This window comes from Streptomyces sp. NBC_01092 (assembly GCF_045039535.1).
In the GTDB taxonomy this organism is placed as follows: Bacteria; Actinomycetota; Actinomycetes; order Streptomycetales; family Streptomycetaceae; genus Streptomyces.
Map to the genome: position 1 here is coordinate 9,630,071 of NZ_CP108659.1, position 56,351 is coordinate 9,686,421.

Consider the following 56,351-nt stretch of genomic DNA (forward strand, 5'->3'; position numbering starts at 1 on the left):
GCTGGTGACCACGGCGTCTGTGCCCTTCTTCCTCTGGCACACGGCCGAGGACATCTACGTACCGCCGGAGCACACCTATCTGCTCGCCTCGGCACTGGCCGCGCACGAGGTACCGCACACCGTGCACGTCTTCGCCCACGGCCCGCACAGTCTCGGTCTCGCCGAGGATGCCGGCGATGCCGCCACCTGGACGAAGCTCGCGGAATCCTGGATCTCCGAACAGCTCCGCTCACCGTTTCCGGGCACGTCCTGACCGGTCCTTGCGCGCAGGACCCGAATCACCTCCTGAAACGGACGGCCTTGATGACAGAGTTCGCCTCTGTTCCCGGTCACGGGAACATCGGATCCCGACCGGACGTTCGCCGGCCGCCGGCTACGGATCGGGGGTGGTGTCGAGGGCCGCGGCCCGTAGGGCGGCGGCAAGGCGTACGACGGGTTCGGTCGGGGGGTGGGGGAGCCGGGCCAGGAGCAGGCGTCGCTGCTCCTGCGGTCCGCCGCGCACCGGCAGGACGCGCACGCCCGGCGGTGCCGCGGCGGCCAGCGCCGGGGGCACGGTCGTCAGCCCGCAGCCGGCGGCCACCAGATGGAGCTTCGCCAGCCAGTCCCGGGCCGTGTGCACGATCTCGGGGCGTTCGTCCAGGCCCGGCCACACCCCCAGCAGCCGGTCCGCCCCGGTGGCCGATCCGGCGATCCACTGCTGTCCGTGCAGGTCGGCCACGTCGACGAAGTCCCCGCGGGCCAGCGGATGCGCCGTCGGCACCGCCAGACACAGGGCGCGCTCCGTCAGCGTCTCCAACGCCAGTGCGGGCGATTCGTCGTCCGGCGCGCGGAAGGGCGGCGCCGACGCCAGCAGCGCGAGATCGATGCTGCCCGCCCGCAGGGCCCGGGCCAGCGCCGGGGTGGTGCCTTCGCGGCTGATGACGTGCACGTGGGGATCGCTGCGCCGCAGCGCGGCCAGGGCGGACGGCACCAGTGTCGTACCGGCACTGGGCAGCCAGCCCAGGCGCACGGTGCCGCCCGGTCCCGGCAGGCCCGACAGCTCGCGGGCGGCGGCATCGATCTCGTCCAGTACGACCGTCGCGCGGCGCATCACGACCCGTCCGGCCGGGGTCAGCCGTACGCCGTCACGCCGACGCTCCAGCAACTCCGCGCCCGCGGACCGCTCGATCGAGGCGATCTGCCGGGACACCGCCGACTGCGTGTACCCCAGTGACGCCGCGGCGGCGGTGAAGGTCCCCTGCTCGGCCACCGCGCGCAGGACCCGCAGCGCGGTCAGGGACACGTCGGTGAAGTCCATGAGGAATACGCATACCACGCGTGCGTAACTTTCGTTGGACTCATGCACGGGAGCGTTCCTACCGTTGCAGGCATGAAGACACCCCGCATCGCCCTCGTCACCGGCGCCAACCAGGGCCTGGGCCGGGCGCTCGTCGAGGGCCTCGCTGCCCGCATGGAAGAGGATGACCTGGTTCTGCTCACCGGACGCGACGAACGGCGCGTCGCCGACGCCGCCCGTGAGGTGGCGCAGCGGCCCGGCACCCGGGCCCAGGTCCAGGGCCGGGTCCTCGACGTCACCGACACCGACGCGATCGAACGGCTCGCCGACGAACTCGCAGCCCTGCACGGAGGCGTCGACGTCGTGATCTCCAACGCCGTCGCCCGCCTGCTGCCGCAGGACTCACAGGCCGAGCGGGCCGACGAGTTCATCGACGTGTCCAACACCGCCACCCACGCGGTCCTGCGTTCGTTCGGCCCTGTCCTGCGCCCCGGCGGCCGACTGCTCGTCGTGGCCAGCAGCCTGGGCACTCTCGGCCACTTGGATCACCGTCTGCATCACCTGTTCGACGGGGCGAGTCTCGGCCAGGTCGAGTACGCCGTCGAGTCCTGGCGCACCGCGGTCCACCACAACACCGCCGCGGAGGCGGGCTGGCCGCGCTGGCTGAACGTACCGTCCAAGGTGGCTCAGGTTGCCGCCGTCCGCGCACTCGCCGCCACACGCCGTGACCGCGACCTGGCGACCGACACCCTGATCGCAGCGGTGTGCCCCGGCATGGTCGACACCGCGACCTCCCGGCCCTGGTTCAGCGACTACGGCCAGGCCCAGTCCCCCGCCGAGGCCGCCAGGGCGGTACTCGACCTCGTCCTCGCCGAGCACGTCGACCCGGCCCTGTACGGCGAGCTGATCCGCTTCGGCAAGGCACTGGACTGGTGCGGCGGCACGCCTCCAGTGGAACAGGACCGCATGCTCACCCCCTGAACCGGATGAACCGGATGAACCGGATCCGTTTCCCCTGCCGCACAACGGAGTTCACCCATGACCACGACCATCACCACCCCCTACGGCTTCTCCAGCACCGCCACCGACGTCGCGCAGGGCATCGACCTCGCGGGCCGCCGTGCGATCGTCACCGGCGCCTCCTCCGGACTCGGCACGGAAACGGCCCGCGTCCTGGCCGGAACCGGAGCGGCCGTCACGCTGGCCGTCCGCGACGTCGCCGCGGGCGAGCGCGTGGCCACGGAAATCGCCGAAGCGACCGGAAACCGGGACCTGCGGGTGGCCCGCCTCGACCTGGCCGATCCGGAGTCCATCGCCGACTTCACCACCGCCTGGCGAGGCCCGCTGCACATCCTGGTCAACAACGCGGGCGTCATGGCGTGCCCCGAGCAGTACACCGAACAGGGCTGGGAGCGGCAGTTCGCCACCAATCACCTCGGCCACTTCGCCCTCACCACCGGCCTGCACGCCGCCCTTGCCGCCGACGGCGCCGCCCGCGTCGTCGCCGTCAGATCCAGCGGACACCAGCTGTCCCCGATCGTGTGGGACGACATCCACTTCGCCTTCCGCCCCTACGACCCGTGGCTCGCCTACGGCCAGTCCAAGACCGCCAACGTCCTCTTCGCGGTGGAGGCCACCCGCCGCTGGGCCGACGACAACATCACCGCCAACGCCGTGATGCCCGGCGCCGTCTACACCAACCTCCAGCGGCACACGGACGGCGGTCGCGGCAGTGGCAGCGTCCCGGCCGAACTCATCAAGACGGTCGGGCAAGGCGCCGCCACCGCCGTCCTCGTGGCCACCTCGCCGCTGCTGGAGGGCATCGGCGGCCGCTACTTCGCGGACTGCAACGACGCCGAGGTCCTCGACCGCCGCGGTGCCCCGCTGCTCGGCGTGGCCCGCTACGCCGTCGACCCGGCCGGGGCCCGGCGCCTGTGGACGCTCTCCGAGGGGATGCTTGCCGCCGGCCCTGGCCACTGACGTGTTCCGCCTAGGACGGCTGACGGATCTCCGTGACGATTGTGTAGAGCTCGATGATGGCGCCGTCCTTGGTGCGGGCGATGTCCATGCCCATGACCCTCGGGGGTTGACCGTCGGCCGGGCCGTACTCGAAACCGAGGTGGCCGACGTCGTCGAGCCCGGACGCGGCGCCTGCGGGGCGGAAGACCCAGTCCGGGTCCTCGGCGCGCAACTCCGCGGCGCGGCGCGCGAGTTCCGTGCGCCCGTGGTTGATGCGGTCCGGTTCGTGCCACACCACGTCTTCGGCGTAGTTCTCGGCGATGACCTCGGCTCGGCGGTCCGGGTCGGGCTCGTTGAACACCATGAGCAGGTTGACTCGCATCAGATCGGCGGGGGATCCGGCCATGGTGAGTCCGTTCGTGTGGGGATGGTCGGTCAGGTCACGACGGCAGGGGCTGTGCGCAGCGGCGCGAGAGCCGAGGTCCAGGCGATGACCTGGTCGAGCATGGAGCCCAGAGCGTGCAGGCTGTGGTCGCCGGGTTCGAAGACGCTGAAGTCCTTGAAGTCGTGGAACAGGGAGAGCGTGACTTGCTGGCGTACGTCGGCCATTTGGAGCTCGGCGGCGACCAGGCGCAGCTGTTCGGTGGACCGTGCGCCGCCCGCGACGCCGTAGGAGACCAGGCCGAGGGCCTTGTTGTTCCACTCGGCGTAGAGGTAGTCCAGGGCGTTCTTCAGAACACCGGGGACGCCGTGGTTGTACTCGGGGGTGACGATGACGAATCCGTCGTACGCGGCGATGGTCTCGGCCCAGCGTCGGGTGTGCTCGTTCCGGTACTGGCCGAGGGAGGGCGGCATGGGCTCGTCGAGGTGGGGGAGGGGGTGGTCGCGCAGATCGAGTAGCTCGAAGCCGGCGTCGGTCCTGCGCGAGGCGTGTTCGAGAACCCAGCGCGCCACCTGGTCTCCGACGCGGTTGGGCCGGGTGCTGCCGAGGATGATGCCGATGGTGGGCATGGTTGGCCTGCCTCTTCGTGGTGCAGCGTCGTGCGGGGGTTGCTCGCGCTGAGAGAATCCATTCAAACCCTTGATTGACATCGTGAACCTGGGTGGGCGCCTTGTCAAGCAAATGATTGACTTCATCATGACGTCGGGCAGGTGCGGCCCATACGTCGATGTCAGGCGCCTACCGGACTCGCCTACCGGACTCCCCGAAAGGCCCCGGCGACCACGGGGATGAGCATCCGCTCCACCCGTTCCGCGGGCTCGGCGGCCAGCTCGGCCCCGATGGGTGCCAGGGCGAGCCAGTTCAGCATCCCGGCCGCACAGCGGACACGGAAGACGAGCTCTGGCTCGTCGACCTCCGGAAGGTTCGCCGCCAGTACCCGCACGGCCTGCCGTCGGGCCTGCTCGAACTTCCCGGTCAGCCTCTCCCACCCCTCGGGCGGATCGATTCCGACCCGCGCCACGGTTCGTATCACGGCCAGATCCCGCCCCCCGGCTGCGAGTGCGGTCAGCATCGGCCGGGCGAACGCCTCGGCCAGCTCACTCAGCGCCGCGTTCCCGGCCAGAGCGTCGAGCTCCCGGATCTGCGCGTCCAGGTAGCGCTCCAGCGCGTGCTCGATCGCCACCTCGCACAGCGCCCTCAGTGATCCGAAGTGGTAGCTCACCGCGGCGACGTTGGCATTGGCCTTCTGGGTGATCTCTCGGAGGGTCACCCCCTCCTGTCCGCGCTGTGCGAGCAGTTCGAGGGCGGCCGCCAGCAGATCGTCCCGCGTTCGCTGACCGGCCTCGCGGCGAAGGTCCGTCTTCTCTGGCTTCACGACAGAACTCAAGCGACTGCTTGACTTCATTGTCAAGTGCTCGCCTGAACCGGACTTCCAGAGGGCGGCGGTCTCAGTCCCGGCCGAGCGGGAGTTCCGCCCAGTGGCAGGTTCCGCCCGAGTGCACATGGACACCGCACTGTGCCGCCAGCGCGTCGACGATGTCGAGGCCGCGGCCGTGCTCGTCCGGGTCGACCGTGGGATCCGCCGGCCCGGCCGGTGCCGAAGGTCCGAGGTCGGTCACCTCGACGCGTACGGTTCCGCATCCGTCCAGCCGGCTCCGCGAGAGCGTCAGCGTGGCCGGGGGCAGGGCGTGGACGATGGCGTTGGTGAGCAGCTCCGAGACCACGAGCAGGACGTCCCCGGCGCGCTCCGCGGTCAGGTTCCATTCGGACAGGACCGTACGTACCCGTCGACGTATGCCGGCGACGGCCCCCGGGACGTGCGGCAGGGAAAAGACGTGTTCGACCTCCCCGCGAGGCGCGGCGTCGAGCTGCGCTGTTGTCATCCGTCCTCCTCCTTGGGGAAGCCCATGCCTACCGGCCGCCGACGAAGGAACGTTAAAGACGGAAATACCATCGGTCAACGAACATGGGTCGGCATTACCGAACGAGGGTCCCAAAGCGGAAAAACCGGGACTACCATCGCATCATGGCCGGCCCAGTCCAGTCCATCGAGCGGGCGGCGGCGATCCTGCGACTGCTCGCCGGTGGATCCCGTCGGCTGGGACTCGGGGAAGTGGCCTCATCGCTGGGGCTCGCCAAGGGCACCGCCCACGGAATCCTACGCACCCTGCAACACGTGGACTTCGTCGAGCAGGATCCGGCGACCGGAAAGTACCAGCTCGGGGCCGCCCTGCTGCACCTGGGCACCAGCTACCTCGACGTCAACGAACTGCGTTCGCGCTCCATCAACTGGGCCGACGCCCTGGCCGCCCGCAGCGGGGAGGCCGTCCGGCTCGGCACACCCCTGGAGGGCAGGGTGCTCGTCATCCACCACGTCTTCCGGCCCGACGACACCCTCCAGACCCTGGACGTCGGCGCCCTGCTGCCCCTGCACGCCTCCTCGCTCGGCAAGGTCCTGCTGGCCTACGGAGCGACGCCCGTCGAGCCGCTGCTGGAGCACGAACCGGAGTCGTACACCCGGCACACCCTGGTCCACCCGGGCGAGCTGAACCGGGCGCTCGGCGAGATACGGGAACTCGGGTGGGGCGCCGAGGTGCAGGAGATGAGCATGGGCGAAGCCGGAATCGCCGCGCCGATCCGGGGGCAGGGCGGACTCGTGGTGGGCGCGATCGGAGTGTCCGGCGCCGTCGAGCGGATCTGCGACACCAAAGGCCGGCCTCAAGCGGCCCTGATCACCGTGTTGCGGGAGGCGGCACGCGCGATCTCCAGAGACCTGGGCGCGGCTCGCTGGTAGGCCCCCAGCACCTCCGCGACACATCGGAAGGCAGGGCCGATCATGGTTGAACGGTATGTGATGTCCATCGACCAGGGCACCACGTCCACCCGCTGCATCCTGTTCGACCACGGCGGGCGGCTGGTGTCGGTCGCCCAGCGGGAACACCAGCAGTTCTTCCCGCGGCCCGGCTGGGTGGAGCACGACGCCGTCGAGATCTGGCGCAACCTCCAGCGCGTCGTCCCCGAGGCCCTGTCGAATGCCGGGATCGACGCGAGCCAGATCGCGGCCATCGGGATCGCCAACCAGCGTGAGACGACCGTGCTCTGGGATCCGCGGACCGGGGTCCCACTGGTCCGGGCGATCGTCTGGCAGGACACCCGCACCGCCCCGCTCGTCGACGAGCTCAGGAGGGACCCCGGGGACGACTTCTTCCTCGACCGCTGCCGCCTGCCCCCGTCGACGTACTTCTCCGCGCCCCGGATCCGCTGGCTGTTCGACAACGTCGACGGGCTGGAGCAGCGGGCACAGAGCGGCGAGGTGCTGTTCGGCACCATCGAGAGCTGGCTGATCTGGAACCTCACCGGAGGCACCGACGGCGGCCTGCACATGACCGACGCCACCAACGCCAGCCGCACCATGCTCATGGACATCCGCACGCTGACCTGGGACGCGGAGCTCATGGACTTCTTCGGCGTGCCACGCGCGATGCTGCCGGAGATCCGGTCCTCGGCGGAGAACTACGGCGAGGCACGTGCCCTGCTCCCCGGCGTGCGCATCACGGCGGCCCTCGGCGACCAGCAGGCGGCTCTGTTCGGCCAGACCTGCTTCTCGCCGGGCGAGGCGAAGTGCACCTACGGCACCGGCAGCTTCCTGGTGATGAACACCGGGACCGACCTCGTCCGGTCCGAGCACGGGCTGCTGACGACGGTCGCGTACAAGATCGGTGACCAGCCCACGGTCTACGCGCTGGAGGGCCCGATCGCCGTCACCGGATCGCTGGTCCAGTGGTTCCGCGACCGGCTGGGCCTGATCCACAGCGCCCCCGAGATCGAGACGCTGGCCCGCACCGTCGAGGACAACGGCGGCTGCTACATCGTCCCCGCGTTCTCCGGCCTGTTCGCACCGCACTGGCGCAGCGACGCCCGCGGTGTGATCGTCGGCCTCACTTCGTACATCACGAAGGGCCATCTGGCTCGCGCTGTCCTGGAGGCCACCGGCTGGCAGACCCGGGAGGTCGTCGACGCCATGAACGCCGACTCCGCGCTCGCCCTGAAGCAGCTCAAGGTCGACGGCGGCATGACGTCCGACCATCTGCTGATGCAGATCCTGGCCGATGTCCTCGACGTACCCGTCGTACGACCCCTCGTCGCCGAGACGGTGTCCCTGGGCGCCGCCTACGCCGCGGGCCTCGCGGCCGGCTACTGGCCGGACCTCCAGGTCCTGCGGCGCAACTGGCACCGGGCCGCTCAGTGGCTGCCCGACATGGAGCCCGAACGGCGGGACTGGGAGTACGAGTGCTGGCAGCGGGCCGTCGAGCGGTCGCTCGGCTGGATCCAGCCGCCGAAGCGGCCGTGACCCGCCGGCCCCGGTTCACATCCTGTCGTGCCGACGGTTGTGCCCAGCGGGTCTGCCGCCGACCGCAGACCCGCTGGGCGCCCAGCCCTCGGCCGGTCGTGGTCCCGTACCTCAGCGCGTGACCAGCAGACCCCGGCTGCGCAGCACCCGCCGCTCCAGCGGGCTGAAGATCAGCAGGTCGATGGCGATGCCGACGAGCAGGATCAGGAAGATGGCCAGGAAGACCTGGGCCATGCTGCTGTTGTTGCGGCCGTTCTCCAGCAACTGGCCGAGACCGACGCCGAGATCGGGCGAGGAGGCGATGATCTCCGCCGCCATCAGCGAACGCCAGGAGAACGCCCAGCCCTGCTTCAGACCCGCCAGATAGCCGGGAAGCGCCGCCGGCATCACCACGTGCCGCGCCTCGCTCAGACCGGTCGCGCCCAGGGTGCGCCCGGCGCGCAGGAACAGCGGCGGGATCTGGTCGATGCCGGCGACGAGGCCGTTGGCGATGGACGGGACCGCGCCGAGCAGGATCACGGCGTACATCATCGAGTTGTTCAGGCCCAGCCACAGCACGGCGGGCGGCACCCAGGCCACCGAAGGCAGGGACTGGAGACCGGACAGGATCGGTCCGATCGCCGCCCGCACGAACTTCACGCGCGCCACCAGCAGGCCCAGCGGGGTACCGATCGCCAGCGCCAGCAGGAAGCCGAGCAGCCCGCGTGAGACGGATGTCCAGATGTAGTCGAGCAGCGTGCCCTGGAGCCAGGCCTCGCGCACCTCGCCCCACACGTCGGACGGCGAGGGCAGCTTGTACTCGGGGACCACCTCGGCCCACACCAGCAGCTGCCAGACCACCAGCACCAGGGCGACGGCCGTGACGGGCGGCAACACCTTGCGGGTCAGGGCCTCGCGCAGTGACGTACGGCGGACCTGTACGGAGTCCAGCGCGTCGAGCCCGGCCTCCAGTCCGGCGAGGTCTTCGGCGCCGTTCTTCTTGGTGGCGACCTTGACGTCGTTCTCGACGTCGACGCTGTTGTCAGTGCCGGCCATGGCGGCGGATCTCCCCACGCAGTTCTTCGGTGATCTCGGCGGACAGTTCGGCGACCGCGGCGTCCTCGATGCGACGCGGCTGCGGTATGCCGACCGTCCATTCCCGGGCGATACGGCCCGGGCGCGAGGACAGCAGGACGACGCGCTGGGCGAGGCGCACCGCCTCGCGCACGTTGTGCGTCACGAACAGCACCGACACGCCCGTCTCCCGCCAGATACGGGTGAGTTCGTCGTGCAGCACATCGCGCGTGATCGCGTCCAGCGCGGCGAACGGCTCGTCCATCAGCAGCAGCTGGCTGTCCTGGGCGAGCGCCCGCGCCAGCGCGACCCGCTGGCGCATACCGCCCGACAGTTCGTGCACCCGCTTGCCGTACGAGCCCTTCAGCCGGACGAGTTCGAGCAGCCGCTCCGCCTCCTCGCGGCGCTCCGCCTTCGCGACCCCGCGCAGTTTCAGCGCGAGCTCGATGTTCTTGCCCGCGGTCAGCCACGGGAACAGGGCGTGCTCCTGGAACATCAGGGCGGGCCGGCCGTCCGTGCCGATCGAGCCGGCGGACGGCAGGTCCAGCCCCGCGACCAGGTTGAGCAGGGTGGACTTGCCGCAGCCCGAGGCCCCCAGGAGGGTGACGAACTCGCCCGGTGCGACATCGAGCGTGATGTCGTCCAGCACGAGCTGCTGCCCGGCGGGGCCGGCGAAGGACTTCGAGACGTGCTCGATACGGGCGGCGTACGGCGCCGCCGTGGCGTCCTTGGCGACCTCGGTGGTCGTGGCCGTCGTGGTGGCCATGGTCGTCACCTCCTGGGAACTGGGCGGGTGCGGTGGATCCGTTACTTGACGCCGAGACCGGCGTCGTCGACCTCGTCCTTGCCCTCGGCCTTGAGGACCTTGTTCAGCGGCGCGAGGTCGTAGATGCCCTTCAGGTCGGGCTCCTCCAGCAGCCCGGCCTTCACCGCGTGCTCCGCCTCGGTGTCGAGGGTGGCGGCCAGCGGGTCGTCCAGGAAGGTGATCGACTTCCAGGCCGGGTCGATGACCTCGGCGGGCAGGGCCTTGCCAGACTCCGCCTTCAGCGCCTCGTTGGCCGAGGCCTTGGCCTTGTCCGGGTTGGCGTTGATCCACTCGTTGGTCTTCACCGAACCGCGCAGCACGGCCTCGACGACGTCCGGGTGATCCTTCAGGAAGCTCTGCGACACGATGATGTTCGTGATCACGAACTTCTTGTCCGGCCACAGGTCGCCCTCGTCGAGCAGCACCTTGCCGCCCTCGGCGACCAGCTTGGAGGCGGTCGGCTCGGGCACCCAGGCACCGTCGATCGAGCCGGACTTGTAGGCGTCCGGCGTGATCTTGTTGTCGGTGCGGACGACGGACACGTCACCCTTGCCGCTCTCGGCGTCGACCTTCCAGCCCTGCTCGGAGATCCAGTTGAGCAGCGCCACATCCTGGGTGTTGCCGAGCTGCGGCGTGGCGATCTTCTTGCCCTTGACGTCCTTGACGGACTTGATCTTCTCCGGGTTGACGACGAGCTTCACACCGCCCGAGGCCGAGCCGGAGATGATGCGCAGGTTCTTGCCGGCCGCCTTGGTGTAGCCGTTGATCGAGGGGGACGGGCCGATCCAGCCGATGTCGATGGAGCCCGAGTTGAGCGCCTCGATCTCCGACGGACCCGCGTTGAAGGTGGAGGGCTTGATCGTGGTGCCGCCGAGCTCCTTCTGGAGCAGGCCCTCCTGTACGCCCACCAGGGCGGTGGCGTGCGTGAGGTTGGGGAAGTAGCCGATCTTCACCTCGTCGGCGGACAGCTTCTTGGCGTCCGCCGCGACCTCGGCCTGCTTGCCGTCGTCGGTGGACTCGGCGCCGTAGCCGCAGGCGGTCAGCAGCAGGGGGAGCGCCGCTACGACGGCGAAGGTACGCAGGGCGGTGAGCGGTCTTGCGGCAGACACGGAGGTGTCCTCTCAGGGAAGGTGATCAGGGAGATGCGGCGACGGAGCGTGGAGCCCGTCGGTGTGCACCGGCACACCACTCGCCCGCCGTCCGGATGGGGCGGCAGGGGAGCGCAGCGGTGTGGGGGGATGCGTGGGGGGTTTGCGCGCAGAGGCTCAGACGAGGCGACAGATGGCGCTGGACGTACGGCCGAGGTCGATGTGGCGGCGTGACGTCAGAAGAGGCAGCGACAGATCTGCGTGGTCGCGCGTTCTCATGGCCACCCCACCCCACAGATTCCTAGTTTTCCTACCTGGTTGATGGGGATCGTGGCAGAAGGTTGCGCCCACCCCAAGGGGCTGATCACATAGTGGACAGTGTCATCTTATTATTTGGGACGCGCGAGGTCAGGGCATGCAGCAGTGCACGCGCCACCGCGTCGTTCTGCCGGAAGGCGGGCGCGTTGGTCCGCGGGCGCGCGAACGCGGCGACGGCCCGGCTGTTGGTCGGGGCGCCGAGGGCGATACGGCGGGGATGGGCGCCGCCCAGCGACGGGTCGACGACGTGGCCGTCGGTGGGGGAGACGGCGAGCAGACCGGAGCGGTGCGTGTGGGTGGGGTCGGCGATGATCTCCTCGGTGAGGGCGCCGGCCCGGTGCAGGTCACGCAGGAGCGGATCCTCCGTGCGGTCGAGGGAGGCGCCGGGCAGATACGCCTCGATCAGGGCGGTGGCGTGGACGGTGTGCCCGGGCACCGTGGGACCGGTCGCGGTGAAGGTGCCGGTGTCCTCGTCGGTGCCGATCCGGACGCCGGCGCCCAGGAAGCGGACGATCCCGGCCCGGGACAGGGCCAGCAGCTGGCGCAGCCGGAAGCCGGGCGGGCCGGAGGCCAGGAAGCTGAAGAACCCGTGCCACCAGCCGTCGAGCTGCTCGGCGACGGACCGCGCGGTCAGCAGGCCCGCCGCGACCAGCCGGGGCAGCTGCCCGTAGACGGAGAGCAGGGCGAGGAAAGCCCCCAGGTCGGCGCTGAACTCCGGGTCCTCGCGGCGGGCGACATCCTGGGCGATGTGCTCCTGCAGGTGATCCTGGAACGCCTCCGGCGTCGGGAAGGCGAGGCCGTCCAGCGGATGGTCCAGGGCCTCGAAGTCCAGACGGTCCGCCGGATCCGGTACGGCCGTGGCGACGAGCCCGGCCATCTCCTCGGCGTACCAGTCGAGACGGTCGTACGCGGCCACGAAGTCCGGCCAGGGGAGGGCGGTGCGCTCGGGATGGGCGTGGAAGAGCTCGTGGTAGTGCCCGAACCCGATCTCCTTCGCCATCAGCGGCCACACATCGCGCCGCAGATCCAGCGCGCGCCCCTCGGCGAGCAGCGCGTCGACCGCCTCGGGCCCGAAGTGGCGCGGCAACGGTGGCCGGGGGCCCTGGAGTTGATAGCGGGTCTTGGAGTGGTACGGCACTCCCCGCCGCGATCCGACGTGCAGGACGGGCTCGCGGCCGGACGGGAGGTAGGTCAGGGTGCCGTCGGCCTCGGTGCGGAAGGCGCCGCCGCGGCCCTCGGTGAGCATCGCCATCAGGTCGATGAAGGCGAGCCCGAATCCGCGCAGGACGACCGGCTCTCCGGGGCGCAGGGCCGCCAGGTCGGTGTCCGCCGAGAACTCCGGCGGGAGGTGGAAGCGGCCGTGCCGGCGGGCGAAGGCGGCGTGCTCAAGGTGCTCGGCGGCGGGGGTGGAGCCGAGGTGCCCCTGGGCGAGCACCACCAGGTCCGCGGTGAGCGGGGTGGCGCGGTCGGCGAGGTGCACCTGTTGCGGGCCGTCCGGCGGACCGGTGAGCGCGGTCGCGGTGGCGCGGTGCCACTCGACCGTGACGGTGGGCGGCAGCTCGGCCAGCGCCCTGCGGAACACCCAGTCCAGATAGGCGCTCTGGGCACGCCGGGTGGGGAAGTCGCTCCCGGCCAGCGAGCGCAGCTCGGCGAGCACGTCCGGGTCGGCGGGCTCGGCGTACGGGGCGTGGCGCGGGCCCGTGCCGGAGAACTGCGCGGACCACTCGGCGAGCGAGGGTCCCGGCCGTACCGGTCCCTCGATGGTCGACGACTCGTCGGTGAACATGGTGACGTCCTCGGCCATCGAGTTCATCCGCAGCAGCGCCGACTGCTCCTGGCGCCAGATCCGTCCCGGGCCGGGCGGGTGCGGGTCGATCAGGTGGATCCGCAACTCCCTTGCCCCGTCCCACAGTTCGGGAGCATTGGCGGCGATGCGCTCCAGGAGACCCGTGGCACGCGGACCCGCGCCGACGACGACCAGGACGGCCGTGCCAGGGGTGCCGCTCACCGGTCACCGCCGATCGCCGGGCGGGCGTCGGACGCCGTCGCCGCGCTCAGCCGGAGGCGTACGGCGGTGAGGTGGCCGCGCAGCCGCTGGAGCGGAGTGGGCGGCAGGGCACGGGAGTTGCCGCGCGCGTAGTACCGCTCGACGTAGAACTGGCCGGCGCTCAGCACCGTGGTGACCGCGATGTACCACAGGGTGGCGACCATCAGCAGCGGGATGATCTGGTAGGTCTGGTTGTAGATCAGCTGCACCGAGTACAGCAGGTCGTGCACGGCCAGCACGCTGACGATGCTGGTGCCCTTGAGGGTGCCGATCAGCATGTTCCCGGCCGTCGGCACGATGGAGCGCATCGCCTGGGGGACCACGATCCGGCGCAGGGTGCGGCGTCTGCTCAGGCCCAGTGCCTGGGCCGCCTCGGTCTGCCCGGAGTCCACGGAGAGGATGCCGCCGCGCACCACCTCGGCGGCGTAGGCGGACTCGTGCAGGGTCAGGCCGATGACGGCGGTGAGGGTCGGACCGAGCAGGTTGACCGTCTTGACGGTGAGGAACTGCGGGCCGAAGGGGATGCCGAGGCCGAGCGTCGGATACAGGGCGCCGATGTTGAACCAGAACAGCAGCTGCACCAGCAGCGGAGTGGACCGGAAGATCCACACATAGCCCCAACTCAGCGTGCGCAGCACCGGGTTGGCGGACAGCCGCATGACCGCGAGCAGGGTGCCGAGCAGAAAGCCGAGCACCATCACCACGGCGGTCAGCCACAGCGACAGCAGCAGTCCGTCGAGCACGGCGGAGGTGGTGAAGTACCGGCCCACCACGCCCCACTGGAAGGCGTCGTTGCGGATCACCGAGTTGAGCACCATCGCGAAGACCAGCAGGGCGACGGCGCCGGTCAGCCACCGTCCGGCGTGCCGGCGCGGCACGATCCGCGGTGGGTCGGTGGCGCGTACGGGGGGACTCTTCGTTGCACGGCTGGACGTGAGGTCGGGCGACGTGACCATGGGGAGGCTCTCCGGGGGAGGGAACGCAGGCGTGGGTGACCCCAGTGGCACTCGGTGCGGCCGGGGTTCGGCGTCGTCACGCTCGCCGCGTCCCTCAACGCGGCCGGAGAGGCAGCCGCACAACGCGGAGCCGGTCCGCCGTCGATCGTATGTGCCCATGGCAGCCACGTGTCAACAGCGCGCTGCGCGGTCCTGTTCGAGCCGGTCCGGGATCCGGGCGCTGCTTGACGGGACGCGTGATGTCCTGCTCAATTGGTCCCATGAATGCCCAGCAGCGCTTGGTCACGCGCGATCACATCGACTTCTGTCGAGTGTGCTCCGCCGCGTGTTGCGCCTGACTCGGCAGCGGGCCCTCTGACCGGCCCTTCCCTCCCTCGGTGACCCCGTCGCGGGCCGAGTCCTCCCTTCGTGCGCTGCCGTAAGCACCGTCTTCCGACGCCTGGCGTCATCACGCATCTGATGGACCGTCATTCCTGCCTGTGCGCAGGGCGGTTGAGTCATGCCCGCCCACGCGCCGCACTGCCCGAAAGGTCACCTCCATGCCCGTGGAGTTCCTCGGCATCGCCGCCACCAGCGACGGCTCCGAAACCACGCCGCGTTCCGGCGCCGCCTTCAACAAGGACTACACGCTCCGGCTCGCCCGGGCGCACGAGGACCACGGCTGGGACCGGGTGCTGTTCGCCTACGGCTCCGGATCGCCGGACCCCGCACCGGCCGCCGCGTACATCGCGAGCAGGCTGGACCACCTCCAGATCCTGCTCGCCCACCGGCCCAACGTCTCCTACCCCACCTTCGCCGCCAAGACCTTCGCCACCCTCGACCAGATCAGCGAAGGCCGGCTGACGGTGCACTTCATCACCGGCGGCAACGACCACGAGCAGGGCCGCGAGGGCGACACCCTCACCAAGGACGAGCGCTACGCCCGCACCCTCGAGTACATCCGCATCGTCAAGAAGATCTGGACCACCCACGAGCCCTTCGACCACGAGGGCGAGCACTACCGCTTCCACGACTTCGTCAGCGACGTCTTCCCCGTCCAACAGCCCCGCCCCGGCGTGTCGTTCGGCGGATCCTCGCCCGCCGCGTACGCCGCCGGAGGCGCCGAGGCCGACATCTGCTGCCTGTGGGGCGAGCCGCTCGCGAAGACCGCCGAGCAGATCGAGAACGTGAAGGCCGCCGCGAAGGCCGCGGGCCGCACCGACGTCCCTCGCATCCAGGTCGCCTTCCGCCCGATCATCGCCCCGACGGAGGAGCTGGCCTGGGAGAAGGCCCACCGCACGGTCGGCGCGATCAAGGCGCGCAGGGAGCGGGGCGAGGCGATCACCAAGCGCCACAACGGGCACGTGCAGCCCCAGAACACCGGCTCGCAGCGGCTCATCGCCATCGCCGAGGCCGGCGAGCGCTACGACCGCGCCCTGTGGACCCCGACCGCCGCCGCAACCGGTGGCGCGGGCAACTCCAACGCCCTGGTCGGCACCCCGGAGACGGTCGCCCAGGCGCTCCTCGACTACTACGACCTCGGCGTCGACATCCTCTCCGCGCGCGGCTACGACCTGCTGGACGACGCCGTCGACTTCGGCCGGTACGTGATCCCGATCGTCCGCGAGGAGGTCGCCAAGCGCGACGCCGAGCGGGCCGCACGCGGGACGCAGACGCTCGCGGCGGTGAACGGATGACCTCCGCGCCCGAGTTGACGGTCATTCACGTCCCCGTCGCCGACCCACGTGTCAGACCCCTGCTGAGCGAACTGGGCCACGAGTACTCCACGCGCTACGGCAAGGACGCGCACGCCGAGATCTCCCGCTACCCCGACGAGGAGTTCACCGAAGCGCACGGCGGCCTGCTCCTGCTGCTGCTGGAGCACGGCGAGCCGGTGGCGGGCGGCGCCTTCCGCCGCTACGACGCCGACACGGCCGAACTGAAGCGGATCTGGACCCACTCCGCCCACCGCCGACGCGGCCTCGCCCGCCGTGTCGTAGCCGAGCTGGAGCGCGAGGCGGGCACCCGCGGCTACCGGCGCGTCTACCTCACCACCGGGCCGCGCCAGCCCGAGGCCCGCGGCCTGTATCTCGCCACCGGCTACACGGCGCTGTTCGACACGGAGGCCGACCCGGAGACGATCGGCCCGCTGCCCTTCGAGAAGCACCTCGCAGCGCGGGGACACACGGGAAAGGCCCCCGACCAGTGAACATCCGCATGATCAGAACCCGTCTGCGCGCCACCGCCGCCCTTGCGCTGCTCCCGCTGCTGGCCCTGACCGCCTGCGGCTCCGGCGACACCGACGGTACGGCGGCGGTGGGCGCCCAGGCCTCACCCGCGCCGACCGACGACCCGGTCGCCTCCGTGCGCAAGGTCGACTCCGCCGCCGCCCTGCTCCCCGCCGACGTACGCAAGGCGGGCACGCTGCGCGTCGGCAGTTCGATCGGGTTCCCGCCCGGGGCGTATTACCCGGGAGGCACGGACAAGGCGCCCGCCGGACAGGACATCGACCTCGCCGACGCCGTCGCCAAGGTGCTGGGCGTGAAGCTGGAGCGCCAGGACGCCTCCTTCGAGACGATCCTGCCCGCGCTCGGCAGCGGCAAGTACGACTTCGGCACCGGCAACTTCGGCGTCACGAGCGAGCGCCTCAAGACCATCGACTTCGTCACCTACGTCAACGACGGCCAGGGCTTCGCGGTGAAGAAGGGCAACACCGAGCTGAAGGGGAAGGTCACCGACCTCACCCAGCTGTGCGGGCTGACCATCGGCACCGGCGCCGGCACCACCTTCGAGGCGACCCTCAGCGCGCAGAAGGGCGTGTGCGCGAAGGCGGGCAAGAAGCCGTACGACGTGAAGGTCTACTCGGAGAACGCGGCCACCCTCACCGCGCTCCAGCAGGGCCGTATTGACGTGATCATGTCGACCATCAACGGCCTGCGGTACCAGGCCGCGCAGCCCGCCTCCCAGACGGCGTTCCTGGGCGAGTTCCACCGCCTCGACGTCGGCTTCGCCTTCAAGAAGGGCTCGCCGCTCACCAAGGCGTTCCAGGCGGCCGTCAACGAGCTGATCGAGGACGGCACCTACGCTCGGATCCTGAAGAAGTGGGGCACCGACCTCTCCGCGATCGACGCGTCGCGGATCAACCCGCCCGAGCACACATGAGCGACGTCATGGCCGACGTCATGGTCGACGTCCACGGCGCCCACAAGAGCTTCGGCTCGCTGGAGGTGCTGCGCGGCGTCGACCTGCAGGTCCGGGCCGGCGAGGTCACCGTGATCCTCGGCCCCTCCGGCTCCGGGAAGTCCACGCTGCTGCGCACCATCAACCACCTGGAGAAGGTCAACCGCGGCTGGATCAGCATCGACGGCGAACTCATCGGCTACCGCCGCGTGGGGAACAAGCTGCACGAGCTGAAGGAGAAGGAGGTTCTGCGGCAGCGCACCCACATCGGGTTCGTCTTCCAGAACTTCAACCTCTTCCCGCATCTGACCGTGCTGGACAACCTCGTCGAGGCCCCCGTCTCCGCGCTGCGCCAACCGCGCAGGGAGGCGGAGGAGACGGCCCGCCGGCTCCTCGACCGGGTCGGCCTCTCCGACAAGGCGGACGCCTATCCACGGCAGCTCTCCGGCGGCCAGCAGCAGCGCGTGGCCATCGCCCGCGCGCTCGCCCTGGCACCGAAGGTGCTGCTCTTCGACGAGCCCACCTCGGCGCTGGACCCGGAGCTGGTCGGTGAAGTCCTCGATGTCATCAAGGACTTGGCCGGCACGGGCACCACCATGATCGTCGTGACCCATGAGATCGGCTTCGCGCGCGAGGTCGCCGACACGGTGGTGTTCATGGACGACGGTGTCGTCGTGGAACAGGGACCACCGGCTGCCGTCCTGGACAACCCGCGCCAGGAGCGAACCCGCGCCTTCCTGTCGAAGGTTCTCTGACCGGGCGACCGAGCGAGTCGGCAGTGGATTTCGGTCAACAGCCCGACCGTCTCGCGCCGTTGTGACCACAGCCCGGCTCACACTGTTGACCTCTCTGCCCAGGCCCGGCCCCACCCCGACGACGAGGACCCGTCATGACCGCATCCGCAGCGCCTTCCACCCGTCCCACGACCCGCGTCGACGAGAGCGCCTACGACCGCCGCCGGCTGCGACAGTGGCTCGCCGGGGATGCCAGAGCGGACGGGGTCAGCCGGCGCCGGTTGCTCACCCTGCTCGCCGCCACGGCGGCCGCGACCGCGCTCCCCGCACCCGGCCCCGCCCGTGCCGCGGACACCCCGATCGTCAAGCCGCTGCCGCCCGAGTGGTTCATCCAGCGCGGCACCAACGCCGAGACCCGCTGGGAGGCCCTGCGCGGAACGGGCCACCACACGCCCAACGAGCTGTTCTTCGTCCGCAACCACACCACCACCCCCGTGCTGGACGCCGCCGACTGGCGACTGCGGCTGTGGGGCAGCGGGCTGCGCGGCGCCCCCGGCGAGGACAAGCCGGTGGAGTTCGGATACGACGATCTGCGCGCCCTGCCCTCCGTCACCCGGACCGCGTTCGTCGAGTGCGCCGGAAACGGCCGTAGCCACTACACGACCCAGCAGGGCGAGACGGTCACCGGCACCGCCTGGACGCTGGGCGCGATCGGCGTCGCCCGCTGGCGCGGGGTGCGCCTGGCCGACGTCCTGCGCAGGGCGGGACTGTCCCCGTACGCCGTGGACGTGCAGCCGCGTGGCCTGGACGCCGAGTACGTCAGCGGCGGGGAGAGCCTCGGCCGGGTGCGGCGTCCGCTACCGCTGGCCAAGGCGCTGGACGACGTGCTGCTCGCGTACGAGATGAACGGCGAGCCGCTGCCGTACGACCACGGGTACCCGGTGCGGATGGTGGTGCCCTCGTGGGTGGGGATCTCGTCGATCAAGTGGGTCGGCGACATCGAGGTGTCCGCGCAGCCGCTGTTCTCACCGTGGAACACCACCTTCTACCGGCTGTACGGCCCCTCCTACCCGCAGGAGGGCAGCGCTCCGCTGACCCGGCAGACGCTCAAGAGCGCCTTCGAGCTGGCGAGCGGCGCCACGTTCCCGGTGGGGGAGGGCCAGGTGCTGCACGGCCGGTCCTGGTCGGGCGCGGGCGCCGTCGCACGGGTCGACGTCAGCACCGACGGCGGCGCGAGCTGGCGCAGGGCCCGGCTGCACGACCGGCCCCGTGCCGACACCTGGACCCGCTGGTCCATCCCCTGGAAGCCCGCGACACCCGGCACCACCCACCTCCTCGCCCGCGCCACCGACACCGCCGGCCGCCGCCAGCCGGACGTCTCCGTGCCCAACACGCAGGGCTATCTCTTCGACGCGGTGGTGCGGCATCCGGTGACCGTGGTCTGATCAGGCATCCTCGCTGCCCGAAGGGGCGTCGTACGCACGGGCGTTGCGCACGAACAGCTCGTGCAGATCGCGTACCGCCCGGGGGACGGAGCCGGAGTCCCGGCGCTGGAGGACCAGCAGCACCTCGGTCGCGTCCCCCGCGAGCGGCCGCACGGTGATCGCGCCCCGCCGCGAGCGCAGCGAATGGGGGTCCCCCGGCCGAAGGCTGGGGGAGGGTCGCCGAGGACGCTGAAGTCGGGCAGCACCGTGGCCCCGAGTCCCTCGGCGACCATCAGCTTGCCCATCTCGGCGCCGTCGGTGGAGTACGAGAAGGATGGCGTACGGCCGCCCAGCAGCCGGTGCAGGAAGCGGTGCATGACATAGCCGGATCGCATCACGACCAGCGGCTCGGCCAGCAGGCTGTCCGCGTCCACCATGTCCAGGGCCGCCAACGGACTGTCGGAGCGCACGCACACCACCGGCCGGCCGCGCAGCAGCTCGGTCGTCTCGAAGCCGGGCGGCAGGTCGTCGCCCCCGAGGTAGTTCACCAGCCCCAGATCGAACGCGCCCTCCAGCAGCCCGCGATGGATCTCCGACTGCTGGGCGCCGACCAGCTCGACCTGGGTGAGCGGGTGCGAGCCCCGGAACTCCCGCACCGTCGGGATGACCAGGGGCACGGTGGCCGTGTTGACCGTGCCGAGCCGGACCATGCGGCTGATGCGGTGCTGGTCACCGGCCGCGCCCCGCAGCCGGTCGACCGCGTCCAGCACGCTCATGATGTGCGGCAGCAGCTCCCGGCCCTCGTCGCTGATCTTCGCCCCGGACCGCTTGCGCTCCAGCAGGTCCACACCGAGCTCGCGCTCCAGGTTGCGCACGGTCTCGCTGAGCGCGGGCTGGGACAGATGCAGTTCCTCGGCGGCCCGCCGCAGCGATCCCAACCGGGTGACGGCGGCGATGTATTCGAGCTGTTCAATACGCACGACAGGAGACTGCTGCCCGCCGAGCGCCGGGTTCAAGGGAATCCCTGTCACAACCTCGTGAATACCGACGCTCAGCATGTGGAATCCCCTCCGGGCATTCTTGACCGGTCGGACTCCCCGCTGCTTTGATCGAAGGCATGAAGCGACAGGACCTCACGCGGCGACGCCACGTCGACCTCGCGCGTGTCTCCAGTTCCTGCTGTCGCTGTCGGATCTGAGCGCACCCGAGGGAAACCCTCGCACTCGCGCCGTTCTCCCCTCGCGAATTCCACTGCCGGCCGTTTTCCACGGTGATTTCGGCTTTCCCGGGAACGTCGTCCCCGCACGTCCGAATCCCGATCACTGAACACGTTTCCCTGTCACGCACGTGCCCTTTCTGTGCGTGCGCAGTCCTGCCAGGAGTTCCCCATGCCCGTACCGCCCGGATCCGACCCCGTCCGCTTCGCCTACTGGGTGCCGAACGTCAGCGGCGGCCTGGTCACCAGCACCATCGAGCAGCGCACCGACTCGGGCTACGACTACAACCGCGAACTGGCCGTCCTCGCCGAGAACAACGGCTTCGACTACGCCCTCAGCCAGGTCCGCTACATGGCCGGCTACGGCGCCGAGTTCCAGCACGAGTCGACCGGCTTCAGCCTCGCCCTGCTCCTCGCCACCCAGCGGCTCAAGGTCATCGCCGCCGTCCACCCCGGTCTGTGGCACCCGGGCGTCCTCGCCAAACTCGGCGCCACCGCCGACCACCTGTCGAACGGCCGCTTCGCCGTCAACGTCGTCAGCGGCTGGTTCAAGGGCGAGTTCACCGCCCTCGGCGAGCCCTGGCTGGAGCACGACGAACTCCCCCAAGTTCTCGGCTTCGCTCGAACAGGGGGTACCCCCATCCGCCGCTCGGAGGAGTTCATCCACGCCCTGCGCCAGATCTGGACCAGGACCACACCGAACTCGCCGGTGACTTCTACCGGTTGCGCGACTTCTCCCTCAAGCCCAAGACGCTCAACACCCCCGAGCGACCGCACCCGGAGATCTTCCAGGGCGGCAACTCCACCGCCGCCCGCGCCATGGCGGGCCGTGTCTCCGACTGGTACTTCAGCAACGGCAAGGACTTCGACGGCGTCACCGAGCAGATCGCCGACGTCCGCGCGTCCGCCGCCCAAGTGGGCCGCAGCGCACCGAAGTTCGGCCTCAACGGCTTCCTCATCGCCCGGGACACCGAGGCCGAGGCCCGCGACACGCTCCGCGAGATCGTCGCCAAGGCCGACACGCCGGCCGTCCACGGCTTCCGCGACGCCGTCCAGCAGGCGGGCCCGTCCACCGCCGACGGCAAGGGCATGTGGCAGGACTCCAGTTTCGACGACCTGGTCCAGTACAACGACGGCTTCCGCACCGGCCTGATCGGCACCCCCGAGCAGATCGCCGAGCGGATCGTCGCCTACAAGCGCCTCGGCGTCGACCTCTTCCTCCTCGGCTTCCTGCACTACCTGGAGGAGGTCGAGTACTTCGGCAAGCGGGTGCTGCCGCTCGTCCGCGAACTGGAGGCCCGGGCCGCCGAGTCCGAGCCGATCGCCGCCCGAGCCTGACCCACGCTCAGCCACCCGCATCCGACACGCCCCGAAAGGTCCTCACCATGGCCACCGTCCTCTCCGTCTCCGGAAGTCCCTCCGCCACCTCCCGCACCGCCCGGCTGCTGCGCCACCTGGACGACCGGCTCGCCGCCCAGGGCCACGACGTGATCCCGCTCGACGTCCGCACGCTCCCGCCCGAGGCCCTGCTCCACGCGGACTTCGGCCACCCGGCGATCGTCGAGGCCACCGCCCTGGTCGAGCGCGCCGACGGGGTCGTGATCGGCACGCCCGTCTACAAGGCCGCCTACTCCGGCCTGCTGAAGTCGCTGCTGGACCTGCTCCCGCAGTACGCGCTCGCGGGCAAGACCGTCCTTCCGCTGGCCACCGGCGGCACCAACGCCCACGTCCTGGCCATCGACTACGCCCTGCGCCCGGTGCTGAACTCCATGGGCCCCGCCCACATCACGCCGGGCTGGTTCACCCTCGACAAGGACATCAGTGTGGGCGACGACGGCACCCTGACCGTCGCACCGGCCGCCGCCGAGGCCCTGGCCCATGTCACCGACCAGTTCTCGATCGCCCTCGGGGGGCGCCCGACCCTGCTGGCGGCCACCGGATGAGCGCCGCGACGGTGATCGCCGACGACGCCGAGGCCCTCGCCGTCGCCATCGAACTGGCCGCGGAGTTCCGCAAGGACGCCGCCGAGCGGGACGCTCAGCGCCGACTGCCGCACACGGAACTCCAGCGGCTGTCCGCCTCCGGGCTGCTCGGGGTGACGGTGCCGGCGGAGTTCGGCGGCGCGGACGTCGGTACGGAGACACTCGCCGAGATCTTCCGGCTGCTGGCCTCGGCCGACGCGAGCCTCGCCCAGATCCCGCAGAGCCACTTCGTGTACGTGGGCGTGTTGCGCCGGCAGGGGACGCGGGAGCAGCGGGGGTTCTTCTTCGGTGAGGTGCTCGCGGGCAAGCGGTTCGGCAACGCCCAGTCTGAGGCCGGGACCAGCCACGTCCAGGACATCCGCACACGGCTCGCGCTGCGCCCGGACGGGTCGTACGTCCTGAACGGCGTCAAGCACTACTCGACCGGCGCCCTGTTCGCCGACTGGATCCCCGTCCTCGCCCGCGCGGACGACGACAACCTGCACGTGGCGTACGTACCGCGAGACGCGCCCGGCGTGACGGTCGTGGACGACTGGGACGGCATGGGGCAGCGCACCACCGCCAGCGGAACCGTCCGCCTGGAGTCGGTGCCCGTGCCCGCTGACCGGGTGGTGCCGCACCACCTCACCTTCCAGGGACCTCAACTCCACGGCGCCGTAGCTCAGTTGCTGCACGCCGCCATCGACGCGGGGATCGCCTCCGGCGCGTTGGCCGAGGCCGTGGAGTTCGTTCGCAGCAGGAGCCGTCCCTGGTTCGAGAGCGTCGGTGAAGGACACGCGACCGCCGCCGAGGACCCCCTGCTGATCCAGCGGTTCGGTGAACTGGCGATCCGGGTACGGGCCGCCGACTCCCTGCTCGCCGCCGCGGCGCGGTCCGTCGACGCCGCCCGCGCCGACCTGACCGACGACTCGGCCGCCGAGGCCTCGATCGCCGTGGCCGCCGCCAAGGTGACCGCGGCCCAGACGGCCGTCGAGATCGGCAGCGCCCTCTTCGAGGTCGCCGGCACCCGGTCCGCGCTCGACTCCCTGGGCCTGCACCGCCATTGGCGCGACGCACGCACCCACACCCTGCACGACCCGGCGCGCTGGAAGGTCCAGCACATCGGCCGCTACGTGCTGCGCGGCGTCAAGCCGCCCCGGCACGGACTGCTGTGACGAACGACCCCGAACGGAGAGCCCCCATGTCCCTCACCTTCCACTGGTTCCTGCCCACCAACGGCGACAGCCGCGATGTCGTCGGCGGCGGTCACGGCACCCCCGCCACGGTGTCCGGCCGTGACCGGCCGCCGACGGTCGCCTACCTCAGCCAGATCGCCCGTGCCGCCGAGGACCTGGGCTTCGTCGGCGCCCTCACTCCGACGGGCGCCTGGTGCGAGGACGCGTGGCTGACCACGGCGATGGTCGCCCAGCACACCGAGCGGCTGAAGTTCCTGGTCGCCTTCCGGCCCGGCTTCGTCTCGCCGACGCTCGCCGCGCAGATGGCGTCCACCTTCCAGCGGCAGACCGGCGGACGGCTGCTGCTGAACGTGGTGACGGGCGGGGAGGGGCACGAGCAGCGGGCCTACGGCGACTTCCTCGACAAGGACGACCGTTACCGCCGTACCGGTGAATTCCTCCAGATCGTGCGGGGGCTGTGGGAGGGCAGGACCGTCGACCTGGTCGGCGAGCACCTCCAGGTCGAGGACGCGAAGCTGGCCCGGGTGCCCGACCCGGTCCCCGAGGTGTACTTCGGCGGTTCCTCGCCCATCGCCGGGGAGATCGCCGCCCGCCATGTCGACGTCTATCTCACCTGGGGCGAGCCGCCGGCCGCCGTCGCGGAGAAGATCGCCTGGATCCGGGCACTGGCCGAGAAGGAGGGCCGCAGCGTCCGCTTCGGCATCCGGCTGCACGTCATCACGCGGGACACGGCCGAGCAGGCCTGGGCGGAGGCCCGCCGGCTGCTGGCCGGGTTCGACACGGAGACCGTACGGGCCGTACAGGCCGGTCTCGCCCGCAGCGAGTCCGAGGGGCAGCAGCGCATGCTCGCGCTGCACGGCGGCAGCTCCGACGACCTGGAGATCCACCCGAACCTGTGGGCCGGCATCGGGCTGGTGCGGGGCGGCGCGGGCACGGCACTGGTCGGCAGTCACGACGAGGTCGCCGAGCGGATCGCCGAGTACCACCGGCTGGGGATCGACGAGTTCGTGCTCTCCGGGTACCCGCACCTGGAGGAGGCGTACTGGTTCGGCGAGGGCGTGCTGCCGCGGTTGGAGGGGCGTGGGCTGTGGACGCATCCGTTCCGCGGCGCGGCGGCCGCACCGGCCGTGGCCCAGATTCCCTTCGCGGGGGCCGGCAGCCGGGGGTGACTTCACCGTGCCCGACCGTGTCCGGCCTCGCGAACCGGCCGGTCGGGAGCGGGAATCGGCCACACCGCACACCCATTCCCTAGATTTCCTATCGAAATACTAGGGAAGTGTTGACCCCCGTCGGTGGAGCGAGTGAGGATGACGCCATGACGATCGCCCCACCGGCCCCGGCCGCTCCGTTCGGTGACTCCGACCGGGGCGCACCCGTGACGTCGGCGGACGGGGCGACACAGTGGGGCACTCCACGGGAGGACTGGCCGCACATCGCCCGTGAGCTCGCGGACGACCTCGCCACGGACGCGGTCGAGCGCGAGCAGGCCGGCAAGCTCCCGCTCGACGAGGTCGCGCGGCTGCGCGAGTCGGGCCTGCTGACCCTGCTCGTCCCGGCCGAACGCGGCGGCGGCGGTGCCTACTGGCGCACCGCCCACACCGTCGTACGGACCGTCGCCGCGGCCGACGGAGCCGTCGGGCACTTGCTGGGCAGCCACTACTTCCTGTCCTATTGCGCCCGGTTCTTCGCCGGCCCCGACCGTGCCGCACGCATCGAGCGCACGTTCGCGGCGGGGCAGTGGTACTGGGGCGGCGGCATCGCCACCCAGGAACCGCCGCTCATCCTGACCCCCACCGCGAACGGCTATCTGCTGGACGGCCATCAGCGATACGGCTCCGGAGTCGGCGTCGCCGACCGGCTGCTGGTCCGCGCCGCCGTGCCCGGCACCGGCGAGCCCGTCGCCGTCCTCGTCGACACCGCCCAGCCGGGCGTGGTGAGCGGCGGCACCGGCGACACCTTCGGGCAGCGGCTGGCCGCCGCGGGCGGCGTGTCGTTCGACTCCGTGCCGGTCACGCGCGACGACGTGCTCGGCTCCCTCTCCTCCGACGACGGCGCCCTGTCCCCCTTCGCCGGACTCGCCGCGCCGACCGCTCGGCTGGTCTCCGCCCAGTTCTGTCTCGGCGTCGCCGAGGGGCTGCTCGGTGAAGTCCGCGAGCACGGCCGGACGGTGGCGTCACCCTGGCACCCCTTCTCGCCCCAGCCCTGGTCGGGCGGCCCGCCGCAGGATCCGTACGTGCTCACCGCCTACGGCGAACTCGCCGTCGCCGCCCGCGCCGCGTCCGCCCTCGCCGACCAGGCGGGGGACGCTCTCACCCGTGGTCTCGAACGGGGGGAGGACCTCGACGACGAGGAGGGCGCGGAGATCGCCGTCCTCGCGAGCGCGGCCGAGGCCGCCGCGGCGCGGGCCGCGCAGGAGATCACCACCCGCGCGCTGGAGGCCGTCGGCGCGACCGCCGCCTTCGCCCGGCACGGCCTGGACCGCTTCTGGCGCGACACGCGCACGCACACCCTGCGGGAGCCGGTCGCCCACCGGCTGCGCGAGGTCGGGGACTACTTCCTCAACGGCGCGCATCCTCCGTTCAGCCTTCCCGCCTGACCGAGGGGTCGTCCGTGAGGACCGGGACCGCGGTGAGGGATAATCACGGCATGCGGATCTCGGCCAGAGCGGACTATGCGGTGCGGGCGGCTTTGGAGCTGGCCGCGGCAGGCGAAGACACCTCACTGAAGGCCGAGGCCATCGCCGAGGCACAGGGCATTCCGCACAAGTTCCTGGAGGGTATCCTCGGCGACCTGCGCCGGGGCGGCCTCGTCGTCAGCCAGCGCGGCGGCAAGGGCGGCTACCGGCTCGCCCGACCGGCGGACACCATCGCCATCGCCGAGGTGATCCGGGTGGCGGACGGCCCCCTTGTCTCGGTGCGCGGCGTACGCCCGCCCGACCTCTCCTACATCGGCCCCGCCGAGTCGCTGCTGCCGCTGTGGATCGCCGTACGCGCCAACGTCCGCAAGATCCTCGGCGAGGTCACCCTGGCCCACGTGGCCGCGGCCAAGCTGCCCGACGACGTACTGAGCCTCGCGGACGACCCCGACGCGTGGACGAACCCCTGACCGGCGCCCCTCAGTCGGCCGGCTTCTCCCACACCGACACGTGCTTGCCGCTCTCACTGGTGAACGGCTCGCGCGTGAAGTCCTCCCAGCGGTCGCGCAGCCTCAGACCGGCCAGCCGGGCCATCAGATCCAGCTCGGCCGGCCACACGTACCGGAACGGGATGGACCAGTGCTCGGCGCGGCCGTCGACGATGGTGACGTAGTTGGAGCTCATGGCCTGCGTGGCGACGTCGTAGGTGTCGAACGCCCAGCGTGTGTCGCTGATGTGGAACGGTACGGCGCTCTGCCCGGGAGGCAGCCGGCGCAGATCGGGCACGCCCACCTCGACCACGAAGCAGCCACCGGGCCGCAGATGGGCGGCGGCGTTGCGGAAGCAGTCGACCTGGGCGTCCTGGGTGGTCAGATTGCCGATCGTGTTGAAGACGAGATAGGCGAGCGTGAACTCGCCCGCCACCCGGGTCGTCGCGAAGTCCCCGATCGTCACCCCGACGGCGTCACCGCCGGGTTTCGCCCGCAGCCGCTCCACCATCGCGCGGGACATGTCGATGCCGTGCACCGGGACCCCGCGGCCGGCCAGCGGCAGCGCGATCCGGCCGGTGCCGATGCCGAGTTCCAGCGCCGAGCCGTCGCCGGCGAGTTCGGCCAGCAGGTCGACCGCCGGGTCCACCACGTCGGCGCGGAACATGTCCGCCGACGAATCGTCGTACCCGGCCGCGATGTTCTCTCCGAAATAGCCGTCGTCATCGATCACGCCGGGACCGTACTGCGGCCGCCGCGCCGAGGCACGTGAATTTCGCGTGCGGTCGATTCGGGTGTTGGCACCACCGTGGGCCGGGGGCTGGGACGACTGTCCTCGGCACCATCGCCGCCTAGCGTCGTGACCGAGGGAAAGCGAAGAGTCCCAAGGCAGTCCTAGGAGACGTCATGAGCGCATTGAGCAGGAGGAACGTGCTGCGCGGCGGTCTGGTCGCCACGACGGCGGGGGTCGTGGCGCCCGGGCTGGGCGCGGGGGTCGCGGCGGCGGCCCCGGACGGTACGGCCTGTCCTTCGCCGCCCGGACCCGCCATGGTCGGGCGCGGCGATCCGCGGTTCCGGTCGCTGGCGACCCGGGGCTACAACCGCCGGTTCGTGGGCAGCCCGGAGCACGTCTGGGTGGTCGGCACGACCGCGGATGTCGTACGGGCCGTGCAGCAGGCCGTCGACAGCGGCCGGCGGATCACCGTCCGAAGCGGTGGCCACGGCTTCGAGAACTTCGTCGCCGACCCGGCCGTGGAGGTGGTCGTCGACATGTCCGCCATGACGGGCGTCTCCTACGACCCGGGCCGCCGTGCCTTCGCTGTCGAGGCCGGCGCCCTGCTGGGCGAGGTGTACCGGCGTCTGTATCTGGGCTGGGGAGTGACGATCCCGGCCGGCTGGTGCGCCGACGTCGCCGTCGGCGGCCACATCCTCGGCGGTGGCTACGGTCCGCTGTCGCGGCTGATGGGTCTGTCCGTCGACCATCTGTACGCGGTCGAGGTGGTCGTCGTGGACCGGCTGGGCAGGGCGCGCACAGTGGTGGCCACCCGCGAACCCTCCGATCTCCACCGGGACTTGTGGTGGGCGCACACGGGCGGCGGGGCCGGTACCTTCGGCATCGTCACCCGCTACTGGTTCCGCACCCCCGGCGCCGTCGGCGACGACCCGTCCGGCCTGCTGCCCGCACCGCCGTCCTCGGTGCTGAGCTTCCAGGTCTCCTGGGACTGGGAGAAGCTGGACAGGACGTCGTTCGCCCGGCTCGTCCGCAACCACGGCGAGTGGGCGGAGAAACACAGCGCCGCCGACTCGCCGTATCTCGCCCTGTACAGCGAACTCGCCCTGACCCGCCGCCCGTCCGGCACCGTCTTCATGATCGGGCAGGTGGCCGCGGACTCCGGTGCCGAGCGGATGCTGGACGAGCACGTCGCGGCGCTCAGCCGGGGCGTACCGGTCCAACCCGTCCGCACGGTGCGGAACCAGGCCTGGCTGGCCGCGGCCCTGGCCGGCTCGCCGGGCGACCCCGGCCCCGTCTACCGGCTGAAGGTCAAGTCGGGCTATCTGCGCAGGCGTTTCACCGACCGCCAGATCGAGGCCCTGCACCACCACCTGACCCGGACCGACTACGACCACCCCGGCGGCAGCGTGAGCCTCTACACCCACGGCGGCAAGGTCAACACCGTGGCCCCCGACGCGACGGCGACCCCGCACCGCGGGGCGAGCATCAAGATGTTCTACGTCAACGGCTGGGAGGACCTCCGGGACGACGCCCGGCACATCGGCTGGCTGCGTGAGGTCTACGAGGACCTGTACACCGACACCGGAGGCGCCCCGGCCGCCGCCGACGGCGCGTTCATCAACTACCCGGACACCGACCTGGCCGATTCCGCCCGGAACTCCGGTGCCCCGTGGCAGACCCTGTACTTCGGCGACAACTACCGCCGCCTCCAGCGCGCCAAGGCGAAGTGGGACCCCCGCGACGTCTTCCACCACGCCCTGTCGGTACGCCCGGCCCGACGGGCGGCGGGCGGGCGGTGAAACGGCGGGCATCCACCCCGCCGACCACGAAGTGCCGGACGCCGCTCAATCCGCGGACGCCGTCTTGACGTGGGCCGCGTACGGAACGACACTCTCATCAAGTTTCCTAGTGAATTGGTAGGGAAGCATGGGGCGTCTTGAGTCGGTCACCGGTCGAGTGAGCCGTACGCCCCTTCTCACGTCCCGCCGTCACATCGATCTGCTCCGCGTCTGCAGCGCGATCTGACCCCCTGAGCCGAGCCCCCCACGTCGCTTCCGTACGCGTACGTCCACACGCCTGCCCCGGGGAGAGTCATGTCCGTCACACCGCTGGCCGCCCACCCGTCCGCACCGACCGCTCCCGCCTTCCGGGGCCGGATCGGCCGGGACGCGCGCAGCGGCCACTACGTCGTGCCGCGCCGCTACCGCCTCCACCTGACGACCGCCTGTCCGGACGGCCTGCGCATCGCCGTCGCCCACAGCCTGCTGGGCCTCGACACCATCTGCCCGACGACGTTCCTGCCCGCGATCCCCGACTGCCCCGACGGCGGGCACGCCGTGCTGCGCCCGCTGTACGACGCCAGCGCCCACCGGTACGCCGGACCGGCCCTCGCGCCGGTCCTCAGCGACGACTGGTCCGGGCGCATCGTGAGCACGCACGCCCCCGACATCACCCGCGACCTGGCCCGGCGCTTCGGCGGCTGCCGACTGGAGCTGTACCCGTGCGGCGCGGAGTCGGAGATCGAGGCCGTCGAGCGGATGTGCGCGCAGGACATCGAGGAGGCCGCGCAGGGCGCGGGGGCGGCCGGCGCCGAACGGGCGGAGCGGGACGAGGCGCTCGGGACACTGCTGCGTGCGCTGGGCGCGCTGGACCGGTGGCTGGACGGGCGCGAGTACCTGATCCGTGATCAGATCACCGCCGCCGACGTCGAGTTGTGGGTCACCCTCGTCCAACTCGACACCGTTCACCGGCACCACCTGGACGCCGCCGCGGTGCAGCGCGTCGCCGCGCACGACACCCTGTGGGCCTACGCCCGCCGGCTCGCCGCGCACCCGGCCTTCGGCGCGCATCTCGACCTGGACGCCATCTCCCGCCGCCACCACGCCCGTTGCCGGGGCCTGGAGGACGCCGGAGCGGCCGTCCAGATCCTGGACTGGGCGGCCCACGCGGCGGCCGGGACCGGGGCGCGAGTGCAGGTCGAGCGGCCATGAGCCCGTCCGCACCGTGGACCGGCGTTGACATTCGTTCGGGCAACTGTCTTACTTACGGCACAGAACGGTCATGAGCGTCAGCGACAAGCCCTGGCTCGCTGACCGGCAACCCTCGCATCGCGGTGGGGTGCCCCAGGTGACGACCGGACCGGATGACTTTCGGTAAGCGCGAAGGCCCCAAAGGGGCCGGAAGAGTGAGTGACACCATGGACGCAGCTCCCAGGACGGCCGTACGCCGCCCCCAGAGCCGCGTCCTGGCGTACGCGACCCTGTTCGTCGCCGACCGGGCCGTCGATCTGCTCCGCGTCAACAGCGCACTGTGTACCGCACCGGGCTGTGCCCGCAGCCGCGGCTGACTTTCTCCCGCCCGCGGCCCCGCACTCCCTGACGAACACCGCCTCGGCGGTGTGCTGTCGTCCGCCCACCCCCCGGTGACCGTGCGTCCTCCCGCGTCCTGACGAGCCGCAGCCGCAGTGCGGCTGTCGTCGCCGCGCCGTGCGCCGTGTTCCGGGGACATCCGACTCCTGCCGGAGCCCTCCATGAGTGAACCCCCAGGCGCCGCCGTCTCCCTCGCCGAGGCACCGCCGCCCGCCGAAGCCCCGCCCAAACAGCTCGCGGCCCAGCGCGTGCTGCCGCTGAGGCGGCCCGGCCGCTGGATCGCCACCGCGGTGGTCCTGGTCCTGGCGGCCCAGTTCGTCCACGGCCTGGTGACCAACCCCTTCTACCAGTGGGACCGTTTCGGCTACTGGTTCCTACGGCCCACCATCCTCGACGGGCTCCTGATCACCCTCGAAGTCACCGCCTACAGCGCGGTGTTGGGCCTCCTCGGCGGTGTCCTGCTGGCACTGGCCCGGCTCTCGAAGAGCCCGGTGCTGCGCGCGGTCAGTTGGGTCTACGTCTGGGCGTTCCGCTCCGTCCCGCTGATCGTGGTGCTGCTGTTCCTCTACAACTTCAGCGCCCTGTACAAGACGCTGAGCGTGGGCATCCCCTTCGGACCCGCCTTCTTCTCCTTCGACGAGTCGAAGCTCGCCACCGACATGGTCATCGCCGTCGTCGGCATCAGCTTGCACGAGTCCGCGTACGCCGCCGAAGTCGTCCGCGGCGGCGTCCTCTCCGTCGACCAGGGCCAGCACGAGGCATCCGCCGCGCTCGGCCTGCCCAAGGGCTACCAGTTCCGCAGGATCGTGTTCCCGCAGGCGCTGCGCTCCATCGTGCCGAACTACGTCAACCAGCTCATCGGCCTGATCAAGGGCACCTCGCTGGTCTTCTACGTCTCCCTGCTCGACCTGTTCGGCTCCGCGCAGTCCATGGGCTCCACCTACCCCGGCGACATCGTGCCGCTGCTGATGGTCGCCACCGTCTGGTACCTGGTCCTCACCAGCGTCGTGTCCGTCGTCCAGTTCTACGTCGAGCGGTACTACGCCCGGGGCGCCACGCGCTCCCTGCCGCCGACCCCGTTGCAGAAACTGCGGACCGGGTTCACCGACCTGAGGGCCCGCGTCCGCAGGGAGGCCGCCGTATGACCGCCGAGGCCCAGACCCTCCTCGACAACGCGCCCGCCACCGTGGAGGTGCACGACGTGCACAAGTGGTACGGCGCCCACCGGGTGCTGAACGGCGTCGACCTGACCGTGCGCCCCGGCGAGGTCACCGTGATCATCGGCCCGTCCGGCTCCGGCAAGTCCACCCTGCTCAGGGTCATCAACCACCTGGAGAAGCCCGAGATCGGCCACGTCAGCCTCAACGGCGAGCTGATCGGCGTACGGCGGCACGGCGACCGGCTGAAGGAACTGAGCGAGCGGGCCATCCTCACGCAGCGCGGCAGGATCGGCTTCGTCTTCCAGAACTTCAACCTCTTCCCGCATCTGACGGTCCTCGACAACGTGGCCGCCGCCCCGGTGGCGACCGGCAAGCTCGCCAAGGCCGAAGCCCTGGAGCTCGCCCGCGACCTCCTCGGCCGTGTCGGACTCGCCGACAAGGCCGGCGCCTATCCACGCCAGTTGTCGGGTGGTCAGCAGCAGCGCGTGGCCATCGCCCGCGCCCTCGCCCTGCGCCCGGGCGTCATCCTCTTCGACGAACCGACCTCCGCGCTCGACCCGGAGCTCGTCGGTGAAGTCCTGTCCGTCATCAAGGACTTGGCGACCAGCGGCACCACCCTCGTCATCGTCACCCACGAGATCGGCTTCGCCCGCGAGATCGCCGACCGGGTCGTCTTCATCGACGGCGGCAGGATCGTCGAGCAGGGCCCGCCCTCCGAGGTCCTCGACAAGCCGCGGCACGAGCGGACCAGGGACTTCCTCAGCAAGGTCCTCTGAGCCCACCGCTCCCCACGAACTCCCCCACGCGTCACCGCCCCACCCTCACCACCCTCCTCGAACACCAAGGACGGCCATGCCCACCACCCACATCTCCCGACGCAGCCTGATACGCGGCATCACCGCGGCGACCGCGGTCGCCACCCTCGCCACCGGGCTCGCCGCCTGCGGTGGGGACAGCGACGCCGCCACCAGGACGAACGACAGCGCGGGCACCGTCACCGTCGGACAGCTCTCCAACGGCGCCGCCAAGGAGACCACCCTGAAGGTGTCCGAGGTGAAGTCCATCAGCGCGAAGCTGCCCGACGCCCTCAAGAAGAGCGGCAAGCTGGTCATCGGCTCCGGCACCCTGCCCTCCGGGGCCCCGCCGCTGGGCTTCGTGGGCAGTGACCAGAAGACCCTCACCGGCTCCGAGATCGACCTCGCCCGGCTGGTCGCGGCCGTCCTCGGCCTGGAACCCGAGGTCAAGCGGTTCACCTGGGAGAACCTCTTCGTCGGCATCGACGGCGGCAAGGTGAACGTCGGCTTCTCGAACATCACCGACACCGAGGAGCGCAAGCAGAAGTACGAGTTCGCCTCCTACCGCAAGGACGACCTCGCCTTCGAGGCCCTCAAGGACTCGAAGTTCAGCTTCGACGGCGACTACGAGGCCCTCACCGGCAAGACCGTGTCCGTCGGCGCCGGCACCAACCAGGAGCGGATCCTGCTGGAGTGGAAGGACAGGCTGGAGAAGGAGGGTAAGAAGCTGACCGTCAAGTACTTCCAGGACAACAACAGCACCTACCTGGCCCTCAACAGCGGCAAGATCGACGCCTACTTCGGTCCCAGCCCCAACCTCTCCTACCACGTCACCCAGACGAAGAGCACGCCCAGCCCGACGAGGATCGCGGGCCAGTTCTCCGGCGCCGGGGCGACGCTCCAGGGCCTGATCGCCGCGACCGCCAAGAAGAACAGCGGCCTCGCCCAGCCCCTTGTCGACGCGATCAACCACCTGATCGACAACGGCCAGTACGCGAAGTGGCTCGCCGCCTGGAACCTGTCCAACGAGGCCGTGTCCAAGTCGGAGGTCAACCCGCCCGGCCTGCCGTTGGACAACTCCTGACGGGAACACCTGCCGAGGTCGGCGCGTTGTGACTCATGACGAGATGTGCGAGGCGCGAAAGCGCGCGACCCGGAGGACGGAGGTGGCGGACGTGACGTACATATTCCACGCCGTCCACCTCCACTCCCGGCCCCACATCGACCTCCAGCGCGTGTCCGGCGCGCTCTGTTGTTCCTGACGTTCCCTCACCCGCCGTGCCCCCCTTGAGCGAGGGCCGGCGTTCTCGTACGGACTTCCAGGAAGGCACCGACCCGTGTCCTCAGCACCCTCTTCCTCCCTGCACCTCGCCGTCGCCCTGGACGGCACCGGCTGGCATCCCGCCTCCTGGCGCGAGCCGGTGGCCCGCCCCCGGGACCTGTTCACCGCCGCCTACTGGGCCGACCTGGTCACCGAGGCCGAGCGCGGCCTGCTCGACTTCGTGACCATCGAGGACGGCCTCGGCCCGCAGTCCTCCCACTTCCTGGACCCGGACGAGCGCACCGACCAGGTCCGCGGCCGCCTCGACGCCGTCCTCATCGCCTCCCGTGTGGCCCCGTTGACCAGCCATATAGGTCTGGTGCCGACAGTGGTGTCCACCCACACGGAGCCGTTCCACATCTCCAAGGCCATCGCCACCCTCGACTACATCAGCTCCGGCCGCGCCGGACTGCGGGTACAGATCACCGCCCGCCCGAACGAGGCCGCGCACTTCGGCCGCCGCACCATCGCGCGCATCGAGGCCTACGACAGCCCGGCCGCCCGCGAGGTGGTGACCGACCTCTTCGACGAGGCCGCCGACCACGTCGAGGTGGTGCGGCGCCTCTGGGACAGCTGGGAGGACGACGCCGAGATCCGGGACACCGCCACCGGGCGCTTCATCGACCGCGAGAAGCTGCACTACATCGACTTCGAGGGCGGCCACTTCAGCGTCAAGGGCCCCTCCATCACACCCCGCCCGCCGCAGGGCCAGCCGCTCGTCACCGCCCTCGCCCACGACACCGTCCCCTACCGGCTCGTGGCCCGCGCCGCCGACATCGGCTATGTCACCCCGTACGACGCCGACGAGGCCCGCGCCGTCGTCGCCCAGATCCGCGCCGAGCAGAGCACGGCAGGGAGGGCGGCCGAACCCCTTCACGTCTTCGGCGACCTGGTGGTCTTCCTGGACGACGACCCGGCCGCCGCGACCGCACGCCGGGAACGGCTCGACGCGCTCGCGGGACAGCCGTACACCAGTGACGCCCTGATCTTCACCGGCACTCCCTCCCAACTGGCGGACCTGCTCCAGGAGTTGCAGGACGCCGGACTGTCCGGCTTCCGGCTGCGTCCCGCCGTCGTCGGCCACGACCTCCCGGCGATCACCCGGGGACTGGTCCCCGAGCTCCAGCGTCGCGGCGTCTTCCGCCGCGCCTACGAGGCCGACACCCTGCGCGGCCTCCTGGGCCTGGACCGCCCCGCCAACCGCTACGCAGCCGCCTGAGCCGGAAGGACCGCACCGACATGACCAAGCCGCTCAAGCAGATCCATCTGGCCGCGCACTTCCCTGGCGTCAACAACACCACCGTGTGGAGCGACCCCAAGGCCGGCAGCCACATCGAGTTCAGCTCCTTCGCGCACTTCGCGCGGACCGCGGAACGGGCCAGGTTCGACTTCCTGTTCCTCGCCGAGGGGCTCAGGCTCCGCGAACAGGGCGGGACGATCTACGACCTGGACGTCGTCGGCCGCCCCGACACCTTCACGATCCTTGCCGCGCTCGCCGCCGTCACCGAGCACCTCGGCCTGACCGGCACCATCAACTCCACCTTCAACGAGCCCTACGAGGTGGCCCGCCAGTTCGCCAGCCTCGACCACCTCTCCGGCGGCCGCGCCGCCTGGAACGTCGTCACCTCCTGGGACGCCTTCACCGGCGAGAACTTCCGCCGCGGCGGCTTCCTGCCGCAGGAGGAGCGCTACTCCCGCGCCAAGGAGTTCCTCGCCACGGCGAACGAGCTGTTCGACTCCTGGCACGGCGACGAGATCCTCGCCGACCAGGAGACCGGCACGTTCCTGCGGGACGCCAAGGCAGGCGCCTTCGTGCACACCGGGCAGCACTTCGACATCCACGGGCAGTTCAACGTCCCGCGTTCGCCCCAGGGCCGCCCCGTCATCTTCCAGGCCGGTGACTCCGAAGAGGGCCGCGAGTTCGCCGCCGCCGAGGCGGACGCCATCTTCAGCCGGTACGGCACCCTGGAGGGCGGCCGGTCCTTCTACACCGACGTGAAGTCCCGGCTGGCCAAGTACGGCCGCCGCCCCGACCAGTTGCTCATCCTGCCCGCCGCGACCTTCGCCCTCGCCGACACCGACGCCGACGCAGAGGAACTCGCCCGCGAGGTGCGCCGCCAGCAGGTCAGCGGGGCCACCGCGCTCAAGCACCTGGAGTTCGTCTGGAACCGGGACCTCTCTGCGTACGACCCGGAAGGCCCCCTTCCCGACATCGACCCGGACGTCAGCGACCACCACATCTCCAAGGGCCGCGCCCAGGTCCGCATGTACCGGGACCCGCTGGCCACCGCACGCGAGTGGCGCGAGCTGGCCGAGGCCAACAAGTGGTCCATCCGCGACCTCGTCATCAACACCGGTAACCGGCAGAACTTCGTCGGCTCCCCGGCCACCCTCGCCAAGACCATCAACGACTTCGTGCAGGCCGACGCGAGCGACGGCTTCATCCTCGTCCCGCACATCACCCCGACCGGCCTCGACGAGTTCGCCGACAAGGTGGTGCCGCTGCTCCAGGAACAGGGCGTGTTCCGCACCGAGTACGAGGGCACGACCCTGCGCGACCACCTCGGGCTGGCCCACCCCGACGACGCCCGGATCCGCGACGAGCGGGCGGCGTCGTGAAGTTCCTCGCCATCACCTTGATCGTGCACCGCCCGGACCCCGTCACCGGGGTCCTGAAGCCGACGCACGACCGGTTCCGCGAGGTCCTCGACAACGCCCTGCTCGCCGAGGAGCTGGGCTTCGACGGGTTCGGCGTGGGGGAGCGGCACGAGCGGCCGTTCATCTCCTCGTCCCCGACGGTCGTCCTCAGCCACGTCGCCGCCCTGACGAGGCGGATACGGCTCTTCACGGCCGTGACGACGCTCAGCCTGCTCGACCCGGTGCGCGCCTACGAGGACTACGCCACCCTCGACCACCTCTCCGAGGGGCGCCTCGACCTGATCATCGGCAAGGGCAACGGCGCAGCCCAGCGCGAGCTGTTCCAGGTCACGCCCGAGGACCAGTGGGACCGCAACGCCGAGAGCTACGAGGTCTTCCGGCGGATCTGGCGGCAGGACAAGGTGAGCGCGGCGACCCGCTTCCGCCCGCCGCTCACGGACGCCGAGGTGTGGCCGCGGCCCTACCAGCAGCCCGTCCGGGTCTGGCACGGCAGCGCCACCAGCAAGGAGTCGGTCGACCTGGCCGCCCGCTACGGCGACCCGCTGTTCTCCGCCAACGTCACCCATCCCATCGAGCCGTACGCCGAGTTGATCCGCCACTACCGCGAGCGCTGGGAGCACTACGGCCACGACCCGGCCGACATCGCGATCGGGGCCGGCTCGGCGGGCATCCACGTGGCCCCGACGTCCCAGCAGGCGCTGGCCGCCTACCGGCCGGTCTTCGAGGCCAACCTGGCCTTCTACCGGCAGGCGGGGCTGCCCGTCGTGTTCGAGACCCTGGAGGACTTCGTCGAGCGCAGCTCCGCCCTGATCGGCAGCCCGCAGCAGGTCGTCGACAAGGTGCACCGTTACCACGAGCAGTTCGGCCACACGGCCCTCCACCTGCACGCGGACGCGAGCGGCCGCACCGACACCCAGCACCGGGACTCGCTGGAGCTGTTCCAGTCGGCGGTGGCACCCGTGCTGCGCAAGGACATCCCGGACCCGCCGTTCGCATGGGCTCCGGTGTCTCCGGCAGCACCGACCGCGCAGGAGCGAGTCCATGTCTGACATCCCCCTAGGCGTCCTGGACCTGGTACCGATCTCCTCCGGCTCGACGGCTGCGGACGCCCTGCGGAACTCCATCGATCTCGCCCGGCAGACCGAACGCTTCGGCTACGCCCGCTACTGGTTCGCCGAACACCATCTCAACCCCGGCGTGGCGGGCACGTCTCCCGCGGTCGTCCTGGCCCTGACCGCCGCGGCCACCTCCACCATCCGCCTCGGCTCCGGGGCCGTACAGCTCGGTCACCGGACCGCGCTGTCCACGGTCGAGGAGTTCGGCCTGATCGGCGCCCTGCACCCCGGCCGCCTCGACCTGGGCCTCGGCCGCTCGGGCGGCAGCCCACCGGGGGAGAAGGCGACGATCGCGACGGCGACCCCGGTCGTCGACGGCCGCGCCCCCAACGGACTGCTGATCCCGCCCCGCTTCTCCTTCGAGCACCTGCTCGGCTCACCCCGCGTCGCCCTGCAACGCAAGCTGCTCCTGCCGCCGAACGCCGAGCCACAGGACTACGCCGAGCAGATCGACGACATCCTCGCCCTGCTGGCCGGCACCTACCGCACCCCGGAGGGCATCGAGGCGCACGTCGTGCCCGGCGAGGGCGCCGACGTCGAGGTGTGGATCCTGGGCAGCAGCGGCGGCCAGAGCGCCGAGACGGCGGGCGCCCGGGGCCTGCGCTTCGCCGCGAACTACCACGTCAGCCCCGCCACAGTGCTGGAAGCGGTCGAGGGCTACCGGTCCTTCTTCCAGCCCTCCGAATCCCTCGACAAGCCGTACGTCACCGTCTCCGCCGACGTGGTCGTCGCCGAGGACGACGCGACCGCCCGTGAACTCGCCACCGGCTACGGCCTGTGGGTCCGCAGCATCCGCACCGCCGAGGGCGCCATCCCCTACCCCACACCGGAGGAGGCCCGCACCCACGCCTGGCACGACAAGGACCGAGCGCTGGTCCAGGACCGCCTCGACACCCGGTTCGTGGGATCACCGAGCCGGGTCGCCGACCAACTCGAACAGCTCCAGGAGGCCACGGGCGCCGACGAGTTGCTGATCACCACCCTCACCCACGCCCACGAGGACCGGGTGCGCTCGTACGAACTCCTGGCGCAGGAGTGGCAACGCAGGCCCTAGCGGCGGACAGCTGTGGGCGTCGGCGTGGGCGGGACGTCACCCTCCCCCGAAGGTGGCGTCCCGCCCACTTTCCCCGGCGCCGGACTGTGGACTGTCACGTCCGTGCACGTCAGCGGATTTGTGCTGTCACCAGCACATGACCGCTGTCTCCCCCGACCCCCAGCCGGCATAGAGGCGTACCCGGACGAAGTAGCGGCGGCCCTTGACGAGGCGCGCCTTGAGCGTGGCGTTGTGCGGGGTGCCGCCGTCGTCCTGGGCGGCGAGGTAGCGAGGTTCCCCGTCGCGTTCCTCGAAGACCACGACGACGGTGTCGCTGTCGCCGAAGGTGCCCACCGTGTACTCACGGGTCTCCGGCGGCTCGACGACGAAGTCGGCCTGCTCGGCCGGGCCGAGCCGCAGCGGCACCGAACGGAAGGGCACCAGCTCGCGCGGCCCCGGCGTCTCGGCCGGCGGGTACCAGCGGCGCACGAACTCCTGGTCCGCCCCGGACAGCACGCCCGGCGGGTTCAGGCCCGCGCGGAACTGCTCCGGCTCCAGGATCAGCCCGGCCGAGAAGGGGTACTCCATGATCGACTGCGAGTCCCAGGCGGAACCGTTGACCTCGTTCGCGTCGAGCTTGCGCAGGATGTTGAAGAACGTCTTGTCCCGGCTCCAGAAGTTCGGCGGGCCCGCCAGATCGGCGTACACGGCCTCGTCGTCCCAGTGGATCCCGGCGAACGGGCTCTGGTGCTCGTGCAGCATGCCGAGCGCGTGCCCGATCTCGTGCAGCGCCGTCCCGCGCTCCCCGGCCACGGTCAGGTCCCAGCCGAAGTTCATGGTGCGCTCGTTCAGGCCGAGCTGGAGCGCGTCCTTGCCCACCGTCGACCAGGAGCCGTCGCCGAGCTGGAACCCGATCCGCAGTTCGGCCTCCGACCGGTCGTCCACCTCCACGAACGACAGCCCGATGCCGAGCCCCTGCCACTCCTGGAAGCACTCGCGTACGACGTCCCGCTGCTCCTTGCTGCCGACCCACGAGACGTGCCGGGTCTCGCCTGTCTCCGGGTCCGGGATCGCGGATCCGTCGGAGTCCCGGTCGAAGAAGTGGTAGTGCAGCACCGTGCCGTTGACCCACATCCGGTGTCCGCCGATGAGCGCACTGAGCCGCTCGGCGGCCAGGCCCGGTGCGAAGGCTGGCGCCGACTGCTGCGCGAGGGAGCAGTAGCGAGCGGTCATGCGGACAGCCTGCCGTGGGCCTGCCATCGGCGCCTGAGTCGGGGGCTACTCAAGTACCCGTGTATCAGAGGTGAGTCACCGCGCTCCTATTGCCGTGACGACCTACGTACGCGACGCGAAGACCCTGGAACTGCCCTGGCCGTTCACCGGCCGGGAGGACGAACTGGAACTGGTCCGCGGGGCCTTGACCGCCGGCCGGCACGGCATCGTGGTCACCGGCCCGGCCGGCAGCGGCAAGACCCGGCTCGTCACCGAGGCGGCCCGCGGCACCCAGTGCGCCCGGGTGGCCGGCACCCCCGAGACCCGCCGTATCCGCTTCGCCGCGTTCGCGCACCTCGTCCCCGAGACGGCCTCCCTGCACGGCGCGTTCCAGCATCTGTCCGCCGTACGGCTGCTCCTGGTCGACGACGCCCACCTCCTCGACGACGCCTCGGCCGCCCTCGTCCACCAGCTCGCCGTGCACGGCCGCACCCGCCTCCTGGTCGTCACCACCGACGGCGCCCCGGCCCCCGGCGCGATCTCCCGGCTGTGGACCGGCGAACTCCTGCCCCGTCTCACCCTGGAGCCGCTGCCCCGCGAGGACACGGCCCGGCTGCTGGCCGCCGAAGCGGCGGGCGCCGGCCTCGAACCGCTCACCGTCAACCGGCTGCACCGCCTGTGCCAGGGCGACCTGCGGCTGATGCGCGACCTGGCGGGCGCGGCGCGCGAGAGCGGTCTGCTCACCCGCGTCCCGGAGACGGACGAGTGGGCGTGGCGCGGCCCGGTCCCGATGACCACGACCGTGCGCGAGCGCACCGCCCACGTCCTCGACCGCACCAGCACCGAACAGCGCGAAATCCTCGAACGCCTCGCCTTCGCCGAGCCGTTGCCCCTGGACCTGGAGGCGGACCGGCTCGATCTGCGCACCCTGGAACACCTGGAGGCCGACGCGCTGGTCCACGTCGACGACCAGGGAGCCGTCCGCCTCGCCCACCCCCTGCACGGCCCGGTGCTGCGGGCCGCGGCCGGCCGGCTGCGGGCGAGGCGGCTGTCGCGTACGCCCGAACAGTGCGGCCCCGCCCTCGACGCCGAGCGGGCCGCGCTGAGCCGCCGTATCGAGCGGGCGGACGTACGGGCCGCGGCGGCGCCCGTGGGGGAGTGGCTGGTCGCGGAGGGCGCGCCTGTGCCGGCCGGATACGCGGCCGCACGCGCCCGGTTCGCGCGACTGCGCGGTGAGCTGCGGGAGGCGGCGGCGTGGGCGCGGGAGGGGCAGCGGGACGGCGGTGACGATCCGGCCTGCCGTCGCGAACTCGCCCTCGCCGCAGCGCAGTCGGGCGACGCGACCGCCGCGCACGAGATCCTGGGTGGCCGCCCTCACGGGGGTGGGGCGGCCACCCGGCCGACGGCGACCCGCGGCGCCGCCGGGGCGGTCGAGGCGATCGACGGCGACGCGTACGACGCCGTCCGCCTCGGCGACCCAGACCGCGCCGCGGGCCGCCTGAGCGGCGTCTTCGCCGAGCACGCCGACGCGCTCGCGCGCGCCGACGGCCCCGCGCTGGACCAAGTGGCCGAACAGCTCCGGGAGCGCGGCTTCCTGCTCTATGCGGCCGAGGCGCACGCCCAGGCCGTACGGGCGCACCGCGACCCGCGTGCCGTGCGCACCTCACGCACGCGTGCCGTCGCCCTGGCCCGCCGCTGCCAGGGCGCCCGCACCCCGGCCCTGTCCGGGCTGGTCCTCGGCGAACTGACCGCCCGGCAACGCCAGATCGTCACCCTGGCCGCCACGGGCCTGAGCAACCGCCAGATCGCCGAGAAACTCACCCTGTCCGTCCGCACGGTAGGCAACCACCTCTACAGCGCGTACGCCCGCCTGGGCGCCAGCGACCGCGGCGCACTGCCGTGGCTGGTGGAACTGCCGGACGCGCAGCCGGCGTAAGCAAATAGACCGCCTGCCGCCGATGAAAGCCTCACGCCGCTCCGAAGGCCGAGAACGCCCACCCCGTAGCCCGATGCAGCGCATCCCCCGGCAGCGCCGCCCGCGCGTCCCGCAGCGCCTCCGCCAGGGAGAGCCCCTCGCTCAGCCCCTTGTGCAGCGCGAGCATCAGCGGCACCACCGCCGCGTCGTTGACGGGCGCCGTGCAGGCCACCACCCCGGCCGTGCCCAGCGGCAGCAACGCGGTGACCAGGCCGAGGAGTTCGTCGGCGCCGACGGAAGCGAACCGGGCGGTGTCGCAGCAGGACAGGATGATCCGGTACGGGCTGCGGTCCAGTCGCTCGAAGTCGTGCACGATCAGCGGCCCGTCGGCCATCCGCAACGACGAGAACAGGGGGCCGTCCGCACGGAACGTGCCATGCGCGGCGATATGGGCCAGCGCGGCGCCGTCGAGCTCCTCCAGCACGCGCGCCGCCCGCGCGTCGGCGTGCTCCAGGACGACGGCGCCGCCGTACCGGCCCGCCAGATGCGGCACCTCAGCGCCACCGGTCGCGAGGCCCGGCCCGCGCACCAGCACCTGACGGCCGCCCGGCGGCGGCTCGGTCTCCCGGGCGCGCAGCCAGCCGCTCGCCGACGGCGACACGCTGAGCACCCGCTCCCGCAGCGACGGCAACAGCGCCCACGGCACCCGGTGCAGCCGGGCCGGCGGCACGACCACCACGGGGCCGTCACCGAGATGTGCCGCGGCCGGACCGAGCAGCAGCTCCTCCAGCCGCCGCCCCGCGGCCTCCACCACCGGCAGCCGCCCCTCCGCACCCGGATGGGCCAGCCGCCGCAGCCCGGCCTGCACATGCTCGGCCTCGGTCTCCGCCTCGGCCAGCAGCCCGGCCTCGTACCGACGCACCCGCCCCTGCCCGCACAGCAGCACCTGAACCCGCCCGTCCAGCACGGCGAGTTCGACCAGTCGTACGTCGTCGCCCAGCCGCTGAAGCAGCCGGCCCGGGTCGAAGCGGTCGCCGTAGCCGGGCGTGCCGCCGCGCAGGTGCAGCGTCCGGGACCGGATCTCCCGCTCCAGGCGCCGCTGTTCGCGTTCCAGCGCCGGAACCGGACGGGCGTCGCGGCGCGCCTCCTCGGCACGCGCCGCGATCTCCCGGAACGCGGTCAGGTCGCTCAGCAGCTCCGGGTCGGCCGGCGGCCGGGTCGGCGGCGTCGACAGCGCCGTGGCCCGCCAGCGCTCGCTCCACACCAGCAGCCGGCGCGGACTGCCGGAGTCGAGGCTGGCCTGCTGGGCCAGCGCGGCGAGCTCGGCGCCCTGCGCGGTGGCGCGGGCCCTGAGCTCCGAGGCGCCCAGCGTCATCCGGTGGGCGTCGAGCACATCCAGTCCGCGCCGGCAGGCCTCCAGGACACCGCGCCCCGACCCGGCCGCCTGCGCCCGCAGCGCCTGCGCCGCCCAGCCCGTCATCCGCGCCAGCGGCGGCCCGCTGCGCCGGCTGCGGGCGGCGACGCCCAGATGCCGCTCGGCGTCGGCCCGCCAGCCCAGCCCGAGCGCGATCCGGCCCGCGAGCAGCGAGGCCTCCGGCGCGGCCGGCGCGCCGAAGGAGGCCAGCCGGTCGGCGACCGCCGCCGTGTCGGCCACCAGCCGCCCCGAACTGCGCCCGGCGGTCACCCGCGCCTCGATCAGCACCAGCCGCGCATGCGTCTCCCACCAGCTGCGCCGCTGCCCCGCGAACAGCCGTACGGCCATGTCGGCGCGAGCTATCGCGGTGTGCGCGTCGCCCGCCAGCCGGGCGGCCCGCGCGGCGACCAGCAGCAGCTCCGCCTTGCGGGTGGACTGGCCGCCGATGCCGTCGAGCACGGCGATCGCCGCATCGGCCTCGGCCAGCGCCTCAGGAGCCAGCCCGGCCGCCATCAGCACCTCGCAGCGGCGGATGTTCAGCATGAACGTCGGCGTGCCGAGCTTGGAGTAGCGCTCCTCGGCCTCGTCGAGCAGCCGCAGCGCCGCCGGGATGTCGCCCGACCGGAACGCCGCGAGGCCCCGGCTCTCCACCGCGTCGGCCTTGTCGTGCTCCTGGCCCGTGGTGTCCCACAGCGCCTCGGCCGCCGTGAAGTCGGCGTCCGCCCGGTCCACCGCGCCGAGCGCCAGATGCACGGTCGCGCGCAGCGTCAGCGCCCGAGCCGTCCAGATGACGTCGTCCACCTGCCGCAGCACCGGAATCGCCCGGCGCACGTCCTCCAGTGCTTCCCGATGGTGGCCGAGCACCCAGCGGGCGTAGGCGCGGCGGAACAGCACCCGCGCGCGCGTGTGTCCGCTGCCGCGCTCGATCCCGCGCTCCAGCGCGGCCAGCCCCTGCTGAGTGCGCCCTGCGTGCACCAACGCGACCCCGAGCGCCGCCAGCACGTCCGCCTCCCGGTCGGCGGAATCCGCGCGTGCCGCGAGATCCCGGGCGCGCCGCAGGTGTTGGAGGGCGATGCGCATGTCGCCCCAGTCCCGCTGCCAGATGCCGATCACCTGGTGGGCGACGGAGGCGTGCAAGGGCGAGGGATCGGCGTCGAGCAGCCCCTCCGCCCTCGCCAGCGCGTCGTTCGGGGCGGCGAACACCATCGGCAGCAGTTCGAGAACCGATTCGCTTCCCGCGGTCACTCCACGGATGGTAGTTGCCCCGGAACCGTGCCACACGGGTTTGGCGCTGTATCAATCAGCGACCACGTGGCTCAATTTGACGACCGTCGCTTCAGTGGGAGGACACGCCATGGCACCACAGCGATTCCACGAGCAGTTCGACCAGATCCAGCGCTCCATGCCCGACGTCCCCCTCGCGATGGGACCGGACGACTCCGCCGAGTTCATCTACGAGAAGGGCTACGTCCTGGTCCGTGACGGCGAGGACGCCCGCGTCGTCGAGGACACCGTGCGCGCCCACTTCACCGCCGAGCCCGACCTGGTGCAGGACCACGTGCGCCGCGCGGGCCCGCAGACCAACCGTTCGGGCATCACCCGCATCCAGGTCGGCGACCCCGGCGAGGGTGACCCCAGCGGCGACCGCCCCGTCGCGCACGCCCTGCGCGCCCTGCGGGAGTCGGAGGGCCGGGCCGGCCGGCGGCTGGTGAGCCGCAACCACCTGGTGTCGATCGCCGTCAACTCCTGCCCCGGCGACGAACCCGGGCCCGTCACGCAGGCCGAGGGACTCAACCCCGCGCTCGCCGAAGGCACCTACGACGCGGACAGCGCCATCGGCGTCCTGGTCGTCGACACCGGGCTCATGGGCGACTTCCGGTCCTCCCCGCTGCTGGCCCACACCGACGGCGACGCGCAGATCAAGGAGTGCGACGACGACGGCGTCCTCCAGCAGTACGTCGGCCACGGCACGTTCATCGCCGGTCTCGTCGCCGCAGTCGCGCCCAACACGGACGTCGTCGTGCGCAACTCCCTCAACGACGCGGGCGCCATCCTGGAGTCCGAGTTCGGCGAGAAGCTCTTCGAGGCCGTCGACGCGGGCGGCTGGCCCGACATCCTCAGCCTCTCCGCCGGCACCTCCAACGGCCGCACCGACGGCCTGCTCGGCGTCGAGGCCTTCATGCGGGAACTGCGCGAACAGCGCACGCTGCTCGTCGCGGCGGCCGGCAACAACGGCAGCGCCACGCCGTTCTGGCCCGCCGCCTACGCCGACCTGCCCGACTACCAGGACGTCGTGCTGTCGGTCGGCGCCCTGCGCGGCGACGGCGAGTTCGGCGCCTGCTTCAGCAACCACGGCCCCTGGGTGAAGGTGTACGCGCCCGGCGAGCGCCTCACCAGCGTCCTCACCGGCTTCGACGCGCCCGTGCCGTACATCTACCAGCACTCCACCTACGAGACCTGCCGGTACGGCTTCGGCTACTCCTGCACCTGTGTGTCCCCGCGCCACACCGGCGTGTTGAGCGAGGCGGGCACCAGCAGCGGCACCAAGCCCGACCAGGTGATGTTCGAGGGGCTCGCGCACTGGAGCGGCACCTCGTTCGCAACCCCCCTCGTCGCGGGCCTGATCGCCTCCCACATGAGCGGGCAGCAGGAGTCCGACCCTCGGGTCGCGCGGTACAAGATGCTCGCCGCGAACTCCGGCTACGCGGAGGTGCGGGGGGCGCACGTACCGGCGCTGCGCCCCTCGACCTGGCGTCCTGTGCCCGTTCTGCCGCCGGCTCCTCGCTCATGAGGGTCGGAACCCTCCCCTCCGCGGCGTACGATGACTTGCCGTACACGAGGGGTGGGGCTGTGGACCGTGCAGATGTCGGCGCCTTGGTCCAGTCCGCCGTCGACGGTGACGCGGCGGCCTGGAAGGCGCTGGTGGAAGGGCTGAGCCCACTGGTGTGGTCGGTGGTGCGCGCCCACCGGCTGGGTGACGCCGACGCCCATGAGGTGTACCAGACCGTCTGGTTCCGTTTCGCCCAGCACCTGGGGCGCATCCGGGAACCCGAGAAGGCCGGGTCATGGCTCGCGAGCACCGCACGGCACGAGTGCCTGAAGGTGCTCAAGAGCTTAAGGCGACTGACCGTGACGAACGATCCGCAGCTGCTCGACCGGGTCAGCGAGGACCGTACGCCCGAACAGTCGGTCCTGGACTCGGAGGAGGCCGCCGCCGAGTCCGAACGCATCCGCTGGATGTGGCAGGAGTTCGAGGAACTCGGCGACCGCTGCCGCCAGTTGCTGCGGGTGCTGATGGCCTCGCCGCCGCCCAGCTACCAGGAGGTGTCCGCCGCACTGGGCATCGCCGTGGGCAGCATCGGTCCGCTGCGGCAGCGCTGTCTGCGCCGGCTCAGGGCCCGACTCGACGCGCGGGGGGCGCAGTGAACGACGACATGCACGACGACGTGACGGGCGAAGGGGCCCCCGGCGACGACGGTTTCGACATCGAGCTGCTGGAGGAGGAACTCCGCCAGGCCGCCGCCATCCTGGACCCCGTACCGGCCCAGCTGCGCCAGCTCGCCGTCGAGGCGTTCGCGCTGCACGACCTCGACGCCCGGATCGCCGAGCTGACCTTCGACTCGGTGGAAGACGCCATTCCGGTCAGGGGGGCGACGGATGTGCCGCGGATGCTGACCTTCCGCGCGGGCGAGGTGACCGTCGACGTGGAAGTGACCGCGCAGGGTCTGATGGGGCAGGTGCTGCCCCCGCAGCAGGCGCGGATCGAGGTGCTCGGCGGCCCCCAGACGGCCACACCGGTCGAAGCCGACGGCATGGGCCGCTTCACCAGCGACGCCCCGCCCAACGGCCCGTTCGCCCTGCGGCTGCGGACCGGCGGGGAGGTCGTGGTCACGGAGTGGCTGCGGGCCTGAGGCACGGCCTCAGCGCGAGGCGGCATCCACCAGCGCCGCCAACGCCCGCGAGAGCCGGGTGAGTCCGGGACCTGCCGGACCGCCCGGCTCCGCCATGTACGTGTCCCTGCGGATCTCGATCATCAGCGCGGCGACCCGGGCCTCGACGCCGTAGAAGTCCAGCGGTACGTACGTGCCGCTGAAGGGGCTGTCCAGCCCCGCCTCCCCGCACGGCGCGAACGCCTCCCGCGCCGCCGCGAGCAGCTCGGGCGGCGTGTGGAAGGAGTCGGTGCCCAGACAGACCGGCGGCCGTGGGCCCTCGCCGTGCAGCTCGTAGGGGAGCCGGGCGGTCGGGTAGGAGTGGACGTCGATGATCACCGCCCGTCCCGTGGCGGCGAGCCGGTCGGCGACGGCGTGCGTCATGGCCTTCGCGTACGGCCGGAAGTACCGCTCGACGAGCGGCTTCGGGTCGGTGTCGGCGGGCCGTAGCTCCGCGAGGTGCGTGGTCCGGGTGTAGACGGCGCCCATGCCCACGGCGAGCATCTCCTCCCGCTCGTCCGGGAACCGCTCCGGGTCGACGACCAGCCGGGAGAGCCGGTTCACGAACCGCCAGGGGGTGACGCCGGCCGACGAGGCCGCCGCCTCGGCGAGCTCCGCGGTGTGCGCGTCGACGATGTGGTTCAGCTCCCGCTCCAGCGCGCGGTCGTCCAGCGTGATCCCCGCCCGCACCTCGGGCGGTATCTCCCGCGCCGAGTGCGGCACATGCAGGATCACCGGCGATCCCTCGGCACCGGGCAACAGGTCGAAAGAGGGCATCCGGCTGCTCCCGTGGCGTTGTCAGTGGTGTCGTGCACCATCAGAGCATGGACATCAGCAACGAGCAGGTGAGCGCACACCCGTTCCTCAAGGCGCTCTACGGGGACGACTACTACCCCGACGACGCGGTGGACCAGGGCAAGGAGATCCTGCTTCGCCTGTGTGCGCGCATCGAGGCCGAGCGGCCCGCGGACCTGGCCGCGCTGTACGTGCTGACCCACGCGGCCACCGACGAGTTCAACGGCCTGCAGGACGACGACTTCGACATCGAGACCGTCGCCCGCGAGGAGATAGCCGAGGAGTTCTGGTTCGTCGCCCAGGCGTACGGCTTCGCGGACGCCGACGTGGAAGAGCTGATCGCCACCCGGGACTGGTGACCCCGATGACCGTCCACGAGCTCTCCCGGGCCGACGCCCGCCGGATCGCGGTGCGCGCACAGCTGCTGGACGGCGCCCCGCGGCCGGACGGGCTGCTGGATGTCGTACGGCGGCTGACCCTGCTCCAGATCGACCCCACCGCCGCCGTCGCGCCCAGCGCCGACCTCGTGGCGTGGAGCCGGCTCGGCTCCTCGGGGTACTCACCGGCCGACCTGACCGACGCCCTGGCGGACCGGACACTGCTGGAGCTGCGCGCCATGATCCGGCCCGCCGAGGATCTCGCGCTGTACCGCGCCGAGATGGCCGAGTGGCCGCAGCGGGGTACGCCGTCGTCCTGGCGGGAGTACCACGGCATGTGGGTGGCCGCCAACGACGCCTGCCGCCTGGACATCCTCGACCGGCTCGGTGCGGCGGGGCCGCTGCCGTCCCGTGAACTGCCCGACACCTGCGCGCTGCCGTGGCGGTCGAGCGGGTGGAGCAACAACCGCAACGTGACCAAGCTGCTGGAGCTCATGGTGCAGCGCGGCGAGGTCGCCGTGGCGGGACGCGGCGGCGGCGACCGGCTGTGGGACCTGGCCGAGCGGGTCTACCCCGACACGCCCGCGGTCCCCGTGGCGCAGGCGCTGCGCATCCGGGACGAGCGCCGGCTGCGGGCCCTGGGCATCGCCCGCGCGCGGGGTCCGGAGTGCCAGGTCGAGCCGGCGGACGTGGGGGAGGCGGGTGAGCCGGCCGTCGTCGAGGGTGTGCGGGGCAGATGGCGGGTGGACCCGGCCCAGCTCGGGCAGCCGTTCGCCGGGCGTGCCGCCCTGCTCTCGCCCTTCGACCGGCTGATCCACGACCGCAGGCGGACCACCGAGCTGTTCGGCTTCGACTACCAGCTGGAGATGTACAAGCCGGCCGCGGGGCGCCGCTGGGGGTACTTCGCGCTGCCGATCCTGTACGGCGACCGCCTGGTGGGCAAGCTCGACGCCACGGCGGACCGCAAGGCCGGAGTGCTCAGAGTCGACGCGATCCACGAGGACGAGGAGTTCGGCGACGGCGTGCGGGAGGAGGTCGGCCGCGAGATCGAGGACCTGGCGCGCGGCCTGGATCTGGAGCTCGCACGGCCGGAGTAGGGGCGGACCGAAGGGAGAATCAGCCCTGGACACGGCTCCGCCCCGGCCGGGCGGTGCTCGGCCGGGGCGGTTCGCTCAGGCGGCCCTGTCGGGCCTCTCGGTCCCTGTCGGGGACGCTCGCGTCACAGGGACGCGAGCGCCTCGTTCCAGGTGGCCGACGGGCGCATCACCGCGGCGGCCTTGGCCGGGTCGGGCTGGTAGTAGCCGCCGATCTCGGCCGGCTTGCCCTGGACGGCGTTCAGCTCGTCGACGATCTTCTGCTCGTTCGTCGCGAGCGTCTCGGCGAACGGGGCGAAGGCCTTCGCCAGCTCGGCGTCGTCGGTCTGCTTGGCCAGCTCCTGCGCCCAGTACAGGGACAGGAAGAAGTGGCTGCCGCGGTTGTCGATGCCGCCGACGCGACGGGTCGGGGACTTGTCCTCGTTGAGGAAGGTCGCCGTGGCGCGGTCCAGCGTGTCGGCGAGAACCTTGGCGCGGGTGTTGCCGGTGGCGGTCGCGTACTGCTCCAGGGACGGCACCAGCGCGAAGAACTCACCAAGGGAGTCCCAGCGCAGGTAGTTCTCCTTGATCAGCTGCTGGACGTGCTTCGGCGCGGAACCGCCGGCGCCCGTCTCGAACAGGCCGCCGCCCGCCATCAGCGGGACGACCGACAGCATCTTGGCGCTGGTGCCCAGCTCCAGGATCGGGAAGAGGTCGGTCAGGTAGTCACGCAGCACGTTGCCGGTCACCGAGATGGTGTCCTCGCCGCGGCGGATGCGCTCCACCGACAGCTTGGTGGCGTCGACCGGGGCGAGGATACGGATGTCCAGGCCCTCGGTGTCGTGCTCCGGCAGGTAGGCGTTGATCTTGGCGATCAGGTTGGCGTCGTGCGCGCGGGTCTCGTCCAGCCAGAAGACGGCCGGGTCGCCGGTGGCGCGGGCGCGGGTGACGGCCAGCTTCACCCAGTCCTTGATCGGCGCGTCCTTGGTCTGGCAGGCGCGGAAGATGTCGCCCTCGGCGACCGGCTGCTCGATGAGCACGTTTCCGGCCTGGTCGACCAGGCGGACCGTGCCGGCCGCCTTGATCTCGAAGGTCTTGTCGTGGGAGCCGTACTCCTCGGCCTTCTGCGCCATGAGGCCGACGTTCGGGACCGAGCCCATCGTCGACGGGTCGTAGGCGCCGTGGGCGCGGCAGTCCTCGATCACGGCCTGGTAGACGCCCGCGTAGGAGGAGTCCGGCAGCACCGCGAGGGTGTCGGCCTCCTGGCCGTCCGGGCCCCACATGTGGCCGGAGGTGCGGATCATGGCCGGCATCGAGGCGTCGACGATCACGTCGGACGGCACGTGCAGGTTGGTGATGCCCTTGTCGGAGTCGACCATGGCCAGCGCCGGGCCCTCGGCGAGCTCCGCGTCGAAGGACGCCTTGATCTCGGCGCCGTTCGCCAGCGCGTCCAGGCCCTTGAGGATGCCGCCCAGACCGTCGTTCGGGGACAGGCCGGCGGCGGCGAGGGCCGCGCCGTACTGCTCGAAGGTCTTCGGGAAGAAGGCGCGCACCACGTGGCCGAAGACGATCGGGTCGGAGACCTTCATCATCGTGGCCTTGAGGTGCACGGAGAACAGCACGTCCTCCGCCTTGGCCTTGGCGATCTGCGCGGTGAGGAACTCGCGCAGCCTGGCCACGTGCATCACGGAGGCGTCCACGACCTCACCGGCGAGGACCGGTACGGACTCGCGCAGCACGGTGGTGGAGCCGTCCCCGGCGACCAGCTCGATCTTCAGCGAGCCGGCCTCGGAGATCACGACGGACTTCTCGGTGGAGCGGAAGTCGTTCTCGCCCATGGTCGCCACGTTCGTCTTGGACTCGGAGGTCCAGGCGCCCATGCGGTGCGGGTGGGTCTTGGCGTAGTTCTTGACCGAGGCGGGGGCGCGGCGGTCGGAGTTGCCCTCACGCAGGACCGGGTTCACGGCGGAACCCTTGATCTTGTCGTAGCGGGCCTGGATGTCCCGCTCCTCGTCGGTCTTCGGGTCGTCCGGGTAGTTCGGCAGCGCGTAGCCCTGGCCCTGGAGCTCGGCGACGGCGGCCTTCAGCTGCGGGATCGACGCCGAGACGTTCGGCAGCTTGATGATGTTGGCCTCGGGCGTCTTCGCGAGCTCACCGAGCTCGGCCAGGGCGTCCGGGATGCGCTGGTCCTCGGTCAGGTACTCCGGGAACACCGCGATGATGCGGCCGGCCAGCGAGATGTCCCGCGTCTGAACGGCGACACCCGCCTGCGAGGCGTAGGCCTGGACCACCGGCAGGAAGGAATACGTTGCCAGGGCCGGGGCCTCGTCAGTGTGCGTATAGATGATGGTCGAGTCAGTCACCGGGTGCTCCGCTCCACGTCTGCAACATTGCTCGACATCAAGATATCTCGTGATCGACCCGTACTCGACAGGGGTCCGCACACCGGCGCGGGATGCGTGCCGAGATCTCGAATCCGCGCAAACGGATCCACCACCTCCGTGCAACCGGATCAGTTGATCCCACAGTCATGTAGGGAGATCACCGATCCGGCGGCCGGTCCTGACCACCCGGCCGCCTCAGCGAAGGCGGACCATGAGATATCGCACCAGAGTGACGGCCCCCGCGGCCGCCCTGATCGGCACCGCGGCGGCCCTGACCGTCGCCCCCTCCGCCCACGCGGCACCGACGCGCACGGGGACGTCGGCCGCGAAGACCTCCGGCACCCCGGGCCCCGAGACCCTCGGCGACACCGTCTACCCGGCCCTCGGCAATGACGGCTACCGCGTCTCGGCCTACCACCTCGACTTCTCCTACGACGCCACGACGCGGCTGGTCGACGCCACCGCGACCCTGAAGATCCGCGCCACGCAGGCCCTGAGCCGCTTCTCGCTCGACTCCCTCGGCCTCGACATCCGCTCCGTCCGCGTCGACGGCCGGGGGGCGACCTTCGAGCAGGTTGACGAGAAGCTGCGCATCACGCCCGCACGGACCCTGCCGGCCAAGTGCCAGGTCACCGTCTGCGTCGAGTACTCGGCGGACCCGCGCCGCACCCTGCCGCACACCGGCTGGGTCGACACGTTGGACGGGTTCGCGGTGGCCTGCCAGGCGGACTCGGCGCACACCGTCTTTCCCTGCAACGACCACCCGTCCGACAAGGCCGACTTCTCGTTCCGCCTCACCGTCCCCAGCGGCCTGCGCGGCGTGGCCACCGGCCTGCTCGTGCGCACCGAGAGCCTCTCCGGCGGCCGTACGGCGTACACGTACCGCTCCCGCGAGCCCATGGCGACCGAGCTGGTGCAGATCACGGTCGGCGACTACGTGATCAAGGACCGGCAGGGCCCGCACGGCCTCCCGCTGCGGGACGTCGTCCCGGCCGCGCGTGCCGAGGCGCTGGAACCGGCGCTCGCGCTGACGCCGAAGCTGGTGGAGTGGCTGGAGGCCCGCCTCGGGGCGTACCCCTTCGAGACGTACGGTCTGCTGCCCTGCAACTCCGACGTCCCGGAGCCCTTCGGCTTCACGGGCCTGGAGACCCAGACCCTCACCATCTACCGGCCGAACTATCTGCTCCAGGAGGAGAAGAAGATCGGCTCGCACATGATGCACGAGCTGGTCCACTCCTACTTCGGCAACAGCGTCAGCCCCGCCACCTGGGCCGACCTGTGGATCAACGAGGGCCACGCCGACTTCTACGGCCTGCTCTACCGCTATGAGCGCGGCTGGCCGGACTCCCTGGGCCTGACGACCCTGGAAGCCCGGATGAAGAACACCTACGCGCAGGGCGACCAGTGGCGCCATGACTGGGGGCCGGTCGCGGCGCCGAACGCGGTGAACCTGTTCGAGGGCCAGCGCTACCTGGGCGGCGTGCTGGTCCTGTACGCGCTGCGCAACCTCGTCGGCGAGGACGCCTTCACCGCCCTTGAGCGGGCCTTCCTCGCCCGGTACCGCAACTCCTCGGCGTCGACGCAGGACTTCATCGCCGTCGCCTCGGAGATCTCCGGCCAGGATCTGACGGGTTTCCTGCGGGACTGGCTGTACGGCACGAAGACACCGCGGATGCCGGGGCATCCGGACTGGACGGTCACCCCGGTGAACCCGTCCCTCGCCGCGCCGCACAGCCGTAGGGGCAGCCGGTCCCACGACAACTCGGCCACCCTGTAGGGGCGTTGGGCTAGCTCAGTCGAGGCGGACGGGGGCCACCTCGTCCGCCTCCTCGGGCATGCGCTGCTGCGGTATGCCGACCGTGCCCTGCTGGATCGCGACCGTGCGCGTGGGCGCCGGGATGCTGATGCCCTCCTTGCGGTAGCGCCGGTGCAGGCGCTTGATGAACTCGTGCTTGATCCGGTACTGGTCGCTGAACTCGCCGACGCCCAGGATGACGGTGAACCCGATGCGCGAGTCGCCGAACGTGTGGAATCGGATGATCGGCTCGTGGTCCGGCAGGGCGCCCTCGACCTGCGTCATCACCTCGGCGATGACCTCGTTGGTCACCCGCTCGACGTGGTCGAGGTCGCTGTCGTAGGCGACACCGACCTGGAGCAGGATCGTCAACTCCTGCTCGGGACGCATGAAGTTCGTCATGTTCGTCTTGGCGAGCTCCCCGTTGGGGATGACGATCAGGTTGTTGGAGAGCGCCCGCACGGTCGTCTGACGCCAGTTGATGTCCTCGACGTAGCCCTCCTCACCGCTGGCCAGCCGGATGTAGTCACCGGGCTGGACGGTCTTGGAGGCGAGGATGTGGATGCCCGCGAAGAGGTTGGCGAGCGTGTCCTGAAGGGCGAGTGCGACCGCCAGACCGCCGACGCCGAGGGCGGTGAGCAGGGGTGCTATGGAGATGCCCAGCGTCTGGAGCACCACCAGGAAGCCGATGGCCAGGATCAGGATCCGGGTGATGTTGACGAAGATCGTGGCGGATCCTGCGACGCCGGGGCGGGACTGCGTGACCGTCCGCATCACGCCGGCGATCCCGCGGGCCGTGGCCAGCGTCACGACGAAGATGAGCAGCACGGTCAGGGTCTGGTTGACGTTGTGCTGGACCGTCTTCGTCAGCGGCAGCGCCGCGCCCGCGGAGGCCGCGCCCCCGAGGAACGCCGCCCACGGCACCACGGTCCGCAGCGTGTCCACGATGAGGTCGTCGCCGCTCCAGCGGGTGCGGTCGGCGTGCTTGCCCAGCCAGCGCAGCAGCATCCGCAGCAGGAACGCGGCGAGCAGTCCTGCCGCCACCGCGATCCCGGCGATGACCAGGTCGTCCACAGTGAGCGCTCGCTTCACCGGTCACCCCCGAGGAGAGAAGCTGCGGCGAATCCCTTCGCCGACGGCCGGATGTGAAGTCTCGTCACGTTGTCACCTGCTCGATTTCCGCGATGTGCCGTCGTGCCGGTCACCCCGTCCCCCGTGACCGGCACGAGGGCTCATCCTGCCGTATCGGGTACACGTGTTCGTGACGGGAGCGTCGACGGGACGGCCTCATCGGTCGCTTTTCGGGCATTCCTCGGGCATTCTCCCTCGGACTTCCCGCTGCGTCCGAGGGCCGAACGGCCGCGCTCGGGGGCTCGCTTGATGCGCGAGGGGCGCACGCGAGGCTTCAGAGTTGAGGGGCGCACGAGAGGCTTCAGAGTTCCGTGAACGACCCGTGCCGGCCCGCGCCCGAGGCAAAGCGGGCCGCGCCCTCCATGCTCTCCGCCAGCACACCCATGCCGTACCGGAGTTCACCCCGCATCGCCTCCCGCTCCTCCAGCCCGTCCTGGTCGAGCACCGAGGCCCGGTCGCCGCGCAGGCACGCCTGCGGGAACCGCGCGATCGTGGCGGCCAGCTCCTCGGCCTCGGCGCGGGCACGTCCGGTCGGCACCAGGCGGTTGGCGAGCCCCATGTCGTAGGCCTCGCGCGCCGGGACCGGCCGTCCGGTCAGGATCATGTCCATCGCGCGGCTCGTGCCGATCAGCCGGGGCAGCCGTACCGTGCCGCCGTCGATCAGGGGCACGCCCCAGCGGCGGCAGAAGACGCCGAAGACGGCGTCCTCCTCGGCCACCCGCAGATCGCACCACAAGGCCAGTTCAAGGCCGCCGGCCACGGCATGACCGGCCACGGCGGCGATCACCGGCTTGGACAGCCGCAGCCGCGTCGGCCCCATCGGCCCGTCGCCCTCCTCGGCGACCCGGTTGCTTCGCTCGGTGCCGAGCGCCTTGAGGTCGGCGCCCGCGCAGAAGGTGCCGCCCTCGCCCCACAGCACCGCCACTCGCGCATCGGCATCGGCCTCGAACTCCCGGAAGGCGGCGACGAGCTCGGCGGCGGTCGGGCCGTCGACCGCGTTGCGGACCTCGGGGCGGGAGAGGACGACGGTGGTGAC

Annotated in this window: 53 protein-coding genes, 2 pseudogenes and 1 riboswitch (2 of these 56 running past the window's edge); of the genes and pseudogenes, 36 read left to right on the forward strand and 19 right to left on the reverse strand. The window is 71.4% G+C overall.

The features are described from left to right. On the forward strand, nt 1-253 hold the final stretch of the coding sequence (locus OG254_RS43550; protein WP_405593277.1) for an alpha/beta hydrolase. The gene continues 467 nt to the left of window position 1, outside the view; 253 of the gene's 720 nt are visible here — the last part of the coding sequence; its start codon lies beyond the left edge, outside the window; the stop codon is at nt 251-253. 120 nt (nt 254-373) lie between these two features. Here OG254_RS43550 and OG254_RS43555 read toward each other — a convergent pair whose 3' ends face one another. Continuing rightward, nucleotides 374-1,297 carry a LysR substrate-binding domain-containing protein gene (locus OG254_RS43555; RefSeq protein ID WP_405593278.1) on the reverse strand — a complete coding sequence of 308 codons (924 nt, stop codon included), beginning with the start codon at nt 1,295-1,297 and terminating at the stop codon, nt 374-376. A gap of 72 nt (nt 1,298-1,369) precedes the next feature. Between OG254_RS43555 and OG254_RS43560 the strand changes: the two genes are divergently transcribed. Together OG254_RS43560 and OG254_RS43565 are read left to right on the forward strand one after the other, a co-directional pair. Further along, on the forward strand, nt 1,370-2,257 hold the full coding sequence (locus OG254_RS43560) for an SDR family NAD(P)-dependent oxidoreductase (protein ID WP_405593279.1): 888 nt from the start codon (nt 1,370-1,372) through the stop codon (nt 2,255-2,257). A gap of 57 nt (nt 2,258-2,314) precedes the next feature. Further along, the gene (locus tag OG254_RS43565) at nt 2,315-3,256 is read left to right on the forward strand and encodes an SDR family NAD(P)-dependent oxidoreductase (protein ID WP_405593280.1); all 942 of its coding nucleotides are present in this window, start codon (nt 2,315-2,317) and stop codon (nt 3,254-3,256) included. A gap of 10 nt (nt 3,257-3,266) precedes the next feature. Here the strand turns inward: OG254_RS43565 and OG254_RS43570 are convergent, their stop codons facing one another. From OG254_RS43570 to OG254_RS43585, 4 genes are all read right to left on the reverse strand, one after another. Continuing rightward, nucleotides 3,267-3,641: a nuclear transport factor 2 family protein gene (locus OG254_RS43570; protein ID WP_405593281.1), complete on the reverse strand. Its 375-nt coding sequence runs from the start codon at nt 3,639-3,641 to the stop codon at nt 3,267-3,269. Between the two features lie 29 nt (nt 3,642-3,670). Beyond that, entirely contained in the window at nt 3,671-4,246 is a 576-nt protein-coding gene (locus OG254_RS43575) for an NADPH-dependent FMN reductase (protein ID WP_405593282.1), read from the reverse strand. Between the two features lie 182 nt (nt 4,247-4,428). Then, nucleotides 4,429-5,052: a TetR family transcriptional regulator gene (locus OG254_RS43580; protein WP_405593283.1), complete on the reverse strand. Its 624-nt coding sequence runs from the start codon at nt 5,050-5,052 to the stop codon at nt 4,429-4,431. A 73-nt stretch (nt 5,053-5,125) separates the two neighbouring features. Further along, on the reverse strand, nt 5,126-5,560 hold the full coding sequence (locus OG254_RS43585; RefSeq protein ID WP_405593284.1) for an ATP-binding protein: 435 nt from the start codon (nt 5,558-5,560) through the stop codon (nt 5,126-5,128). A gap of 143 nt (nt 5,561-5,703) precedes the next feature. On the opposite strand from OG254_RS43585, the gene OG254_RS43590 reads away from it, so the two are divergent. After that, nucleotides 5,704-6,471: an IclR family transcriptional regulator gene (locus tag OG254_RS43590; protein WP_351187260.1), complete on the forward strand. Its 768-nt coding sequence runs from the start codon at nt 5,704-5,706 to the stop codon at nt 6,469-6,471. Between the two features lie 42 nt (nt 6,472-6,513). Then, nucleotides 6,514-8,028, forward strand: a complete 1,515-nt coding sequence (glpK, locus tag OG254_RS43595) for a glycerol kinase GlpK (RefSeq protein WP_405593285.1) — start codon at nt 6,514-6,516, stop codon at nt 8,026-8,028. Nucleotides 8,029-8,139: 111 nt separating this feature from the next. On the opposite strand, the gene OG254_RS43600 is transcribed toward glpK, so the two are convergent. The 6 genes from OG254_RS43600 to OG254_RS43625 form a co-directional block, all read right to left on the reverse strand. Further along, entirely contained in the window at nt 8,140-9,063 is a 924-nt protein-coding gene (locus OG254_RS43600) for an ABC transporter permease (protein WP_405593286.1), read from the reverse strand. Next, complete coding sequence (locus OG254_RS43605; protein WP_405593287.1) at nt 9,050-9,847, reverse strand: ABC transporter ATP-binding protein; 798 nt, start codon at nt 9,845-9,847, stop codon at nt 9,050-9,052. Before OG254_RS43605 ends, OG254_RS43600 begins: the two co-directional genes overlap by 14 nt. Before the next feature lie 41 nt (nt 9,848-9,888). Further along, on the reverse strand, nt 9,889-10,995 hold the full coding sequence (locus OG254_RS43610; protein ID WP_405593288.1) for an ABC transporter substrate-binding protein: 1,107 nt from the start codon (nt 10,993-10,995) through the stop codon (nt 9,889-9,891). Nucleotides 10,996-11,151: 156 nt separating this feature from the next. Further along, a complete protein-coding gene (locus tag OG254_RS43615; protein WP_351187250.1) occupies nt 11,152-11,253 on the reverse strand; it encodes a putative leader peptide in 102 nt (33 codons plus the stop codon). Nucleotides 11,254-11,338: 85 nt separating this feature from the next. After that, the gene (locus OG254_RS43620) at nt 11,339-13,300 is read right to left on the reverse strand and encodes an FAD/NAD(P)-binding protein (protein WP_405593289.1); all 1,962 of its coding nucleotides are present in this window, start codon (nt 13,298-13,300) and stop codon (nt 11,339-11,341) included. Beyond that, on the reverse strand, nt 13,297-14,037 hold the full coding sequence (locus OG254_RS43625; RefSeq protein WP_405595549.1) for an amino acid ABC transporter permease: 741 nt from the start codon (nt 14,035-14,037) through the stop codon (nt 13,297-13,299). The genes OG254_RS43620 and OG254_RS43625 overlap by 4 nt, the downstream gene beginning before the upstream one ends. 797 nt (nt 14,038-14,834) lie before the next feature. Here OG254_RS43625 and OG254_RS43630 point away from each other — a divergent pair. The 5 genes from OG254_RS43630 to OG254_RS43650 all read left to right on the forward strand — a co-directional run bounded on the left by OG254_RS43630 (nt 14,835) and on the right by OG254_RS43650 (nt 19,633). Then, nucleotides 14,835-15,971: an LLM class flavin-dependent oxidoreductase gene (locus OG254_RS43630; RefSeq protein ID WP_405593290.1), complete on the forward strand. Its 1,137-nt coding sequence runs from the start codon at nt 14,835-14,837 to the stop codon at nt 15,969-15,971. Further along, nucleotides 15,968-16,483 (forward strand): GNAT family N-acetyltransferase, encoded by a 516-nt coding sequence (locus OG254_RS43635; protein WP_405593291.1) that lies wholly within the window; start codon nt 15,968-15,970, stop codon nt 16,481-16,483. Before OG254_RS43630 ends, OG254_RS43635 begins: the two co-directional genes overlap by 4 nt. An 8-nt stretch (nt 16,484-16,491) precedes the next feature. Continuing rightward, the gene (locus OG254_RS43640) at nt 16,492-17,436 is read left to right on the forward strand and encodes an ABC transporter substrate-binding protein (protein ID WP_405593292.1); all 945 of its coding nucleotides are present in this window, start codon (nt 16,492-16,494) and stop codon (nt 17,434-17,436) included. Between the two features lie 8 nt (nt 17,437-17,444). Further along, nucleotides 17,445-18,209, forward strand: a complete 765-nt coding sequence (locus OG254_RS43645) for an amino acid ABC transporter ATP-binding protein (RefSeq protein ID WP_405595551.1) — start codon at nt 17,445-17,447, stop codon at nt 18,207-18,209. 134 nt (nt 18,210-18,343) lie between these two features. Beyond that, nucleotides 18,344-19,633, forward strand: coding sequence for a sulfite oxidase (locus OG254_RS43650; protein ID WP_405593293.1), 1,290 nt, complete (start codon nt 18,344-18,346; stop codon nt 19,631-19,633). Here the strand turns inward: OG254_RS43650 and OG254_RS43655 are convergent. Next, nucleotides 19,634-20,592, reverse strand: a pseudogene (locus tag OG254_RS43655) (LysR family transcriptional regulator). A 137-nt stretch (nt 20,593-20,729) separates the two neighbouring features. Here OG254_RS43655 and OG254_RS43660 point away from each other — a divergent pair. The 7 genes and pseudogenes from OG254_RS43660 (at nt 20,730) to OG254_RS43690 (ending at nt 27,090) form a co-directional block, all read left to right on the forward strand. Continuing rightward, the gene (locus tag OG254_RS43660; protein ID WP_351187348.1) at nt 20,730-20,810 is read left to right on the forward strand and encodes a putative leader peptide; all 81 of its coding nucleotides are present in this window, start codon (nt 20,730-20,732) and stop codon (nt 20,808-20,810) included. 190 nt (nt 20,811-21,000) lie between these two features. Next, nucleotides 21,001-22,166: pseudogene (gene sfnG / locus OG254_RS43665) on the forward strand (dimethylsulfone monooxygenase SfnG). Between the two features lie 47 nt (nt 22,167-22,213). After that, complete coding sequence (ssuE, locus tag OG254_RS43670) at nt 22,214-22,771, forward strand: NADPH-dependent FMN reductase (RefSeq protein ID WP_405593294.1); 558 nt, start codon at nt 22,214-22,216, stop codon at nt 22,769-22,771. Continuing rightward, on the forward strand, nt 22,768-23,964 hold the full coding sequence (locus tag OG254_RS43675) for an SfnB family sulfur acquisition oxidoreductase (RefSeq protein WP_405593295.1): 1,197 nt from the start codon (nt 22,768-22,770) through the stop codon (nt 23,962-23,964). The genes ssuE and OG254_RS43675 overlap by 4 nt, the downstream gene beginning before the upstream one ends. Nucleotides 23,965-23,990: 26 nt before the next feature. After that, the gene (locus OG254_RS43680) at nt 23,991-25,154 is read left to right on the forward strand and encodes an LLM class flavin-dependent oxidoreductase (protein ID WP_405593296.1); all 1,164 of its coding nucleotides are present in this window, start codon (nt 23,991-23,993) and stop codon (nt 25,152-25,154) included. Between the two features lie 146 nt (nt 25,155-25,300). Further along, a complete protein-coding gene (locus OG254_RS43685; protein WP_405593297.1) occupies nt 25,301-26,581 on the forward strand; it encodes an acyl-CoA dehydrogenase family protein in 1,281 nt (426 codons plus the stop codon). Between the two features lie 50 nt (nt 26,582-26,631). After that, nucleotides 26,632-27,090 carry an Rrf2 family transcriptional regulator gene (locus OG254_RS43690; protein WP_147998650.1) on the forward strand — a complete coding sequence of 153 codons (459 nt, stop codon included), beginning with the start codon at nt 26,632-26,634 and terminating at the stop codon, nt 27,088-27,090. A 10-nt stretch (nt 27,091-27,100) separates the two neighbouring features. Here OG254_RS43690 and OG254_RS43695 read toward each other — a convergent pair whose 3' ends face one another. Next, entirely contained in the window at nt 27,101-27,841 is a 741-nt protein-coding gene (locus tag OG254_RS43695) for a class I SAM-dependent DNA methyltransferase (protein WP_405593298.1), read from the reverse strand. A gap of 173 nt (nt 27,842-28,014) precedes the next feature. Between OG254_RS43695 and OG254_RS43700 the strand changes: the two genes are divergently transcribed. The 12 genes from OG254_RS43700 to OG254_RS43755 all read left to right on the forward strand — a co-directional run bounded on the left by OG254_RS43700 (nt 28,015) and on the right by OG254_RS43755 (nt 39,311). Continuing rightward, nucleotides 28,015-29,640: an FAD-binding oxidoreductase gene (locus OG254_RS43700; protein WP_405593299.1), complete on the forward strand. Its 1,626-nt coding sequence runs from the start codon at nt 28,015-28,017 to the stop codon at nt 29,638-29,640. A 127-nt stretch (nt 29,641-29,767) separates the two neighbouring features. Then, nucleotides 29,768-29,866: a putative leader peptide gene (locus OG254_RS43705; protein ID WP_315987497.1), complete on the forward strand. Its 99-nt coding sequence runs from the start codon at nt 29,768-29,770 to the stop codon at nt 29,864-29,866. A 68-nt stretch (nt 29,867-29,934) separates the two neighbouring features. Then, on the forward strand, nt 29,935-30,831 hold the full coding sequence (locus OG254_RS43710; protein ID WP_405593300.1) for a glutathione S-transferase C-terminal domain-containing protein: 897 nt from the start codon (nt 29,935-29,937) through the stop codon (nt 30,829-30,831). A 66-nt stretch (nt 30,832-30,897) separates the two neighbouring features. Continuing rightward, nucleotides 30,898-31,006: riboswitch (SAM riboswitch) on the forward strand. 19 nt (nt 31,007-31,025) lie between these two features. After that, nucleotides 31,026-31,187 (forward strand): hypothetical protein, encoded by a 162-nt coding sequence (locus tag OG254_RS43715; RefSeq protein WP_405593301.1) that lies wholly within the window; start codon nt 31,026-31,028, stop codon nt 31,185-31,187. A gap of 183 nt (nt 31,188-31,370) precedes the next feature. Beyond that, nucleotides 31,371-32,354 (forward strand): amino acid ABC transporter permease, encoded by a 984-nt coding sequence (locus tag OG254_RS43720; protein ID WP_405593302.1) that lies wholly within the window; start codon nt 31,371-31,373, stop codon nt 32,352-32,354. Then, nucleotides 32,351-33,145: an amino acid ABC transporter ATP-binding protein gene (locus OG254_RS43725; protein WP_405593303.1), complete on the forward strand. Its 795-nt coding sequence runs from the start codon at nt 32,351-32,353 to the stop codon at nt 33,143-33,145. The genes OG254_RS43720 and OG254_RS43725 overlap by 4 nt, the downstream gene beginning before the upstream one ends. Before the next feature lie 76 nt (nt 33,146-33,221). Further along, entirely contained in the window at nt 33,222-34,247 is a 1,026-nt protein-coding gene (locus tag OG254_RS43730; protein WP_405593304.1) for an ABC transporter substrate-binding protein, read from the forward strand. Between the two features lie 43 nt (nt 34,248-34,290). After that, the gene (locus tag OG254_RS43735) at nt 34,291-34,425 is read left to right on the forward strand and encodes a putative leader peptide (protein WP_405595554.1); all 135 of its coding nucleotides are present in this window, start codon (nt 34,291-34,293) and stop codon (nt 34,423-34,425) included. Nucleotides 34,426-34,500: 75 nt separating this feature from the next. Continuing rightward, entirely contained in the window at nt 34,501-35,703 is a 1,203-nt protein-coding gene (locus OG254_RS43740) for an LLM class flavin-dependent oxidoreductase (protein WP_405593305.1), read from the forward strand. Between the two features lie 20 nt (nt 35,704-35,723). Then, entirely contained in the window at nt 35,724-37,103 is a 1,380-nt protein-coding gene (locus OG254_RS43745; protein WP_405593306.1) for an NtaA/DmoA family FMN-dependent monooxygenase, read from the forward strand. Further along, nucleotides 37,100-38,191: an LLM class flavin-dependent oxidoreductase gene (locus tag OG254_RS43750; RefSeq protein WP_405593307.1), complete on the forward strand. Its 1,092-nt coding sequence runs from the start codon at nt 37,100-37,102 to the stop codon at nt 38,189-38,191. The genes OG254_RS43745 and OG254_RS43750 overlap by 4 nt, the downstream gene beginning before the upstream one ends. Then, nucleotides 38,184-39,311 carry an LLM class flavin-dependent oxidoreductase gene (locus OG254_RS43755; RefSeq protein ID WP_405593308.1) on the forward strand — a complete coding sequence of 376 codons (1,128 nt, stop codon included), beginning with the start codon at nt 38,184-38,186 and terminating at the stop codon, nt 39,309-39,311. The genes OG254_RS43750 and OG254_RS43755 overlap by 8 nt, the downstream gene beginning before the upstream one ends. Before the next feature lie 126 nt (nt 39,312-39,437). Here OG254_RS43755 and OG254_RS43760 read toward each other — a convergent pair whose 3' ends face one another. Continuing rightward, complete coding sequence (locus OG254_RS43760; protein WP_405593309.1) at nt 39,438-40,523, reverse strand: M12 family metallopeptidase; 1,086 nt, start codon at nt 40,521-40,523, stop codon at nt 39,438-39,440. Nucleotides 40,524-40,617: 94 nt separating this feature from the next. Between OG254_RS43760 and OG254_RS43765 the strand changes: the two genes are divergently transcribed. After that, a complete protein-coding gene (locus tag OG254_RS43765) occupies nt 40,618-42,438 on the forward strand; it encodes a LuxR C-terminal-related transcriptional regulator (RefSeq protein WP_405593310.1) in 1,821 nt (606 codons plus the stop codon). Nucleotides 42,439-42,469: 31 nt separating this feature from the next. Here OG254_RS43765 and OG254_RS43770 read toward each other — a convergent pair whose 3' ends face one another. Continuing rightward, nucleotides 42,470-45,037: a CHAT domain-containing protein gene (locus OG254_RS43770; RefSeq protein ID WP_405595557.1), complete on the reverse strand. Its 2,568-nt coding sequence runs from the start codon at nt 45,035-45,037 to the stop codon at nt 42,470-42,472. A 148-nt stretch (nt 45,038-45,185) separates the two neighbouring features. On the opposite strand from OG254_RS43770, the gene OG254_RS43775 reads away from it, so the two are divergent. The 3 genes from OG254_RS43775 to OG254_RS43785 are packed head-to-tail and all read left to right on the forward strand — an operon-like array spanning nt 45,186 to nt 47,742. After that, on the forward strand, nt 45,186-46,622 hold the full coding sequence (locus OG254_RS43775) for a S8/S53 family peptidase (protein WP_405593311.1): 1,437 nt from the start codon (nt 45,186-45,188) through the stop codon (nt 46,620-46,622). Between the two features lie 59 nt (nt 46,623-46,681). Further along, entirely contained in the window at nt 46,682-47,257 is a 576-nt protein-coding gene (locus OG254_RS43780) for a sigma-70 family RNA polymerase sigma factor (protein ID WP_351187192.1), read from the forward strand. Between the two features lie 8 nt (nt 47,258-47,265). After that, nucleotides 47,266-47,742: a hypothetical protein gene (locus OG254_RS43785; RefSeq protein ID WP_405595559.1), complete on the forward strand. Its 477-nt coding sequence runs from the start codon at nt 47,266-47,268 to the stop codon at nt 47,740-47,742. 9 nt (nt 47,743-47,751) lie between these two features. Here OG254_RS43785 and OG254_RS43790 read toward each other — a convergent pair whose 3' ends face one another. Continuing rightward, entirely contained in the window at nt 47,752-48,537 is a 786-nt protein-coding gene (locus tag OG254_RS43790; protein ID WP_405593312.1) for an N-formylglutamate amidohydrolase, read from the reverse strand. Nucleotides 48,538-48,584: 47 nt separating this feature from the next. On the opposite strand from OG254_RS43790, the gene OG254_RS43795 reads away from it, so the two are divergent. Beyond that, nucleotides 48,585-48,914 carry a DUF5713 family protein gene (locus OG254_RS43795; protein ID WP_405593313.1) on the forward strand — a complete coding sequence of 110 codons (330 nt, stop codon included), beginning with the start codon at nt 48,585-48,587 and terminating at the stop codon, nt 48,912-48,914. A gap of 5 nt (nt 48,915-48,919) precedes the next feature. Continuing rightward, nucleotides 48,920-50,029, forward strand: coding sequence for a DNA glycosylase AlkZ-like family protein (locus OG254_RS43800; RefSeq protein ID WP_405593314.1), 1,110 nt, complete (start codon nt 48,920-48,922; stop codon nt 50,027-50,029). Between the two features lie 122 nt (nt 50,030-50,151). On the opposite strand, the gene OG254_RS43805 is transcribed toward OG254_RS43800, so the two are convergent. After that, on the reverse strand, nt 50,152-52,368 hold the full coding sequence (locus OG254_RS43805) for an NADP-dependent isocitrate dehydrogenase (RefSeq protein ID WP_405593315.1): 2,217 nt from the start codon (nt 52,366-52,368) through the stop codon (nt 50,152-50,154). A gap of 232 nt (nt 52,369-52,600) precedes the next feature. Here OG254_RS43805 and OG254_RS43810 point away from each other — a divergent pair, with 232 nt between their 5' ends. After that, nucleotides 52,601-54,166: a M1 family metallopeptidase gene (locus OG254_RS43810; RefSeq protein WP_405593316.1), complete on the forward strand. Its 1,566-nt coding sequence runs from the start codon at nt 52,601-52,603 to the stop codon at nt 54,164-54,166. Between the two features lie 15 nt (nt 54,167-54,181). Here the strand turns inward: OG254_RS43810 and OG254_RS43815 are convergent, their stop codons facing one another. Together OG254_RS43815 and OG254_RS43820 are read right to left on the reverse strand one after the other, a co-directional pair. Beyond that, nucleotides 54,182-55,276 (reverse strand): mechanosensitive ion channel family protein, encoded by a 1,095-nt coding sequence (locus OG254_RS43815; RefSeq protein WP_405593317.1) that lies wholly within the window; start codon nt 55,274-55,276, stop codon nt 54,182-54,184. 340 nt (nt 55,277-55,616) lie between these two features. Beyond that, nucleotides 55,617-56,351: the 3' portion of a crotonase/enoyl-CoA hydratase family protein gene (locus tag OG254_RS43820; protein ID WP_405593318.1), read on the reverse strand. Its footprint extends 30 nt past the window's final position; only the last 735 of its 765 coding nucleotides appear in the window; its start codon lies beyond the right edge, outside the window; the stop codon is at nt 55,617-55,619.

Excerpts from the sequence above, each read along its gene's own strand:
- OG254_RS43570 (WP_405593281.1), bottom strand. The coding sequence starts at position 3,641 with ATGGCCGGATCCCCCGCCGATCTGATGCGAGTCAACCTGCTCATGGTG.
- OG254_RS43795 (WP_405593313.1), top strand. The coding sequence starts at position 48,585 with ATGGACATCAGCAACGAGCAGGTGAGCGCACACCCGTTCCTCAAGGCG.
- OG254_RS43755 (WP_405593308.1), top strand. The coding sequence starts at position 38,184 with ATGTCTGACATCCCCCTAGGCGTCCTGGACCTGGTACCGATCTCCTCC.
- OG254_RS43700 (WP_405593299.1), top strand. The coding sequence starts at position 28,015 with ATGAGCGCATTGAGCAGGAGGAACGTGCTGCGCGGCGGTCTGGTCGCC.
- OG254_RS43685 (WP_405593297.1), top strand. The coding sequence starts at position 25,301 with ATGACGATCGCCCCACCGGCCCCGGCCGCTCCGTTCGGTGACTCCGAC.
- OG254_RS43720 (WP_405593302.1), top strand. The coding sequence starts at position 31,371 with ATGAGTGAACCCCCAGGCGCCGCCGTCTCCCTCGCCGAGGCACCGCCG.
- OG254_RS43760 (WP_405593309.1), bottom strand. The coding sequence starts at position 40,523 with ATGACCGCTCGCTACTGCTCCCTCGCGCAGCAGTCGGCGCCAGCCTTC.
- OG254_RS43555 (WP_405593278.1), bottom strand. The coding sequence starts at position 1,297 with ATGGACTTCACCGACGTGTCCCTGACCGCGCTGCGGGTCCTGCGCGCG.
- OG254_RS43600 (WP_405593286.1), bottom strand. The coding sequence starts at position 9,063 with ATGGCCGGCACTGACAACAGCGTCGACGTCGAGAACGACGTCAAGGTC.
- OG254_RS43575 (WP_405593282.1), bottom strand. The coding sequence starts at position 4,246 with ATGCCCACCATCGGCATCATCCTCGGCAGCACCCGGCCCAACCGCGTC.
- glpK (WP_405593285.1), top strand. The coding sequence starts at position 6,514 with ATGGTTGAACGGTATGTGATGTCCATCGACCAGGGCACCACGTCCACC.
- ssuE (WP_405593294.1), top strand. The coding sequence starts at position 22,214 with ATGGCCACCGTCCTCTCCGTCTCCGGAAGTCCCTCCGCCACCTCCCGC.
- OG254_RS43800 (WP_405593314.1), top strand. The coding sequence starts at position 48,920 with ATGACCGTCCACGAGCTCTCCCGGGCCGACGCCCGCCGGATCGCGGTG.
- OG254_RS43585 (WP_405593284.1), bottom strand. The coding sequence starts at position 5,560 with ATGACAACAGCGCAGCTCGACGCCGCGCCTCGCGGGGAGGTCGAACAC.
- OG254_RS43690 (WP_147998650.1), top strand. The coding sequence starts at position 26,632 with ATGCGGATCTCGGCCAGAGCGGACTATGCGGTGCGGGCGGCTTTGGAG.
- OG254_RS43645 (WP_405595551.1), top strand. The coding sequence starts at position 17,445 with ATGGCCGACGTCATGGTCGACGTCCACGGCGCCCACAAGAGCTTCGGC.
- OG254_RS43560 (WP_405593279.1), top strand. The coding sequence starts at position 1,370 with ATGAAGACACCCCGCATCGCCCTCGTCACCGGCGCCAACCAGGGCCTG.
- OG254_RS43625 (WP_405595549.1), bottom strand. The coding sequence starts at position 14,037 with ATGGTGCTCGGCTTTCTGCTCGGCACCCTGCTCGCGGTCATGCGGCTG.
- OG254_RS43785 (WP_405595559.1), top strand. The coding sequence starts at position 47,266 with ATGCACGACGACGTGACGGGCGAAGGGGCCCCCGGCGACGACGGTTTC.
- OG254_RS43615 (WP_351187250.1), bottom strand. The coding sequence starts at position 11,253 with ATGAGAACGCGCGACCACGCAGATCTGTCGCTGCCTCTTCTGACGTCA.
- OG254_RS43745 (WP_405593306.1), top strand. The coding sequence starts at position 35,724 with ATGACCAAGCCGCTCAAGCAGATCCATCTGGCCGCGCACTTCCCTGGC.
- OG254_RS43605 (WP_405593287.1), bottom strand. The coding sequence starts at position 9,847 with ATGGCCACCACGACGGCCACGACCACCGAGGTCGCCAAGGACGCCACG.
- OG254_RS43725 (WP_405593303.1), top strand. The coding sequence starts at position 32,351 with ATGACCGCCGAGGCCCAGACCCTCCTCGACAACGCGCCCGCCACCGTG.
- OG254_RS43635 (WP_405593291.1), top strand. The coding sequence starts at position 15,968 with ATGACCTCCGCGCCCGAGTTGACGGTCATTCACGTCCCCGTCGCCGAC.
- OG254_RS43735 (WP_405595554.1), top strand. The coding sequence starts at position 34,291 with ATGTGCGAGGCGCGAAAGCGCGCGACCCGGAGGACGGAGGTGGCGGAC.
- OG254_RS43770 (WP_405595557.1), bottom strand. The coding sequence starts at position 45,037 with ATGGTGTTCGCCGCCCCGAACGACGCGCTGGCGAGGGCGGAGGGGCTG.
- OG254_RS43590 (WP_351187260.1), top strand. The coding sequence starts at position 5,704 with ATGGCCGGCCCAGTCCAGTCCATCGAGCGGGCGGCGGCGATCCTGCGA.
- OG254_RS43790 (WP_405593312.1), bottom strand. The coding sequence starts at position 48,537 with ATGCCCTCTTTCGACCTGTTGCCCGGTGCCGAGGGATCGCCGGTGATC.
- OG254_RS43675 (WP_405593295.1), top strand. The coding sequence starts at position 22,768 with ATGAGCGCCGCGACGGTGATCGCCGACGACGCCGAGGCCCTCGCCGTC.
- OG254_RS43660 (WP_351187348.1), top strand. The coding sequence starts at position 20,730 with ATGAAGCGACAGGACCTCACGCGGCGACGCCACGTCGACCTCGCGCGT.
- OG254_RS43810 (WP_405593316.1), top strand. The coding sequence starts at position 52,601 with ATGAGATATCGCACCAGAGTGACGGCCCCCGCGGCCGCCCTGATCGGC.
- OG254_RS43565 (WP_405593280.1), top strand. The coding sequence starts at position 2,315 with ATGACCACGACCATCACCACCCCCTACGGCTTCTCCAGCACCGCCACC.
- OG254_RS43650 (WP_405593293.1), top strand. The coding sequence starts at position 18,344 with ATGACCGCATCCGCAGCGCCTTCCACCCGTCCCACGACCCGCGTCGAC.
- OG254_RS43705 (WP_315987497.1), top strand. The coding sequence starts at position 29,768 with ATGGGGCGTCTTGAGTCGGTCACCGGTCGAGTGAGCCGTACGCCCCTT.
- OG254_RS43680 (WP_405593296.1), top strand. The coding sequence starts at position 23,991 with ATGTCCCTCACCTTCCACTGGTTCCTGCCCACCAACGGCGACAGCCGC.
- OG254_RS43640 (WP_405593292.1), top strand. The coding sequence starts at position 16,492 with ATGATCAGAACCCGTCTGCGCGCCACCGCCGCCCTTGCGCTGCTCCCG.
- OG254_RS43730 (WP_405593304.1), top strand. The coding sequence starts at position 33,222 with ATGCCCACCACCCACATCTCCCGACGCAGCCTGATACGCGGCATCACC.
- OG254_RS43775 (WP_405593311.1), top strand. The coding sequence starts at position 45,186 with ATGGCACCACAGCGATTCCACGAGCAGTTCGACCAGATCCAGCGCTCC.
- OG254_RS43710 (WP_405593300.1), top strand. The coding sequence starts at position 29,935 with ATGTCCGTCACACCGCTGGCCGCCCACCCGTCCGCACCGACCGCTCCC.
- OG254_RS43630 (WP_405593290.1), top strand. The coding sequence starts at position 14,835 with ATGCCCGTGGAGTTCCTCGGCATCGCCGCCACCAGCGACGGCTCCGAA.